Raw genomic sequence first — 57,671 nt, forward strand, 5'->3', positions numbered from 1 at the left:
GTCCTCGCCCGCCGTGGCCGACCCGTCCACCGTGCGGTACGGGATCTTGATCGTCTGGGTGGTCGAGGTCGCCTCGCCGTTCGGGCTCAGGTCGACGCCGACGTCCACCGACTGCTCCCACTCACCGATCGACTCGTCCTGGAGGGACGCGGTCGGCGGCAGGTCGGAGGGGTCGTCGGTGATCCGGTAGGTACCGGCCGACTTGGCGAAGCCGACCAGGGTGGTGCCCTTCTCGGTCGCCGTCACCGTGAACGTCTCGGTGGGCTCGTCGATGTCGTCCGGCAGCAGGTAGATCGATGCCAGGTTGGTGCTCAGACGGCCGTCGACGGTGACGGTGCCGGACTTGCCGCGCGGAACCGTGAAGTCGGCGATCGCCGGGGTGGTCTCGTAGTCGACGCCCGGTGTGGCCGGGACCGCCTCGATCGTGCCGGCCGCGTCCGCGGTCGCCGATCCACTGGCCGCGGTCGCGAACGAGATCGTGTACGCGTCCTGGGCGATACCGGTGATCGTGCCACCGATCCGGACCAGGCCGCCCTCCGGCGCGGCGACCTCACTGAAGGCGAAGGTCGGTGCCGCGTCGTCGTTGGCGATGGTCACCAGCGAGGTGTGCGTGGTGCCCGGTGCCGCGCTGGCACTCACCCGGACCGCGTCCGCCGTACCGATGCCGATGGCGACGGTCAGGGTTTCGTTCTTCTCGAAGACCGTGTCGCCGTTGACGACGATCTCGACGTAGCCCACAGTGTCGCCGGCCTTGATCGTGACCGTGCCCGTGGCGGGCGGGTCGTAGTCGTTACGGCCGGCGTTGTCACCTTCGTTGACACCATCCGGGTCGGCCGAGATCGCCTCGATCGTGGCGGCGAGGGTGGTGTCGATGTCCAGCGGTGCGCTGAGGGTGACCGGCACCTTCGCGACGACGGTGCCGCTATTGCCCTCCTGCACCTCGACGTTGCCGGCCGCGAAGGTGACGGGACCGGTGTCGTCGTCGGAGATGAAGAACTGGGTCTGGCCGGAGGTGCCCAGGTTGGCGGCGTTGACCGACCCGTTCGGGCTGGTCAGCACGATCCCGAAGGTTTCGCCGATCCATTGGTCGTTGTCGCCCGGCTCGAAGATCGTGTCACCGAGGAACGTCACCGGGATGGTGGCGGTCGTCTGTCCCGGTGCGATGGTCAGCGAGCCACCGGCACCCTTGTAGTCCTTGCCGTTGGTCGCCGGGTAGGTGCCGGCGTTGACGAACTCGTAGTTGAGCCGCACCGGAATCGTCGACGTGCCATCCAGCTTCACGTTGATGGTCTTCACCGACTCGCCGGTGTTGCCCTCCGGAGCGAAGGTCGTCACCGCCGTGGTCTCGTAGGTCGGCAGCGCGTCCAGCGAAAGCTTCACACTCGGGGCGGTCTCGTCGTCGACGATGTTGCCGGTGCCGGTGACGGGCGTGCCGAGCGTCGCGTTCGTCGGGGTGGCGATCGTGGCGGTGAGCTTCTCCGGGCTCGCCTCGACCACTTCGTCGGGCTTGACGTCCACCACGGCGACAGCCGAGACCGCGTACCTGGGAATGGTGATGACCGACTTGTTCAGGGTGAGGTAGTCGACGCCCGTGGTCGCGGTGAGACCGCCGGTGGCGCCGTAGGTGTCACCGGCGGTCGCCCCGTTCGCGGTGCTCAGTTCGACCGTGACGGCCTTCTCCGACCGGCCGCTGAGGGTCAGCGGGAAGACCAGGTCGTTACCGTCGTCGTCCGCTTCCTCATCACCCTCGGTCGCGTCGCCGGCGTCACCGATCGACACGGTCGGCGTGGCATCGTCGTCGGCGATGTAGACCCTGGTCGACCTGGCCGCCGTGGTCAGCGGCACGAGTTCCGGCAATACCGTGTCCACCTTGACCACGAAGTTCTGGGTGGCGTCCTCGTCGAGCTTGTCGTCGTACAGCTCGATCTCCAGGGAACCGCTCTGCTCGCCCGCGGGGATGACGACGTCAGCCCCGTCCGCCGGCGGCCAGGTGAAGTCCCGGTTGGTGTTGGTGTTCGCGGCGCCGAGTGCGGTGCCGCCCGCTCCTTCGGTGGCGTCGATGGCCAGCGTGACGGTCGTCTCCTCCTCGGCGGGCGCCGAGAGATTGACGTAGACCGTCGCCGTCTTCTGGGTCACCACGGTGTTGTTGCTGACGATCGTGGTGGTGGCCGTCTCGACGATCGGTGCCGACGAGGTGGTGATCGAGTACTTCGGCGGGTCGACGAGGGCGTGCGCGGGCGACGCGACAAAGACGACGGGCGCGAGGCCGATGGCGCCGGCGACGGCGGCCGACAAGACCGTTCGCACCGAACTCTGGCCGCGCAGGGCGAAGGGCACGGAACCGCCCGACCCCGTACGGCGGGTGTGATAGTGCATGTCTTTCTGTCTCCTTCGGCGGCTGGGCAACCTCCAGCGGGGAGGCCCCTGGCTTTGCGTCCCCGCCTCGCGACGGGTTTGCCTGTTCGGGTACCGCACCGGAACGGGGCGGTGGGGGCGGTGGTGAAACCGGCCCTCAGCAGCGCAGACACCGGATTGCAAGATCCAGCGTGAGGCCGAGCCATCCGTAATCTAACCGGCGTATCGCACCGTTATCGGCGGAACGCGTTTTTCGGTATAAAAACCTTCACATGCCCTCCAAACGGCCGGAGAGATGCCGTACCAACAGTGGAGGGCGGTCCGGCCGGACCGCCCTCCACTGTCGACTTCAGTCGATCACCTGACCCTGACCTGTTTCGCCGGCGAGGTGCCGGCCAGGATGCCGAGCGACGGCGTGGCCGCGATCACCGCACGGAACGACTGGTTACCGGAACGCACGCCCCGTTCGGTGGTGGTGAACTTGCCGCTCCGGTTCAGTTCACCGGTCGCCACCGTCTGCCACTTGCGGGCCACCAGCTGCTGCACGCGCACGTCCTGCCCACCACGGGCCGGGTCGCCGGTCACCGTCACGGTCACCGCGCCACGGGCGTTCGAGGCGAGAGCGATCGTGGGTTCCTGGCGGACCTGCACGGTACGGACCGGCGAGGTCATGTTGTCGGCCTTGACCATCAGGCGGTAGCCACCGGTGAAGTTCGGACTGAACGAGAACTTGCCGTCCTTGTCGGCCGTCGCCGTGAGGACCACCTTGAACTCGCCGCCGGACGTGCCCGGCGCGCTGAGCAGCTGCACGGCGGAGCCGGGACTGGCCGTACCCGCGACCGTCACCCGCCCACTGCCGGTGACCGTTCCCGGCGCCGAGAGCGTCGGCGCCTTCGCCTTGTCATCGTCGTCGATGGTGACGATGCCCTTCGGCCTGGCGATCGTCACGTCCGACGGCGTCGCCCCGCTCAGGTAGACGCTGAAGGTCTGGTCGGTCTCCTTCTGACCGTCGGAGAGCATCGGGACCGAGACGGTGGCGGCGCCGGCGGGCGGGTTCAGGGTCACCGTGCCGGACGACATGGTGAAGTCCTCACCGGCCTTCGCGGAGCCGGCGATCGTCCGCCACGGCACGGTGACCGTCCGCTCGGTGCCGGTGGTGTCCCCACTGAACTCCAGCGACACCTCCAGGGCGACCGAGGCGGCGCTCTCCGGGGTGTCCGCGTCGGTGATCGACACGGTCGGCGCGACGTCGTCCGGGTCGTCATCGACCCGGACGACCACGGTGTTCAGGCCGCGGGTCGCCGTGCCGCCCTGGGCGAGGTTCACCGACAGTGTCTCGGTGTGCTCGTCCATGGTGTCGTCGGAGAACTGGATCGTGCCGAGTTCTACGGTGGAACCGCTCGGGCTCCCGCCGGCCACCACGGCATCGTCGCCGGCGAAGTCGAACTCGTTCTCCTCGATCGGGTCGCCCCCGCCACCGCCCGGCGTGACGGTCGGCGCCGCGATGGTGAACTCCCGCTGGGCCACGCCGGTGACCACCGCGGAGATGGTGATGTTCTCCCCCTCGGTGACGGTGTCCGCCGCGACGGTGACCGTCGGCCTGGCGTCGTCGTCGGTGATCGTGAGGATCGCCTGCCGGCTGCCGGTGGCGTCCGTCTCGCCGGCCGCCGGGGCGACCGTGAGCTGCGCCTTCTCCTCACCTTCGTAGACCTGGTCCGGGCGCAGCGGCACGGTGACCGTGCCGGTCCGGGCGCCCTTCGCGATGACCAGTGACGTCGCCGGGGCGTCGTAGTCGTCACCGCCGGGCCCGGCGGTCGCGTCGGCGGCCGTGCCGTCGGTCATCCCCACGGCGAGATCGACGTCGCCGGGGGCGGCCGCACTCAGCGCCACCGTGAAGGTCGCGCTGGTGGCCGACTCGGCGACCGTCACGTCAGCGACCGAGATCGACGGCGTGGCTCCGGGCGTCCCGGTCCCCGGCGTCCCCGTGCCCGGGTTCGGCGGCGTCACCGCGTCGTCGTTGTCGGTGATGACGACCGATCCGGTGTCGGTCGTGATCGCGGCCTCGGCCGGGTTGACCGCGGTCGCCTTGACCCGGAACGTCTCGTCGACCTCGTCCTCCGCGTCGTCGGTGATCGGGACCCGGATCACGCCGCTCGTGGCGCCGGCCGCGATGACCAGCGGGTTGGCGCTGGTCGGGCTGCCGCGGTCGGATCCGGAGGTGGTGCCGGCCAGAACCTGGTAGGTGACCGAAACCGGCCGCTCGGAGGAGGTGGCCTCGTTGTCGCCGCCGAACGAGAGAGCCACCGGCACCTCGGCCGCGCCCGCCGACTCGTTCACCGACAGCGAGCCGAGCGCCACCGACGGCGGCATGTCGAGCGGGTCGTCGGTGATCCGGTAGAAGGCGGAGACGTCCGGTGTGGTCACCGTCGTGTTGTGCGCGGTCACCTTGATCGTCTCGAGGGCCTCGTCGGCCGTGTCGGCGAGCAGCGGAATCGACCCGAAGTCGAGCGGCGCGTTCGCCGCCGTGCCCGCCGGGACGGTGCCCGTGGTCAGGGTGTTCGTCCAGTCGGCGGGTTCCGCGGCGTTGTTTCCGGCGGTGGCGTCACCGGCACCGGTGACCGTGTACTCCAGGTCCCGCTCGGCGACGCCGGACGGCCGGGCCACCACCGCCACCGGGGCACCCTCGGCACCCTCGACCGCGGTCAGCGCGATCGCCGGCACCGCGTCGCCGTCGGTGATCGTCAGCGTTCCCTCGGCGGGGCCGCCGATCGCCTCCGTCTCGTTCGCGCCGAGCGTCACCCGTACCGTCGCGGATTCCTGGCCCTCGTAAGCCGGGTCGTCGGCGACCGGGACGTCGACCGTCGCGGTGGACTGACCCTTGAGGATCGTCACCGGGTTCGCCGGGGCGGTGTAGTCGTCCTTGCCCGGGCCGGTGCCGCCGTCGGTGGTGGTGCCGTCGACGACCGCCACGTCGAGGGTGACGTCGTCGGCGGCCGGCGAACCCAGGGTCACGGTGTACGAGCCGGTCTGGCCCTCGACGACCGTGCGGCTCGGCGTGATGGTGAACGTCGGCTTGGCGTCGGTGTCGGTGACCTCGACGACCGTGTCCGCGGTGGTGACGGTGCTGTCCCCGGTCGGGTTGTCGAGACGGACCGTGAACTGCTCGGTCAGCTCGTAGGCGTCGTCGCCGATGAGCGGGACGGTGATGACCCTGGGTGTGTCCCACGGGCTGAACGTCAGGGTGTCGTCCAGCGCCGAGTAGTCGGTGACCGCCTTCGCCGTACCCTCCACGGTGGCGAAGTCGACCGAGATGGTCTTCTCCGTCGAGGTCGCGACGTTGCCGGGGATGCCGGTGAAGTCCAGCGCGACGGGCACGAGCGCGGTGCCCGCGTTCTCGTTCACCGCCGCCGGGGTGGTGGCGACGATGTTCGGCGACTTGTTGTCCGCGGCGTCGGCGATCGCGTAGGTCGACGACACCGTGTTCGTCGGGTCGGCCGTGGGGGCCGCCGTGACCTCGATCGTCTCGGTGTTCTCGTCGATCAGGTCGGAGGCGACCGGAATCGACCGGAACGTGATCGGGTCGCCCGCCGGAGTACCGGCGGGGATCGTCGCCGCCGCGGCACTGTCGGTGAAGTCGCCCGCTTCCGCCGGGTCGGTGCCCGCGCCCGCGAGGGTCAGCGAGTAGGTCACGTCCCGCTCGGTGACGCCGTCCGGGGTGGCGATCACATCGATCGTGCCGCCCTCGGCCCCGTCGGTGACGGTGTTCAGGGTGATCGCCGGGATCTGGTTCGCGTCGGCGATGGTCAGCGTGGCGTGTTCGCCGCCGTCGGTCTCCGTGCCGGGCTTGACGTGGGTGAGGTCGGCCGGGATGGCGATCAGGGTGGCGGTCTCGGCGCCCTCGTAGACGGCATCGGTGTTCAGCGGGATGTCGACGGTGGCGGTCGTGGCGTTCTTCAGCACCGTGACCGTCGGGGCCGCCAGGTCGTAGTCGTCGTCACCGGTGCTCGCGGTGTCCGGTTCGGTCGCCGTGTCGTCGTCGTGAGTGACGTCGAAGGTGATGTCCGCGACCGCCGGGGTGTCGAGTTCGACGGTGAGCTGAGCCGTCTCGCCCTCGGTCAGCGACGTCGCGGTCGCCGTGTAGCCCGGCCTGTTCGCCTCGTCGTCGTCATCGATCGTGACGACCGTCTGCGGGGTCGCGATGGTGCTGTCGCCGGTCGGCTCGGACAGGTTCACCTTGAACGTCTCGTCCGCCTCGTAGACGGTGTCGGTGTCGGCGATGGTCACCGTGGCGTTCTGGCTGAGCGGCTGGCCGGGCTCGAACGTCATCGTGTCCCAGTCGGACACGTAGTCGGCCGGGTCGACCGCGGTGCCGTCCTCGGTCGCCCACTTCACCGTGATCGTCTTCTGGGTCGAGGTCGCCGTGTTTCCGCTGAGGCCGGCCCAGCTCAGCGTCACCGGGACGTCGACCGCCGGGGTACTCTCCCCCACCGTCTGCGGGCCACCGGCGACCAGCCGCGGCGTCATGTCGAACTCGTCGTCGGCGATGTCGTAGGTCTGCTCGGCGAGACCCACCGCCGGATGCGTGTCATTGGTCGCGGTGACCAGGACCGTCTCGGTGTGTTCGTCGGCGTCGTCGCCCACCAGCTGGACCTGGAGGAGGTCGACTGCCGTACCGGCCGCCGTCCCGCCCGGAATGGTGACCGGCGCGGGGGTGGCGGTGAAGTCGTCGGTCGCCGTTGCCGGAACGGTCCCGGCGCCGTCGATCGTGACCGTGTACACCATGTCCCGCTCGGCCACGCCGTCCGGCTTCGCGACCACCGTGAGGGTGTCGCCCTCGACCGCGTCGAGCACGGGTTCGAAGGTGATGGCCGGAATCTGGTCGGCGTCGGCGAGCGTCAGGGCGGCGTGTTCGCCGCCGTCGAGTTCGGTGCCGGCCTTCACGTCCGTCTCGCCGACGGCCGGCGTCACGACGACGGTCGCGGTCTCCTCACCCTCGTAGAGGGCGTCGTCCTCGATGTTGATCGTGAACGTCTCCGAGACACCGCCCTGCGGCACCGTCACCGTGGTGCTCGGCAGGTCGTAGTCATCGGCGACGGCGCTCGGCGACACACCACCGGCCGCGACGCTCACATCGAAGGTGACCGGCGAAACCGCCTCGGCCTCCATCGTCACCGTGAACTCGGCCGATCCGCCCTCGCCGACCGGATTCACCGGGCCCGAGACCGTGTACCCGGGCATGTTGCCGGTGTCGTCGTCGGTGATCTCCACCAACGTCTCCGGATCGGCGATCAGGCTGTCGCCGTCCGCGTCACCCACCACATTGCTCAGATTCACCTTGAACTGCTCGGTGGCCTCGAAGAACGCGTCGTCCGCCAACGCCACGACGATGTCCTGCGGCGTCGGATCCGCCGTGAAGGTCAACGTGCCGGCCGTGGTGGCATAGTCGCCGGGCTGCTTCGCCGTGTCGTCCGCGGTCGTGTAGTCGACGGTGAACGTCTTCTCGGTGGCGGTGGCGTCGTTCTCGGCCGGCAGACCACCCCAGCTCAGACCCACCGAGACGGTGCCGTCACCGGCGCCCTCCGCGAAGGTCCCGGCGCCGGTGGTGACGATCTGCGGCGTCATGTCCTCCGGATCGTCGATGATCCGGTAGTACGCGGTGAGGTCCGGTTCGGTCGGCACCGTGTCGTTCGCGAACGTCAGCACGACCCGCTCGGCGTACTCGTCGACGGTGTCGGCGACCGGCACGATCATCCCGACCGGCAGCAGGCCGGGCTCCGTTCCGGCGGGAATCTGGAACGCCGAGATCGCCGTGCTGACATCGTCGGCACCGTTGACGCCGTCGGCCGCGTCCGAGTTCAGCGAGCTGCCGTCGATGCCGACCGTGAAGTCCATGTCGTCCTCGACGGCACGGTCGGTCGTGACGGTGACGGCGATGCCGGGCTCGGTCTCGTCCGCCACCATCGACTCGTTGAACGTCAGTACCGGCACCGGGTCGTTCTCGTCGATCGTCACCCAGGCACTGTCCGCACCCGGCAGCACGTTGGTGTCGGCACCGGGATCGACCGTCACCGAGAAGCGTTCGTCGCCCTCGTAGACCTCGTCCGCGGTGACCGGGATCTCGATCGTCCCGACGGCGGAGTCCTTCGGAATGGTCACCGTCGCGAGCGTGGGTAGGTCATAGTCGTCGCTGCCCACCCCGGCGACCGCCTCGGCCGCCGTGTCCGGGGTCAGCGTGACGTCCAGCGTCACGTCCGCGACCGCCGGCTTCGAGAGGTTCACGGTGATCTGGGCCGTGCCGCTCTCGGCGACCGTGACGTCGTCCACGGTGGCCGCCGGCCGTTCCGTCTGGTCGTCATCGGTGATCGCGACGGCCTTCTCCGGGGTCAGGACGCTGCTGTCCCCGGTCACGCCGGAGAGCGCCACCTTGAACTGCTCGTCCAGCTCGTAGCCGCTGTCCGCCGTGAGCGTGACGTCGAGCGACTCGGCGAGGTCCAGCGGCGCGAAGGTCAGGGTGCCGTTCGCTGCGGTGAAGTCGTCCGTCTCGACCGCGGTGTCGGCGACGGTGGCGTAGTCGACGGTGATCGTGCGATCCGTCGAGGTGGCGTCGTTGTTCGTCAGGCCGTCCCAGACCAGCTCGACGGGGACCGTCACCGTACCGTCGCTCTCCGCGGCCGTGAGCGGGGCGGAGGGGATCCGGACGCGTGGCGTGTAGTCGAGCGGGTCGTCGGTGATCCTGTAGAACGCCGTTACCGGAGCCGGCCCCGTCGGCGCGAGGTTCGTGACGGTGGCCTGGACCGCCTCGGTGAACTCGTCGATCTGGTCGTCCTCGATGTCGACCGTCTGGAGGGTGACCGGCGCCCCGCCGAGGGTCCCGGCCGGGATGGTCTCGGTCAGCACGCCTTCGGTGAAGTCCTCGGACTCCGCCGCGTTGTCGCCGCCGGACGCGTCACCGGCCAGGGCGACGCTGTAGGTCAGGTCGACTGCGGTGGCGATACTCGGCGTGGCCTGGATCGACGCCTGGCCGCCCTCGATGGTGGTCGACGTGTTGAGGGTGATCGTCGGTACCGCGTCGCCGTCGGTGATCGTCAGCGTGCGGTCGATCGGGATGCCGTCGACGTTCGTCGCGCCCGCGTCACGAGCCACGTTGACCGTGACGGTCTCGTCGCCTTCGTAGACGTCGTCGGCGTTGACCGGGAAGGTGATCGACGCCGTCGTCTGGTCCTTGAGAACGGTCACCGTGGTACCGGCGGGCAGGTCGTAGTCGTCGCCGCCCACGCCGCCGGCCGCCTCGGTGGCGGAGCCGTCGGCCACGGTCACGTCGAATTCCGTGTCGGCTGACGCCGGCTCGGACAGTGTCACGACGAAGGTCGCCGTACCGGTCTCGGCCATCGCGTGGTCCGCGGTCACGTCGAAGGTCGGCTTGGGGTCGGGCTCGTCCTCGATGGTCACCGTCGTGGTGCCGCTGACCACGGTGGAGGTACTGGTCAGCGCGACGGTGAAGGCCTCGTCGACCTCGAAGGCGGTGTCGTTGACGACCGGGACGGTGATGTCCTGCGCGACGGTGGCGGTGGTCGGGGTGGCGAAGGTCAGCGTTCCGGTCGTCGCCGTGTAGTCGGTGCCGGCGATCGCGGTGCCGTTGCCGGTCGCGTAGTCGACGGTGATCGTCTTGTCGGTGGAGGTGGCGGTCTGTCCGGCGACCCCGGGGAAGTCGATGTTCACCGGGACGTCGATGTCGACCTCCTCCTCGCCGATCGTGAGAGGGCCGGAGCCGACCACCCGCGGCGGCAGGTCGGTGCTCTCGTCGGCGATGGTGACGGTCGCGGTCTTCGCCGCCACCACGCTGGTCGGGGTCACCGTGATGTCGAAGGAGTCGCTGTCGTCGTCGACGTCGTCCGCCTTGACGTCGACGGTGCCGAGGTTCAGCGTCGTCTCGCCCGGGTCGATGCTTCCGGACGCGAGGTTGGCGGGATCGAAGTCGTCGATACCGTCCGTGCCCTCCGCGGTGCCGGCGGCCGTCGTCACGGTGTAGGGGATGGTCGCCTCGGCCGTTCCGGTGACGGTCGCGCTGATCGGGGCGGTCGGCTGGCCCTCGTCGTGGGTGACCGGGTTCAGGGTGATGACCGGGACCGCGTCGTCGTTCTGCAGCGTCAACGTGCCGTCACGCGTGCCGGACGCCGCGTCGGTCTCCCCGCCCGGCACGGTGGCGGTGATCGTGGCGGTCTCGTCGGTCTCGTGGACGCCGTCGCCGTGGACCGTGACGGGGATGTCCACGGTCGTGTCGCCGGCCGTGATGGTCACCGTCGACGGGAAGTCGTAGTCGTCCTTGCCGAAGCCGGCCCCGCCCTGGCTGATGTCGGTGGTGTCGGCCGCCGTGATGTCGAGGGTGATGTCCTGGTTGCTCGCGTTGCTGATGCCGGCCACGAACGTCGCCGTGTTGTCGCCGTCGTCCTCCGGCCGCGCGATGCTCGTGGTCAGCGCCGACAGTGTCGGCAGGCTGTCGTCGTCGAGGATCGTGAAGGTGCTCGCCCCGAGGCCGCCGGTCACGCCGCCGCCCGGGTTGGTGAGCGTGACGGTGAAGGTCTCGCCGCCGTTCTCGTGGACGGTGTCGGCGTGGATCGGCACGGCGATCCGCTTGGTCGTCTCCCCCGCCGCGAACGTGAGCGTGTCCGAGACCGCGGTGAAGTCGGCCGGCGAGGCGGCGCTGTCCGCGGCCACCGCGTAGCCGATGTCGATCGGTGAGGCCGCGGCGTTGGCGAGCGTGATGTCGAAGTGCTGCGTGTGCTCGGTCTCGTCGAGGGTCTCCACGGGGGTGATCGAGACGACCGAGTCGACGATGTCACCGTCACCGGAGGCGGTGCCGAGGGTCGCGTTCCCCGGGTCACTGAGGGTGACCGTCACGGCGTCCGTCTCGGCGTCGGAGTCACTGACCGTCGGCACCTCGATGGTTCCGGTGGTCGCACCCGGCGCGACGGTGACCACCTCGTCGACCAGTTCGGTGTAGTCGGCCGGGGCCGTGGCGGAGCCGCTGGTGGTGTTGGCCTTGGCGGTGATCTCCAGGTTGGAGGGCTTGTCGAGGGTGATCGGGTAGCGGAGGGTGTCGCCTTCCCGGACCGCCGGGGCGTCGCCGATGGAGAGGACGGCCGGGGCGTCGTCGTCGGTGACCGTCACGTCGGCGGTCAGTTCCGCGGTGGTGGTGCTGGGTGTCGCGTTGGTCGCGGTGGTCCCGGTGCCGGTGGTGTCGAGCTTGAAGATCTCGCTGGTGCCTTCGTCCCGGTCGTCCGGGGCGAGGGTCACGTCGACGGTGGCGGTGGCCTGCCCGATCGTGAAGTCGAGCATCCCGTTCCGGGCCGTGTAGTCCTCGCCGGCCTTCGCGGTGCCGTCGACCGTCCGGTACGGGATCGAGACCGGCTTGTCGGAGAAGGCGGACAGGGTCGCGGTGACCGTGGCGGTCGTCGCCGACTCGGCGACCGTGACCGGGTCGACCTTGTACGTGGGCGGGTCGTCGTTGTCCATCATCGTGCCCCACGCCTCGGTGATCGTGTCACCGTTGGCGGCGAACAGGCGCATCGCGAACCGCTCGTCGTACTCGTCGTTGGGGTCGACGATGCCGGTGAAGGTGACCCGCTTGATGACGTCCCGGGTGCTCTCGGCGAACGTCAGGGTCTTGACGGCGGGTTCTTTGTAGTCGACGCCGAGCGTGGCGGCGCGGAAGTCGGCGTTCGCCGCCCCGACCGAGTCGAACGTGACGGTCGCCGAGCCCATGCCGGTGGTCGGGCCGAGCCGCTTGACCTCGAAGGTGAAGATGCCGTCCTCGGCGTCCTCGATGTCCGCCTCGACGATGATCTCGCCGGCGACCGCGTGTGCGGGGGCCGCCGGGACGAGCACCGTCAGCGGGGTGATCGCGGCGGCGACGACGAACGACACGGCGGCCCGGAAGCGCGCGGGGGCCCATAGCCGGAACGGCACCGGAGCCGTCTTCATCCGATGTGATCGTCGTACACGCATGTCGTCTCCTCCGGCTGGGCGCGCACGGGCTGAGCTGCGTACACAGGGACGCGCCGTCCGTAATCTAGCCGCCCGATTCAGGCCTTATGAGACGAATTCTGATAACGATGCGTCAGATGATCCCGTGGCGCATGGCGGTGGTTACAGCGGCGGTACGGTCCGCGACGTCCAACTTGTTGAAAACGCGCAGCAGGTGCGTCTTGACCGTCGCCTCGCTGATGAACAACTGCCTGCCGATGTCGGCGTTGGTCAGGCCCCGGGCGACCAGCCGCAGCACCTCGGTCTCCCGCGCGGACAGGGCCGGCGGGGCGGGACTGCGCATCTGGCGCACGATGGTGCTCGCCACGCTCGGCGCCAGCACCGTCTCACCACGGGCGGCGGCGCGGACGGCGTCGGCCAGTTCCCGCGGGGAGGCGTCCTTCAGCAGATATCCGGAGGCGCCGGCCTCGATCGCCCGCAGGATGTCCCGGTCCGACTCGTAGGTGGTCAGCACCATCACCCGGACACCCGGGGCGGCCGACAGGATCCGGCCGGTGGCCTCGACCCCGTCACCGCCGGGCATCCGCAGGTCCATCAGCACGATGTCGGGGGTGAGCGCGAGGGCCCGGTCGAAGCCCTCGGCGCCGGAGGAGGCCTCGCCGACCACGGTCAGATCGGGTTCGGCGTCGAGCATGCCGCGCAGCCCCATCCGTACCACGGGGTGATCGTCGACCAGCAGGATGCGGATCACGCGGGGATCTCCAGTTCGATGATCGTGCCGGTGTCCGCGTCACTGCGGACGGTCAGGGTGCCGTCGACCTGGGCGGCCCGCGTGCGCATGCCGGAGAGGCCGAACCCGCCCGCGATGGCGGTGTCGAAGCCCTTTCCGTCGTCGCGGATCACCAGCCGGACCGAGGACGGCGCATAGGCGAGCAGAACGCCGACCTCGTTGGCGAAGGCGTGCCGGCGGACATTGGTCAGCGACTCCTGGGCCGCCCGCAACAACACCACCTCCAGCCGGGTCGGCAGGGGACGAGGGTCGCCGGTGATGCGGACGGCCGCGGGCACACCCGCCTCTTCCGTGAATCGGGCGGCACTACGGCGTACCGCCTCGGGCAGTGAGGCATCGGCCAGCGCGGTCGGTGAGAGGGCCGCGATCAGGGCCCGGGATTCCGCGAGATTCTCCCGTGCGGTACGCACGGCGAGCGCCAGCCGCTCGTCACGCAGTCCCGGATCGGCCGCCTGGACCAGGGTGACGATGCTGGTGAAGCCCTGCGCCAGGGTGTCGTGGATCTCGCCGGCCAGACGGGCGCGTTCGGCGGCGACCCCGGCTTCGTGGGAGAGCCGGACCACCTCGGCGCGGCTCGCCTCCAGTTCGGTGATGAGCGTGGCCCGCTGCTCGCTCTCGCGCAGCGTCGTGAGGATCCAGAGGCCGATGCAGATACCGGCGACGGTGGAGATGGCGGCGATCACCACGTCCATGCCGACGCCGCCGGGGTCGTACCACAACTTCACCCCGACCGGGATCAGGTTGGTCACCACCACGAGGGCGATCGCGAGCCGGACCGCCACCATCTGGAAGATCACCGGGATGACCGCGAACAGCAGCCAGGTGGCGAGCGGGACGGCCCAGACCGCGACGCCGAAGAACAGCATCTGGGCGAGGAGGGTCAGCAGCGCCGTGGTGTTCTCCGCGTCCCGCGCGATCAGCCGCCGGCCCAGGAGCAGGTGCAGCGCCAGCATCGCGCCGACGGCGGCGAGCGCGACCGCTCGCCGCCCGGGCTCGAAACCGTCCACGATGGCCACCGCGGAGCCGACCGCGACCACGGTCACCGCGAAGAACAGCTCCCACAGCCAGTAGGAGGACTCCGACTCGCTCACTTGTCGCGACCGCTCCACCGGAACGTCACCAGGCACAGGACCAATCCGATCACACACCACACACCGAGCACCACGGCCACCGTGCCGAGGTTCCACGCGCCACCGATCTCGGTCACCTTCGCCTCGTCGGGCAGGAAGACGTAGCGGAAACCCTGCGCCATCCAGCGGACCGGGAAGATCGACGCGACCTTCTCCAGCCAGTCCGGGAGCTGGCTCATCGGGTGGATGAACACGCCGGAGACGAACTGGAGCGCCACCACCGGCACGTTCAGGATGGCGCCGGCGTTGCGGGCGTTCTTGACCAGGCCGCTGACCGCGATACCGAGCAGCGAGCAGGCGACCACCGACAGCACGAAGATCCAGGCGAACGTCACCCAGTGCCCGGCCGGCGGCAGCGGCATGTCGAAGACCAGCACCCCCATCAGGATGAGGAACGCCACCTCGGCCAGGCTCAGAGCGAAGACCAGAAGACCCTTGCCGATGAGGTACGCCGTAGCCGGCATCGGTGTGCCGCGGAGCCGCTTGAGCGTCCCGTCCTCACGATCCATCGCGAGCCCGGACCCCATCGTCACGAACGCCGTGTTGAGGATGCCGTAGGCGATCATGCTGGCCGTGAAGATCCGGCTGACCGCCACCCCGGAGTCGGTGGACTCGCTGCCGAAGATGGTGCCGAACAGCAGCAGGAGCAGCGCCGGGAAGAAGAAGGTGAAGACCACAGCGGTCCGGTCCCGTACGAACTGGAGCAGTTCCACGTGACCGCGGCTCAGGCTCATGGCGATCATCGGGCGGCTCCGATCAGGCTGAGGTAGGTGTCCTCGAGGGTCGGGCGGGTGATCGTCAGGGTGCTCAGGTCGGCTCCGGACGCCACCAGATGACGGATCAGGTCGCTCGGGTCGGTGACCTGCTCGACCCGGGTGACGCCGTTCTCGGTCCAGCTCACCCTGGCCTCGGCGGCGCCCCGCCCGCCCAGCGTGGCCGGCGTGCCCTCGGCGACGATCCGGCCGGCCGACACGACGGCGAGCCGGTCCGCGAGCGCCTCCGCCTCGTCCAGGTAGTGGGTGGTCAGCAGGATCGTGGTGCCGTCACCGGCGAGCGTGCGGATCAGGTCCCAGAACCGGCGGCGTGCCTCCGGGTCGAACCCGGTGGTCGGCTCGTCCAGGAAGAGCAGCTCGGGACGGCCGACGATGCCGAGGGCCACGTCGACGCGGCGCCGCTGGCCGCCGGAGAGGGTACGAATCTTGCTGTTCCGTTTGGCGGTCAGGCCGACCAGTTCGATCGCCTCGTCGGCGGGGCGAGGGTCCGGATAGAACCCGCCGATGTGCCGGACCATCTCGTGCACGGTCAGGTCGGCCGCGTCGTCGGCGTCCTGGAGCACGATGCCGATCCGGGCCCGCCACGCGGAGCCGGCCGTCCCCGGGTCCTCACCGAGCACCCGGACGTCACCGGCGGTCCGGCGGCGATGCCCTTCGAGGATCTCCACGGTGGTGGTCTTGCCGGCGCCGTTCGGGCCGAGGAGGGAGAAGATCTCGCCACGGGCGACGACGAGATCGATTCCCGCGACCGCGTCCTGCCCGCCGTATGTCTTACGAAGTCCGGTTACCTCGATGGCTTCCATGGATCTGATCGTGCTCTGTTGCGCGGCCCGGCGGAACGACCACGCGGCGGTCACCGGCTGTCCACCGATCGATGGACACGCCGGTCACTCCCACTTGAAGTTGCGGGCGGCCAGGGCCGGCCAGACCACCGCCCAGGTGCCCAGGGCCAGCCAGATGCCGAGCGGCACCGCGCCGCCGTGCATCAGCGTCTCCCGCAGCGCCTCGGCGTGTGCCGCGAGCGGCAGCAGGAACCAGCCGGCCGGGCCCAGGCCGGGCGCGCTGAACATGATCCCGCCGACCGACAGCATCACCACGTAGATCAGTGTGGCCGCGCCGGTGGTGGTCTCCGGTTTGAGGATGCTCGCCAGCAGCAGCGCCAGCCCGCTGTAGCCGGCCGTGGCGAGCACGGTCACGCCGATCGCCGGGAGCAGGGCGCCGGCCTCCGGCCGCCAGCCCACCGCGAGACCGACCAGCGCCAGGACCAGCACCTGCACGGCGATCTGCACGAGCACGGCGGCGGTCTTGGCCAGCAGCAGGCCGGGCCGGGTCAACGGGGAGGCGCCGAGCCTCTTGAGTACGCCGTAACTGCGCTCATACCCGGTGGTGATGGCCTGGCCGGTGAACGCGGTCGACATGACGGTGAGCGCGAGCACGCCGGGGACCACCCAGCCCAGCCGGTCGTCGGTCGGCAGGTTGGTGACCTCGAAGAGACCGGCACCGAGCAGCACCAGCAGCGGCACGCCCATCGCCAGGACGACGGCCTCGCCGCGGCGGGCGGTCAGCAGCAGCTCCATCCGGATCTGCCGGTCGAGGATGGTGCGCATCGGGGCCCGGCCGGGGGCGGGGGCGAAGGTGCTCACTTGGTTGCTCCCACCGGGGTCGGTGTGGCGGTCAGGGAGAGGTAGACGTCCTCGAGGGTGCGCCGGCGGGTGTTGATCGCGGTCACGTCGGCGCCGGCGGTGGCGAACCAGGCCAGCACCTCGGCGAGCCCGGCCGTGTCGAGGGAGCCGGAGATCGTGTACTGCCCGGGGGTGGGCTCCGCGACCGTACGCCCCGCGCGCAGCCCGGTGAGGTCGAGGCCGGGATCGGCCCGCACCTCCAGGACGTCGATGGCCGCGGCCGAGGTCAACTCGGCCGGGGTGCCGGTCGCCGCCACCGTGCCGGACCGCATGATCACCACGTCGTCGGCGAGGCGCTCCGCCTCGTCCAGCAGGTGGGTGGTGAGCAGCACCGACACGCCGTCGGCCCGCAGCTCCTCGATCAGCTGCCAGGTGGTGTGCCGGGCCTCGGTGTCCATCCCGGCGGTCGGCTCGTCCAGGAAGACCAGCTCGGGGCGGCCGACCAGGGCCACCGCGAGGCTGAGCCGCTGCTGCTCGCCGCCGGACAGGCGGCGGAACCGGGTCCGCTCGAATCTCCGCAGCCCGAGCCGGTCCAGCAGCATGTCGGTGTCGAGCGGGTGGGCCGCGAACGACGCGAACAGGCGCAGGATCTCGCCGGCCGTCGCCCACGGGTAGACACCACCGGACTGGAGCATGATCCCGAGCCGGGGCATCAGCTCGTCGTGGTCGCCGACCGGGTCCAGCCCGAGCACCCGGGCCCGGCCGTCGTCCGGCCGGCGGAAGCCCTCACAGATCTGCAGGAGGCTGGTCTTGCCGGCGCCGTTGTGCCCGAGCAGAGCGAGCACCCGTCCGCGGGGCAGGGAGAGCGACACCCCGTCGACGGCTGTCGTCTCGCCGTAACGCACCACGACGTCCCGCACCTCGACCGCGGCCGCGTCGCCACCCATCATGAGTCCCGCCCATCTGCGCTTCGTCCGCCACCGCCACCATACGGTGGCCCGCTGAAGCCCCCGGCTCGGCGGTGCGCACCGGATGGCCTGTCCCACACTCCCCCGCCGCACCGCTGGAGACCTCCTACCGAGGTCGGGCCTTATCGTCTCCAGGTATGAGCGTCGTGCAGATCTACACCGACGGGGCGTGTGCGCCCAATCCCGGTCCGGGCGGCTGGGGCGCGGTGCTGCGCTGGGGACGGGCGGAGAAGGATCTCTGCGGCGGCGAGGCGACCACGACCACGAACAACCGGATGGAACTGACCGCCCCGATCCGGGCGCTGGAGGCGCTGAACCGGGCGCCGCTGACGGTGGAGATCTACACCGACAGCGTCTACGTGCGCAACGGCATCACCCAGTACATGCACAACTGGAAGCGGAACGGGTGGATGACCTCGGCCCGGCAGCCGGTGAAGAACGTCGACCTGTGGAAACGGCTCGACGAGGCGGTCCGGCGGCACGAGGTCACCTGGCACTGGGTGAAGGGGCACGCCGGCCACCCGGAGAACGAGCGGGCCGACCGGCTCGCCGCGCGCGGGCTGCGCGAGGCGGTCGAGGCGGCGAAGCTGAAGAGCTGAGAACCGGCGATCCCGGGTACGGCACGGGCGGCCGCCCGGGATCGGCGGACGGCACGCCCCCGGCCGTGCTCACGGGGAGGTGTTGACCTCGGAGGGAGCCGGATCGTCGGCGCTCTCCACCTGGCGCGGGACCTTGGCGCGTGCCACCCGGTCGACGGGCAGCCGGTAGGTCTTCGCGCGCACCAGTTCCTCGGGCACGGCGTGGCGGCCCTCCCGCTGGCCGGGGACGTCAGGCGCGTCCGGAGCGTCGGGGTCGGTGTCCGTGTCGGCGTCCGGCGAGTCCGGCTTCCGGCCGGCGGCCCGGGCCGCCATGCTGAACACGCTGCGGGTGGCCGCGTCGTACCCGGTCTTGTACGCGTCCCGGAGGTCGGGGCCGCTCTGCCGGCGCTGATGGAAGCGCCCGGCGGCATACCCGGCGCAGGCCATGAGGGCGGCGGCCAGAACGATCAGCAGTGCGATGTCGCCCGGTGTGGTCATGCTCTGATTGTGACGAATCGGATAGACCGCCAGCTATGGCCCGTTTGACGTACCCCGGAGGAATTAGGTCGAAGGCTCAACTCACTTTCAGTGACGGTTCGGTGGCCGCTGTTCTCCGCGTCGCGCACCTGAACTGGGCCATATGACGTGAAGCCCTTAACCGTGAGTTACATTCAGCACAGCTGTGACATGGTCCGGCACCATCCGCCCAGCTCAAGATCCTCTCGGCTCTGGCGCATGGTGAAGCGTCGATAGATCACGAGTTGACACCTTTGAACGTGAAGCGGCACGGTACTTCCGATTGTCGTCGTGGCAACGACGGGTCTGGATGATGGAGGAACACCATGCGCTCCACCCGACGCGCCCTGGCGGCCGTCGTCGGCGCCGCCGCACTGCTCGTGGCGTCCGCCTGCGGGACCGGGGAGGACGACGACTCCACGGCCTCGAAGGTCGAGGTCTTCACCTGGTGGGCCGAGGGCGGGGAGAAGGCCGGCCTGGACGCTCTGGTCAGCCGATTCACCACCACCTGCCCCGGCCAGGAGTTCGTCGGCGGCGCGGTGGCCGGCGGGGCCGGCGTCAACGCCAAGCAGGTCCTCAACGCCCGGCTCCAGCAGAACGACCCGCCGGACACCTTCCAGGTGCACGCCGGCGCCGAGTTGCTCGACCACATCGACTCGGGCCAGATCAAGGATCTGACCAGCGAGTTCTCGTCGTGGGGCCTGACCGGGACGCTGCCGGAGGGCCTGATCGAGACGATCACGGTCAACGGCGCGCTGTGGTCGGTGCCGGTGGGTGTGCACCGGGCCAACGTCGTGTGGACCAACGACCAGGTGCTCGCCAGGTCCGGCATCCTGACCGCGCCGAAGACGCTGGACGCCTTCATCGCCGATCTCGGCAGGCTGCGCCGGGACGGCATCGAGTCCCCGCTCGCGCTGGGCCGGGACTGGACCCAGCTGATGCTGCTCGAATCGGTGCTGATCAGCGACCTGGGACCGAAGCGGTTCACCGGGCTGTTCACCGGTGCCACCAAGTGGGAGAGCAGGGCGGTCCGCGCGGCGATCGACGACTACGCCCGGATCCTCGACTTCAGCAACCCCGACCGGGACTCGCTGGACTGGCCCGACGCGGAGCGGCTGCTCATCGACGGCAAGGCCGGCTACCAGCTGATGGGTGACTGGCTCGCGGCGGACCTGGAGGCAAACAACTTCAGCGGGTACGACTCGTTCACCTTCCCCGGCAACGGCCGGGCCTTCCAGTGGCTGGCCGACTCGTTCGCGCTGCCCACCCGGGCGGTCAACCCGGCCGGCGGCTCCTGCTGGCTGCAGACGGTCGCCTCGCCGGAGGGCCAGCAGGCGTTCAACGTGCAGAAGGGCTCGATCCCGGCCCGGACCGACGCGCCCACCACCGGCTTCTCCGACTACCAGCTGGCGGCGGCCGGCGACTGGAAGTCCGGAGTGGCGGTCCCGTCCTGCGCGCACGGCTCGGCCTGCTCCCAGCCGTGGCAGAACGCGGCGAACGCGGCCCTCGGCGCCTTCTCCACCTCCGGTGACGCGACGGCGCTCCAGAGTGCGCTGGCCGCGGCGGCCAAGCAGTTCGTCCGCCAGGGCTGAGGGCGGGCACATCCGGCCCGGATCGGGCACGATGAGCGGATGGGTGAGGAGCGCGACGGCGTACCGCTGACCAATCTGGATCAGGAGCTGTTCCCGGGGGCCGGTGTGACCAAGCGGGACCTGCTCGACTACCTGGACGCGGTGGCCGACCGGTTCCTCCCGGTGCTGCGGGACCGTCCGCTCTCGGTGGTCCGGGTGCTCCGCGGGCAGGAGCGGTTCATGCAGAAGAACCTGCCGAAGTACACGCCGGACTGGGTGCCGCGCGCCACGGTCTGGGCCGAGGCGTCGCACCGCGAGGTGACGTACGCGCTGGCCAACGACCGGCGGACGCTGTTCTGGCTGGGCAATCAGCGGGCCGTGGAGTACCACCCGGCCCTGATGACCGCCGGCTCGGCGCACCCCACCCACCTGATCATGGACCTGGACCCGCCGGACGACGGCGGATTCGGCGTCGCCGTGGCGGCGGCCCGGCTCGTCCGGGAGGCGCTCGCCGGCGCCGGGATGTCCGGTGCGGTCAAGACCAGCGGCTCGAAGGGCGTGCACGTCTTCGTGCCGCTGGCCGGCGAGCCCGCGGTGGAGGACGTGGCGGCCGCCCAGCGCGCGGTGGCCGCCCGCGCCGAACGCATCGATCCCGAACTGGCCACCACCGCGTTCATCCGCGAGGACCGGCACGGCAAGGTCTTCCTGGACGCGACCCGGGCCGGCGGGGCGACCGTGGCGGCGGCGTACAGCCCGCGGATCAGGCCCGGCGCGCCGGTGTCGTTCCCGGTCGCGTGGTCCGATCTCGATCGGGTCGCGCCGGCCGACTTCACCGTGCGGACCGCGCCCGGGCTGCTCGCCGGCGGCGACCCGTGGGCGGAGTCGATGCCGACGCCGCAGGTGCTGGACGCCGGGCTAATCGCCGAGGGACACACCATCCCGGTCGCCCGGGTCCAGGCCATGCACGAGGGCAAACGGCGCGCCCGCGCCCGCCGCGAGGCGGGCGGGGAGGCCTGAGACTACTTCGATCGGTGTACGCGGTACTCGGGAGGCGTCGATGCGGGTGACAGCGCCGGGACGACGCGCCACCCGGCCCGGCGGCCCTAACGTCCCGGCCATGACGAACCTCACCCGGGTCGCGGCCGTCCTGACGCTCGTCGGGGTGCCGGCCGGGCTCGCGCTCACCGGCGGCAACGCCGACACCGTGCTGACCCTCACGCTCGCCGCCTGGCTGGCCGGGTTCGCCCTGCTCGCCCACCGATGGCCGCTCGCCGTCCTGGTCGTCACGGTGCTGACGGTCAACGCCTGGCGGATCTCCGGCCTGATCGAGGCCGGCTGGCTGTGGCCGGCCACCGCCGCGCTGGTCGCCCTGGTCCTGGCGGGCCGTCTGCGGACCGCGGTGTCGGCCGCCGTCGGCACGCTGCTCTGGGGCCTCCAGTGGGACACGTTCGTCCACCCGCACGACGCGGACTGGGTTCTCGGCCGGCTGGGTGGGGAGGCACTGTGGGCCGGTGCCGTCCTGGCCGGCGCCACGGCGTACCGGAACACGCTGCGCTGGCGGGCCGAGGCCGCCCAGCGGTTCGACGTCGAGTCCCGCCGCCGACGGGCCGAGGAGCGGGTGGAGATCGCCCGCGACCTGCACGACGTGGTCTCGCACACGCTCGCCGTCGTGGGGGTGCACCTGAACGTGGCGCTGGACGCCTTCGACACCGAGCCGGAGGAGGCCAAGGCGTCGCTGCGGCTCGCCCAGGAGGTCCGCGGCCGGGCGATGACCGACCTGAAAGCGCTGGTCGGCGTGCTGCGCGAGGGGGAACTGCCCGCCCTGGAGGGTCTCGGCCGGCTGTTCGACCAGGTCCGCGAGGCGGGACTGGAGGTGTCGTTCAACGAGTTCGGCGACCCGGTCGAGGTGCCCGCCCCGGTCGCCGCCGCGATCCACCGGGTGGTGCAGGAGTCATTGACCAACACGGTGCGGCACGCCGGCGCCCGCCGGGTCGTGGTGACGATCCGCTACGCGCCGGACAGCGTGCTCGTCGACGTCCGGGACGACGGGACGGGTGGCGGCCGAACCGTCGACGGCCACGGCATCGCCGGGATGCGCGAGCGGGTGGCCGCGCTCGGCGGCGCACTCACCGCCGGCCCGGGCCGGACCGGTTTCACGGTCCGGGCAAGCATCCCGATCACGGAGCGGACATGACCATCACGGTTCTCCTCGCCGACGACCAGCACCTGGTCCGGGCCGGTTTCCGGAGCCTGCTGCGGCGCGGCCGGGACCTGTCGGTGGTGGGCGAGGCGTCCACCGGCGACGAGGCGGTGCGCGCGGCCCGGGAACTCCAGCCGGACGTGATCCTGATGGACATCCGGATGCCCGGCATGGACGGCATCACGGCGACCCGGCGGATCCTGGCCGCCCAGCGGGCCCGGATCATCATCCTGACCACCTTCGAGACCGACGAGTACGTCTTCGCCGCCCTCGCCGCCGGAGCCAGTGGCTTCCTGACCAAGGAGATCGACCCGGACGGGCTGCGTGCCGCGGTCCGGGTGGTGGCCGGCGGTGACGCGCTGCTCTCGCCCAGCGTGACGCGCCGTGTCGTCGGCCAGTTCGCGCACCGTCCGGTCCCGGCGGCCGGCCGGGCGGGCGGAGAACGGCTGTCGGTGCTCACCGGGCGTGAGCGCGAGGTGGTCCGCCTGGTCGCGACCGGCCTGTCCAACGACGAGATCGCCGCCACTCTGGTGATCAGCCCCCTGACCGCGAAGACCCACGTCACCCGGGCCATCGCCAAGCTCGGAGTCCGTGACCGGGTGCAGTTGGTGATCGTCGCCTACGAGGACGGCCTGGTCGGTAACTGATCGTCAGGATCTTCTCAGGACGGCCCGCACCGGCCCGATGACCCGGTTATCCACACCTCGGCCGAGGTGACGCAACCGGAAAGGGGCGAGCGGATGGCAGTCGACACGACAGTGCCCGACCCGCGGCCGACCCGCCGCTGGGCCAGTCTCAGTGTCGCGGCCGGCGCCGTTCTCGCCGTCCTGACCGCACTGGTCGTCACCGGGGTGGGCGGACCGGAAACGGCCCGCGCGGTGACCGCCTGGGGCCTGCTGGTTACGGCCTCGGCCGCGGCGGCCGGCTGCGTGTGGCGGTCCCGCGGCTTCACCGGGCGGGCCCGCTGGGGGTGGGGGCTGCTCGCCTCCGGAGTGTTCCTCTGGGGTCTGGGCCAGTTCGGCTGGTTCACCCAGTGGACCGTCCCGGGAGTGTCCGGGAACCTTTTCCCGTATCTCGGCGCCCCCGGCCTGATCGGCCTCGTGGTGCTGATCCCGGCCGGTGTGCTGACCCTGCCGAGCGCCTCACAGCCGCTGGTCAACCGCCTCCGCAGCGTGCTCGACGGCCTGCTGATCGCCTCGTCGCTGGTCGTGGTGGCGTGGGTCTTCGTGATCGGCCCGCACCTCGGCGACGGCGGGCCGGGGCCGGCCTTCTACCTCACCCTGATCTTCCCGCTGGCCGACATCGTGATCGCCACGATCCTCGCCTACATGCTGCCGTCGCAGCGCCGCCGCCACGGCTGCGGCTCCGACCTGGCGTTCTTCGGCACCGGAATGGTCGCCTTCGCGATCACCGACCTCGGGCACGTCTATCTAGAACTCGTCGGCGACTTCAGCGGGGCCCCGTTGGTGCACCTGCCGTCGCTGGCCGGGTACACCCTGATCCTGATCGGCGCGATCCGCCCCCGCGACGGCGACGCGAAGCCACTGGACCTGCCGCCCGGCGTCTGGAGCACCGCGATCCTGGTGCCGTACCTCGCCGTGCTCGCCGCTCTCGGATCGAGCGTGATGTTCCACCTCCAGACCGGGCACAACCACCCGCTCGTCGTCTGGGGCCGCTCGGTCCTCATCCTGCTGATCGTGGGCCGGCAGCTGCTCACCCAGCTGGAGAACCGTGCCCTGACCCGTACGCTGGAGAGTCGCGTCACCGAGCGCACCGCCGAACTGCACGCCCGGGAGCAGTGGTTCGAGGCCCTGATCCGGCACAGCTCGGACGTGGTCACGGTGATCGACGCGGACGGCCTGATCCGCTACCAGAGCGAGTCGATGCGCCGGGTCTTCGGCTACCCGCCGGAGGCGTTCGTCGGCCGCCGCTACACCGACCTGGTCGACGACGAGGTGGCGCTGCGGCTGGCCCAGGCGATGCGCCAGGTCGCCGCCCGCCCGTTCGCCGACGTGACGCTGGAGGTCGTGCACACCCACCGCGACGGCGGCAGGCGCCCGTCCGAGGTGATCATCACGAACCTGGTGGACGACCCGCACGTGGCCGGCTTCGTGCTGAACACGCGGGACATCAGCGAGCGCATGGAACTGCAGGAACAGCTGATGCACGAGGCGTACCACGACTCGCTGACCCAGCTGGCCAACCGCGCACTGTTCCGGGAGCGGGCCGCGACCGCGATGCGCGGCACCGGCGCGGTCACCGTGCTGCACCTCGACCTGGACGGTTTCAAGCGCGTCAACGACAGTCTCGGTCACCTGGCCGGCGACCAGCTGCTGGTGCAGGTCGCCGACCGGCTGCGCGGCTGCGTCCGCGACGGTGACCTGGTGGCCCGGTTCGGCGCCGACGAGTTCGGCGTGCTCCTGCTCGGCGAGGACGAGAACGGCGCCGAGCCGGTCGCCCGGCGCATCCTCGACGACCTGGACGCGCCGGTGATGTTCGGCGAACGCCAGATCCACGTCCGGGCCAGCATCGGCCTGGCCGGCACCGGCTCACCGGAGCAGGCCGGCGCCGCGGAACCGGCCAGCGCCGGGGCCGGCACCGCGCAACCCGCCATCGTCGAGGCCGGCACTGCGCAACCCGCCATCGTCGAGGCCGGCACCGTGCAACCCGCCATCGTCGGGGCCGGCACCGCGCAACCCGCCATCGCCGGGGCCGGCACCGCGCAACCCGCCATCGTCGGGGCCGGCGCCGGTGACCGCGCCGAGCAGCTGATCCGCAACGCCGACCTGGCCATGCACCACGCCAAGGCGTCCGGCGGCGGCGTCTTCTCCGGATACCACCCGCGGATGCGCGAGGGCCTGGTCGACCGTCTGGAGCTGGAGTCCGACCTGCGCGCCGCCCTGGAGAACGGCGACCTGCGCCTGCACTACCAGCCCACCGTGGACCTGGCCACCAGCGAGGTGATCGGCTTCGAGGCACTGGCCCGCTGGCCGCACCCGACCCGCGGCATGATCAACCCGCTGGACTTCATCCCGATCGCCGAGGCCACCGGCCTGATCGTGCCGCTGGGCCGCTGGGTACTGCACGAGGCGTGCCGGCAGGCCGTCGAGTGGGGTATGGCAGGCGACGGCCGCCCGCCGAAGATGTCGGTCAACGTCTCGGTCCGCCAGTTCGACCGGGCCGATCTGTCCGAGATGGTCTCCACGGTGCTGGCCGAGACCGGCATGCCCGCCGACCGGCTGTGCCTGGAGATGACCGAGAGCGTCCTGATGACCGACACCGAGGCCAATCTGGAGCAGTTGCTGCGCCTCAAGGCGCTGGGCCTCACCCTGGCCATCGACGACTTCGGCACCGGGTACTCGTCGCTCGCCTACCTGCGCCGCTTCCCAGTGGACACTCTCAAGATCGACAGGTCGTTCGTCGAACGCCTCGGCGTCATCGCCGACGACACCGCCCTCACCGACACCATCGTCCGCCTCGGCAAGAGCCTCGGCATGGCGACGGTCGCCGAGGGCATCGAGGAGTTCGGTCAACTCGCCGCCCTGCGTGAGATGGGCTGCGGCTTCGCGCAGGGTTACTACTTCTCCCGGCCGGTCCCGGCCGCCGAAGCCGGCCGGCTTTTCCTCGAAGGCGCAAATGCCTGACTTTGTACGGTCTACGTGGAGTTCCGCCAAGCCACGCGACACATACGGACCGTAACGACCGACCAGCGACCGCCGGGCCGAGGCGATCCGCTACGCAGCGTAACCAGCCCCTGACGACTCCAGCGCGACTCCCGGCCCCCGTCCCCTCCACCCGGCTGGTCCTCACCGCTGCCTCAAACGCCGCGAGACAACGGTGAGAACCAGCCAGGCTCTCCCGCCTGGACCCCACCGCTGCCTCAAGCTTCGCGAGACAACGGCAAGAGCCAGCCAGACCTTCCCGGCTGGTCCTCACGTGTCTCAAGCGCTGTGAGACAGCGGTGAGAACCAGCCAAACCTTCCCGGCTGGACACCACCGCTGCCTCAAGCGCCGCGAGACAACGGTGAGAACCAGCCAGGCCCTCCCGGCTGGACGCCACCGCTGCCTCAGCCGCTGTGAGACAGCGGTGAGAACCAGCCGGGGGTTCTCGGCTGGACGCCACCGCTGTCTCAAGCGCTGTGAGACAGCGGTGAGAACCAGCCGCGGGCCGGGGTGGGTAGGGTCGGTGGTAGGGGGTGGTGGGATGGGTGCGCTTGAGGACGCGTGGGGACTCAGCCGGGACGAGACCGGGCTGGCGATCGTGTCGACGGTTCGGGCCGATCAGTCCGTGCAGTCGACGCTCGTCAACACGGGGCTGATCGGGCACCCCGTGGACGGGGTGCCGGTGCTGGCGTTCGTCACCTACGGGGCGGTCAAGCTGCGCAATCTGCGGGAGCGACCACAGATCGCGGTGGCGTTCCGCAGTGGCTGGCGCTATGCGACGGTCGAGGGCATGGCCCTGCTGGCCGGCCCGGACGACCCGCAGCCGTGGCTGGATCCGGAGCGCCTGCGGCTGCTGCTGCGCGACATCTTCACGGCCGCCGGCGGCACCCACGACGACTGGTCGGCGTATGACCGGACCATGGTGGAGCAGCGACGGGCGGCAGTGCTGGTCACCCCGACGCGGATCTATCCGGGCGGCTGACCGACAGCGCGCGCCGTGTTATTCGGGCGGCTGGCCGACAGCCTGTGTCGTGTTGATCCGGACGGCTGACTTACAGCCGCGTCGTGTCGATCCGCGCGGCTGACCGACAGCCGCGTCGTGTTGATCCGGGCGGCTGGCCGACAGGCTGTGTCGTGCCGATCCGGGCGGCTGACCGACAGGCTGTGTCGTGCCGATCCGGGCGGCTGACCGACAGCTCGTCGTGGGCGGTGAGCGTTGGGGATGCCCGGAAACGGGCGACGTGGGGTGGGCGGTCGGCGGACGGCGGCCGGGTGCGGCGGTTAGGTTGCTTTTCATGCTGATCAGTTTCGGATGTCCGGTGTCCGGCGCCTGGGCGCAGCCGGAGACGTTGACCACGATCGCGCGGCAGGCCGAAGAGCTGGGATATCACGGTCTCTGGGCGTTCCAGCGGCTGCTCGTGGGCCGCGACCAGGATCTTGCGCCGGTCTATCACAGCGTGCTGGACCCGATCGTCGCGCTGACCTGGGCGGCCGCCGCGACGTCCCGGATCCGGCTGGGTGTCTCGGTGATCAACCTGCCGTATGTCTCGCCTGCCTACCTGGCCAAGCAGGTGAGCTCTCTGGACCGGCTGTCCGGTGGGCGGTTCGACCTGGGGCTGGGCACGGGTTGGTCGGCGCCCGAGTTCGAGGCGACCGGCTCGGACCCCAAGCCGCGGGGCCCTCGCACCGAGGAGTACCTGGCGGTTCTCAAGGCCCTGTTCAGCGCCGAGGAGACGGAGTTCGGCGGCCGTTTCTACCAGGTGCCGCCGAGCCGGATGCTGCCGGCTCCGACGCAGGCGGGTGGCCCTCCGGTGCTGCTCGGCGGCACGGCGGACGTGGCGTTGCGGCGGGCCGGCCGGATCGCGGCGGGCTGGGTGAGCAGCAGCCGCACCACGCTGCCGGAGATCGCCCGCGGTGTCCGGATCGTCCGCGAGTCGGCGGAAGCGGCCGGCCGTGACCCGGATTCTCTGCGTATCGTGGTTCGGGGCGTCGTCCAGGCCGGGCGGCGGGACGAGGCGATCCCGCTCTCCGGCGACTGGACGCAGATCCGTGCGGGTGCGGAGAGGTACGCTGAGGCGGGCGCGACCGAACTGTTCTACGAACCCAACTGGGATCCCCGTATCGGTGGGCTCGACCCCGACCCGCGGGTCGCCGCGGAGCTCGGCGCGGAAGTTCTCGCGGGCCTTGCGCCGAACCACTGATCGACTCCCCAATACACCGGCCGTAATCGAACGCCGATAAATGCGCGATCTTGTTGCTCACCGCGACTACGGAACGTTCATCGGCGCGAGCCGATGGCGGTTCGAAATCGGAAACCGCTGGGAAACAGTGCGGCAGCATCGGGCGCTCACCAGGGCCGGTAACTCTCCGCAACTGCAAGAACGCATAAGCACGGTAAACCCGACATTCTCAGCCCTCCGGTCGTTTCGCCGCATGGGAGATGGCGCCTTTACCCCCAAAATGGGTTCTTATGACCACGGCACTCGGAGCACGATATGACCTAGGCCTTATGGCAACGAACCCGTTCCGTTACCGGATCGATGCGTCAACACATTTCTCGGCCTGCGGATCTCGGATAAATTTCTGAACCGCGGCAGACGAATACCGCTCACATAGCGCCGTGGGGGCGCGTCACCGGGGGAGGGATTGGTGCGTGGTACAACCAAGTATCGACTCCGGCCGCATGCTGGCGATCCTGAAGCGCATCGAGCGCCCGCCGTCGCGACGACGGGCCGAGTCGACCCGCCCGGGACCGGGCAGGAGGACCAGGCTCGCCACCGCGAGTGACAGGTTCGTTTCGCGATCAAGTCCGCTACGAGGAGACACCGCATCATGAGCAACACCCCGGCCACCGCCGACTCACGCTCACCAGGCACCGAGGACACGGCGGTAGCGGTTCTCCAGCCCGATACGGCTGCGAAGGCATTCGTCGGCCGTTCACCGGGCCAGCTCGCGTGGATCCGCCTCAAGCGGGACCGGACCGCGTTCGGCAGCTTCATCACCGTCGTGTTCTTCATCCTCATCGCGCTGTTCGCGCCGGTGATCTCCCGGCTGTACGGGATGACGGCGACCGAGGGCTTCAGTGAGAAGCTGACCTACCAGGGCCTGCCCACCGGCTACCTGGGCGGCATCAGCGGCGACCACTGGCTGGGCCTCGAGGCCGGCATCGGCCGTGACCTGTTCATGCAGCTGATCTTCGGCCTGCGTACCTCGCTGATCATCGCCTTCCTGTCCGCGATCATCTCGATCGTGCTCGGCGTGGTGATGGGCATCGTGTCCGGCTACTTCGGCGGCTGGGTCGACCAGGCGATGACCTGGTTCACCGACTTCATGCTGGCGTTCCCCTTCCTGGTCTTCGCGCTGGCGATCATCCCGATCATCAACACCGCCGCCTACGACGTGGGCGAAGAGGTGCCCGGCTCGTTCCGGATCGCCGTGATCATCGGGGTGTTCGCCCTCTTCGGCTGGATGACGACGGCCCGCCTGGTGCGCGGCCAGATCCTGTCGCTGCGCGAGCGGGAGTACGTGGAGGCCGCCCGGGCTGCCGGCGCCGGCAGCGCGCACATCCTTTTCAAGCAGCTGCTGCCGAACATCTGGGCACCGATCCTGGTCTCCTTCTCTCTGGCGCTGCCCGGCTTCATCGCCGCCGAGGCCGCCCTGTCGTTCCTCAACATCGGTGTGGTGGAGCCCACCCCCGACCTCGGCCGCCTGGTCTACTACGGCCGGCAGTGGCTGGGCACCCCGGACTGGGCCTACTTCCTCATTCCCGCGACGACCGTGTTCATCGCCGTCCTCGCGTTCAACCTGCTGGGCGACTCTCTTCGCGACGCACTCGACCCCAAGTCGTCGAAGTGACCGGCCGGAACTGAAACACAACTGAAAACCGGGTACTTCCGCTCGTGCCGCGGCGGGTCGCGTGGCCCAGGCACGTATCGGTTGAGAGAAGGAGAACCTAAGTGCGACGCAAGTTCGGAGCGCTGCCCGTCGGCGTTCTGGCGGTTGCCCTTGTTGCCAGCGGTTGTTCGGAGACCACGAACGACCCGGCCGGCGGCGGCAACACTCAGAACGTAGTGCAGACCGGCACTATCGCAACCGACCCCGCGGAATCGCAGGGTCCGGCCAAGGCTGTCGAGGGCGCCACGAAGGGTGGCGTCGTCAAGCTCCTCCACGCGGCGGAGTTCGAGCACCTCGACCCCCAGAAGATCTACGTCTCGGACGCGCTGTCCATGGCGACCCAGTTCGCCCGTACCCTCACCGGGTACAAGGAGGACGGCAAGGGCAACCTGAAGCTGGTCGGCGACCTCGCCACCAACGCGGGTGAGGACGTCAACGGCGACTGCAAGGTGTGGAAGTACACCCTGAAGGACGGCCTGAAGTTCGAGGACGGCACGCCGATCACCGGTGCCGACGTCGTCTACGGCATCTCGCGCTCGTTCGACCCGGACTGGGGTGTGGGCCCGACCTACATCCAGCAGTGGCTGACCGGTGCGGTGGAGTACAACACCACCTACAAGGGCCCGTTCCTGAGCCCCGGTGCGGACGTTCCCGGCCTCAAGGCCGAGGGCAACGTGATCACCTTCACGTTCCCCGCCGCCCAGTGTGAGACCCCGTTCGCGGTGGCCATGCCCACCTCGGCGCCGGTCCCGAAGGCGAAGGACACCAAGGGCGACTACGACCGCAAGCCGGTCTCGTCCGGTCCGTACATGATCAAGGAACACGCGTACGACCAGTACATCGACTTCGTTCGCAACCCCAACTGGGACCCGGCGACCGACCCGATCCGTAACGCGTACCCGGACGGTATCCGTGTCGAGTTCGGTATCGACGCCGAGACCGGTGCCAACCGGATCGTCGCCGACGCCGCCGAGGACAAGACCGCCTTCATCTGGGCGAACGTCCCGGCCGCGGTGCTGTCGAAGACCAACACTCCTGAGGTCAAGGAGCGGGTCAAGGCCGGCGCGTCGCAGTACGTCGAGTACACCTGGATCAACACCGACCGGGTCAAGGACCTGAAGGTGCGCCAGGCGCTCAACTACGCCGTCGACCGTGACGCGATCATCAAGGTGCGCGGCGGTGTCGACCAGTTCGGCTCGACCATCATCTCGCCGACCATCGCGGGCTACCAGAACTTCAACGCCTACGACGGTGGCCAGACCGGCAACCCGGAGAAGGCGAAGGAACTGCTCGGCGGCCAGCCGCTGAAGCTGACCTACGCGTTCCCGAACGTCCCGGTGCGTCAGCAGATGGCGGCGAAGACCAAGGAGGTCTACGCCAAGGCCGGTATCGAGCTGGTCCTGACCCCGCTCGACCCCGCGACCTACTACGACAGCGTCGGCACCAAGGGCAACCAGTACGACCTGATCCGTGGTGGCTGGGGCGCCGACTGGCCGTCCGCCTCGACCGTGATCCCGGCTCTGCTCGACGGCCGTACGATCCGTGACAAGGGCAACCAGAACCTCGCCTACTTCAACTCTGACGAGGTCAACAAGGAGATCGACCGGATCAAGACGCTGAAGGTCGCCGAGGCCGCCCCCGCGTGGGCCGCTCTGGACAAGCTCATCATGGAGAAGCACGCGCCGCTGATCCCGCAGTACTACATCGGGAACTACGAGATCACCGGTTCCAAGATCGGCGGGACGTTCCTGAGCGACTCGTACGGTCACATGACCCTCAACACCATGTTCGTCAAGCCGTAACAGTCTCTCCAGTCACGCCGGTGGGATGATCGCGCAACCCGCGGTCATCCCACCGGCCGTGGCCAGTCAAGAGGAATGTAGAGAACCGTGCTCCGCTTCCTGATCAAGCGCCTGCTACTGGCGTCGACCACGCTGGTGGCCATCTCGATCGTCACCTTCCTGCTGTTCTTCGCGGTCCCGTCCAGTCCCGCGTGGGTGATGTGCGGGCGGAACTGCTCCCCCGAGCGGATCGCCCAGGTCGAGCAGAGCCTCGGTCTCGATCAGCCGATCACCAAGCAGTACACCGACTTCGTCAAGGGCATCTTCGTCGGCCGTACCATCAACGACGCCGGCACCATCCGCGAGTGCGACGCCCCCTGCCTCGGATACTCCTTCCGCAGCAAGGAGCCCGTCACCGACACCATCGAGCGGTCGCTCCCCGTCACGGTGAGCATCGTGGCCGGCGCGATGGTGGTCTTCCTGACCGTCGGCATCGGCCTCGGCATGCTGGCCGCGCTCAAGAAGGGCACGGTCTTCGACCGGGTCGCGATCGGCGCCTCCGTCGGCTTCGCCTCCACCCAGACCTACACCCTCGGTGGTGTCCTGCTCCTGCTGCTCGTCTACTCGACCGGCCTGCTGCCCAACCCGCATTACACGCCCATCACCCAGGATCCCCTGGACTGGGCGGGTGGCATGCTGCTGCCCTGGATCACCCTCGGCCTGATCAACTCGGCGCTCTACGCCCGGTTGTCGCGGGCCCAGATGATCGAGACGCTTCAGGAGGACTTCGTCCGGACGGCGCGGGCCAAGGGCCTGTCCGCCCGGGTGGTCAACCGGCGCCACGCGCTGCGTGCCGCGATCACCCCGATCATCACGATCGCCGGTGTCGACCTGGGCGCCTACCTCGGCGGCGTGGTCATCACCGAAAGCGTGTTCAGCCTCAACGGCATCGGTCGTGAGGCCGCGCAGGCGGTGCAGGACCTGAACCTGCCCCTGGTGATGGCGACCGTCCTGCTGGCGGCATTCTTCATCGTCGCCATGAACATCATCGTCGACATGCTCTACGCGGTGATCGACCCCCGCGTGCGACTCGGCTGAGCCGTGCGGAGCTGACGTGGAAAAGAGCGAAATGACGACCTCGACCAGCCCTGCCGCGGCCGCCGTGGACCCGGAGGCCTACCTGCAGGTACGCGATCTCAAGGTGCAGTTCCCCACCGAGGACGGCCTGGTTCGCGCGGTGGACGGCGTGACCTTCTCGGTGCGCCGCGGCCAGACCCTCGGCATCGTCGGCGAGTCCGGCTCCGGCAAGAGCGTGACCAGCATGTCGATCCTCGGGCTGCACAATCCCGCCCGTACGAAGATCACCGGTGAGATCTCGATCGGTGGCAAGAACATCGTCGGGATGAAGGAGCAGCAGCTTCAGCGGCTCCGCGGCAAGGACGTCGCGATGATCTTCCAGGATCCGCTGTCCGCGCTGCACCCGTACTACAAGGTCGGTGCGCAGATCGCCGAGGCGTACAAGGTGCACCACCCGTCGGCGAGCAAGAAGGAGGCCACCACGCGGGCGGTCGACATGCTCGACCGGGTCGGCATCCCGCAGCCTCAGCGTCGCGCCAACCAGTACCCGCACGAGTTCTCCGGCGGTATGCGCCAGCGCGCCATGATCGCGATGGCCCTGGTCAACGACCCGGCACTGGTGATCGCCGACGAGCCGACCACCGCCCTGGACGTGACCGTGCAGGCGCAGATCCTGGAGCTCCTCGAGGACCTGCAGCGCGAGTTCCAGTCCGCGATCATCATGATCACGCACGACCTCGGCGTGGTGTCGCAGGTCGCCGACGACGTTCTGGTGATGTACGCGGGACGGCCCGTCGAGACCGGCTCGGTGGAGCAGATCATGAAGCGGCCGCAGCACCCGTACACCTGGGGTCTGCTCGCCAGCGTTCCGTCGCTGCACGGCGACGCCACCGTCGACCTGGTGCCGATCAAGGGCAACCCGCCCAGCCTGATCAACCTCCCCACGGGTTGTTCCTTCAACCCGCGCTGTCGTTACGCCGGCCAGAACGGCAACCGCTCCTTCTCCGAGGTTCCGGAGCTCCGCCCGGCCGGCGAGCCGGGGCACAACGTCGCCTGCCACATGTCCTTCGAGACCCGGCAGCGGCTGTACGCAGAAGACATCGCGCACGCAGGAGTGGCCCAATGACTGATCTCGCAGGCACCGCGGCGGGCACGGCCACGACGACCACTCCGGCCCGTGAGCCGCTGCTCAAGGTCGAGGGCCTGACCAAGCACTTCCCGGTCCGTTCCGGTCTGTGGGGCAAGGGCTCCGTGGTCCGCGCGGTGGAGAACGTGAACTTCGAGGTCCACCCGGGTGAGACGCTCGGTCTGGTCGGCGAGTCGGGCTGTGGCAAGACCACGACCGGCCGCATGCTGGTCCGGCTGCTCGAGCCGACCGCCGGCAAGATCACCTTCGATGGTGAGGACATCACCCACACCAAGGGCGCCCGGCTGCGCAAGCTGCGCCAGGACATCCAGATCATCTTCCAGGACCCGTACGCGTCGCTGAACCCGCGGCACACGGTCGGCCGGATCGTCGCGATGCCGCTTCAGGTCAACGGCATCACGCCGCCCGGCGGTGTGAAGCGGCGGGTGCAGGAGCTGCTGGAGACGGTCGGTCTCAACCCGGAGCACTACAACCGGTACCCGCACGAGTTCTCCGGCGGCCAGCGGCAGCGCATCGGCATCGCCCGGGCCCTGGCGCTGAAGCCCAAGCTGATCGTCGCCGACGAGCCGGTGTCCGCGCTCGACGTGTCGATCCAGGCGCAGGTGGTCAACCTGCTCCGCCAGCTGCAGCGCGACCTGGGGCTGTCCTTCGTCTTCATCGCCCACGACCTGGCGGTGGTCCGGCACTTCTGTGAGCGGATCGCCGTCATGTACCTGGGGCGGATGGTCGAGGTCGGTACGCGTCAGCAGATCTACGAGAACCCGGCCCACCCGTACACCCGCGCCCTTCTCTCCGCCGTGCCGGACGTGACGAAGCTCGGTGGCCACGGCCGGATCAAGCTGGAGGGTGACGTCCCGTCGCCGATCGACCCGCCGTCCGGCTGTGTCTTCCACACCCGCTGCTGGAAGGCGCAGGAGAAGTGCTCGGCCGAGGCGCCGGTGCTCCTGCCCAACCCGAACGGCTCGATCTCGGCCTGCCACTTCCCCGAGACGGGCGAAGTGGTCTGATCCACGCCCGCTGATCGTCAACCGCCTCCCGCGCTCTCGGCGCGGGAGGCGGTTCGTTTTACCCTGTCCGGGTGGATCAGCGATCTCCGACCGTCTATCGCACCAAGTCGTGGCAGAACCGCCGCCGGGTGGTGACCGTCCTCGGCGGCGCCGGCCTGGTGCTGGGCGGCTACCTGCTCGGCCGCTGGCAGGACACACCTGCCGAGCCGGTCGTCACGCCGCAGGTGGTGGTCACCACCGCGGCCGCGGCGCCGGCCGCCACCTCGGCGCAGCCGGAGGCGTCCCCCTCGCCCAGCGCTATCCCCTATCCGGTGCTCCAGGCCGAGTCGGCCACCGAACGGGCCGGAGTGGAGACCGAGGGCACCGAGGACGAGGGCGGCGGTGACTACGTCGGGTGGATCAACCGGGACGATCATCTGCGGTTCGACAACTTCGACTTCGGCGAGGTGCCGGCCGGTCAGGTGCGGCTACGGGTGGCGTCCGGCACCGGCATCACCGGCCGGCTGCAGATCCGGCTGGACAGCCGGGACGCCGCGCCGGTCGGTGAGCTCTCGGTGAGCGACACCGGGGGCTGGCAGGAGTGGCGTACGAACACCGCCGCCCTCCAACCGGTCACGGGAGTGCACACGGTGTTCGTCACGTTCACGTCGGCCGACGGCGGCGACTTCCTCAACCTGAACTGGCTGCAGTTCGCGCACTGAGCCCGGTCGTCAGACGGCCGCCCCGGTCCGGCGGGGCGTGCCCTCCAGGGCCGGGATGCTCAGGGTCAGCACGCCGTCGTCATATCGCGCGTCGAGCCGGTCGGTGTCGAACCTCCCGGCGAGCGGGACCTCCCTGACGAGGGTGCCCGCGGGGTGCTCGGTGACCACGGCCGGCGGGGTCTCCGGCCCGGGACGCCGGCGCGCGGCGCGGACGGTCAGCGCGCCACCGTCGGCCGTGATGTCGATCGAGGCCGTGTCGGCGCCGGGCAGGGCGATGTCGATGTGGAACGTGCCGTCCACCCGGTAGGCGTCGAGCCGGGCCCCGGAGCCCCGGTCCGAGCCCTCCAGGACGCGGGCGGTGAGGGTGGTGAGCATGGGTGGCTCCCTGTTCGCTTGAGCTTGGGTGACTCGAGTCTGAGAACCGGGAATCCATGGGCGCGATTCCCCCACTACTTTGTGACGGCCGCCGCTCTGCCGGCCTGCGCTTCTTCGAACGTATGTACTAAAGTGGCGGCATGATCCTGCACGCCGATCTGGACTCGTTCTACGCGTCGGTCGAGCAGCGCGACGATCCCGCGCTGCGCGGCCGGCCGGTCCTGGTCGGTGGCGGGGTGGTGCTGGCCGCCTCCTACGAGGCGAAGGCGTTCGGGGTGCGTACCCCGATGGCTCTCGGCCGGGCGAGGGCGCTCTGCCCGCACGCCGTGGTCGTGCCGCCGCGGATGGCCGCCTACGCGGCGGCCAGCAGGGCCGTGTTCGAGGTGTTCCGCGACACCACGCCCCTCGTCGAGCCGCTCTCCATCGACGAGGCCTTCCTCGACGTGGAGGGCCTGCGCCGGATCCGCGGGACACCGGAGGAGATCGCCCGCGTGCTGCGGGCGGAGGTCCGCGCGCGGACCGGGCTGCCGATCACGGTCGGTGTGGCACCCACCAAGTTCCTGGCGAAAGTGGCCAGCGGGGCCGGCAAGCCGGACGGGCTGCTGATCGTGCCACCCGGCCGGGAGCTGGAGTTCCTGCACCCACTCCCGGTGGAGAAACTGTGGGGCGTCGGCCCGGTCACCGCCGCCAAACTGCGCGAGCGCCAGATCCACACGGTCGGGCACGTCGCCCGGATCGGGGAGGCGGCACTGATCGCGATGCTCGGCGGCAACGCCGGACGGCACCTGCACGCGCTCGCACACAACCACGACCCCCGCCGGGTGGAGACCGGGCGGCGGCGCGGCTCGATCGGGGCGCAATGCGCGCTGGGCCGCTCCGGCTCACGCGGCTTCCCCGAGGTCGAGGCGGTTCTCGGCGCCCTCGTCGACCGGGTCACCCAGCGGATGCGGCGGGCCCACCGGGCCGGGCGGACGATCACGTTGCGGCTGCGGTTCGGTGACTTCAGCCGGGCCACCCGGTCGCGCAGCCTGCTCAAGGCCACCATGCAGACCGGCGCGGTATTGCGGACCGCGGTCGACCTGCTGCGCGAGGCGTGGCCGCTGATCGGCGAGCGGGGGCTCACCCTGGTCGGTGTCGCGGTCAGCAACCTCGACGGTGACGGCGCGGTCCAGATGGAGCTGCCGTTCGAGCCACCCCGGGCCGACGGGCTGGACGCGGCGGTCGACCGGGTTCGCGACCGGTTCGGGTCCGGTGCCCTGCGACGGGCCGCGATGATCGGCCGCGAGATCTCCCCGTCGGTCCCGATCCTCCCGGACTGAGCCGCCGTCGCGCCCTGCCCAAGATCGGCCCGGCGGGCGCCGCGCTTCACGGGGCGGGCCTGCCCGGTGCGGACTGATCGGCGCGGGCGTCGCGGTTCACGCGCCTCCCCGCGCGAGGCGGCCGGATCAGTGCGGGCGTCGCGCTTCACGCGCCTCCCCGCGCGAGGCGGCCGGATCAGTGCGGGCGTCGCAGTTCATGCGCGTCCCCGCGCGACGCGGCCGGATCGCGCGGGCGTTGCAGTTCATGCGCGTACCCGCGCGACGCGATCGGATCGGTGCGTGGCGTCGCGCTTCACGCGCGTTCCGCGGTGCGGCCGGAACGGGGCGGGCGCTGTTCAGGGGGTGCTCTTGCGGGATGCGGCCGGGTCGGGGCGGCGGCGGGTGAGCAGCCAGGCGACGCCGCCGCAGATCGCGCCCACCGCGAGGCCGGTGACCAGGCTGGACAGGGTCATCCCGGCGCGGGCCAGTGGCTCGGCGACGGACGCCTCGCCGTTCCACAGGGCGTTGTGGATGACGGCCAGGCAGATGCCGTAGACGGCGCCCGCCCCGAGCAGGAGCCGCACCGGGGACGGCGAGCGGGTCACCGCGGTCACCACCCAGATCAGCAGCGGCACGAAGACCAGCAGTGCGTTGAGGCCGGTGCCCTCGTGGACCAGGCCGAGGTCGTGCAGGACCGCCCGGGGCGCCGCGAGCAGGCCCAGAACGATCATGAGGGGGATGTCTTTCCGCATGGGATCCGACGGTAGGGATCGGGGCGGCACGGCGAATCCCGCCGGTGGCGTCGGCAGGTGTCGCTTTTCGGCGTACCCGGACCCGGAGAACTCTGCCTAGCATCACAGAGGTGCGGAAGATGCTGGTGGACGGCGCGGTCGCGGCCGGTGTCGCCGGGGTGCTGGCGCTGATCGCCTCGGCGGACCTCGGTGGGCGGGGCGGCATCGGCGCCTATCTCGGGGCGGCGGCCCTCGGCGCGCTGATGCTCGGGCGGCGGCGCCACTCGCGTACCGTGCTGATCCTGACCGTTCTTGGTCTTTTCGCCTATTATGCCGCCGGGTTTCCGGCGATCGGTGTCGCGGTCCCGGTGGCCGCCGCGCTGTACTCGGCCGCCGAGGCCGGGCATCGCCGGATCGCCGTCGTTGCGGCGCTGGTCGCCCTGGTGGTCTCCGTGGTGTTCCGGCTGCGGGAAGGGCAGGACTTCGGGCTCGTGGTGCTGTACGACGGGATCGGCCACCTCGCCCTGATGGCGGCCGCGATCGCCCTCGGTGAGCTGGTCCGGGCACGCCGCCGGATCGCCGCGCTCACCGGGCGCCAGATCGCACTGGAGGCCGGGCGCCGGGTTCACGAGCACAATCAGGAACTCTCCCGGGAGCTGCACGACTCGATCGGGCATGCGCTGACCGTCGCCGCGATTCAGGCCAATGTGGCGCGGCAGGAGGCGCCGCATCGGCCGGACGCCGCGGTCGCCGCCCTCGACCACGTGGCGCGGGCGCTCTCCGACGCACTCGCCGAGCTGCGGAGCACCGTCCGGACCCTGCGGGCCGGGCCGGAGCCGTCACTCGGCGACCTGGGCGCGCTGATCGACACCGCCCGGGACGCCGGTTTCCGGGTACGCACCGCGATCGAGCCGGTCGAGGATCCGGCGACCGCGGCCACCGCGTACCGGCTGGTCCGGGAGGCGGTGACGAACGTGCTGCGGCACTCGGCGGGCCGCAGCATCGCGGTGGAGATCCGCGAGGACGACGGACTCGTGCTGGTCAGCGTGGAGGACGACGGTCCGCCCAGCGGTCCGGAGGCGGCCGGGGCGGGCCTGACCGGGCTCCGCGAGCGGGTCACCGCGGCCGGCGGGCGGCTCGACGCCGGACCGGTCGCCCACGGATGGCGGGTCAGCGCCGCCCTGCCGCTGGCGGCGGCCCGGTGAGCCCGGTACATGACGGCGGTCGACGACCAGCCGCTAGAGGTGGCCCGGTGAGCCCGGTACATACCGCCGGTCGACGACCAGCCGTTGGAGGTGGCCCGGTGAGCGCGGTACATGGAGCCGGTCGACGACCAGCCGCTGGAGGTGGCCGGTGAGCGCGGTGCGGGTGGTGCTCGTCGATGACCAGTCGCTGGTCCGGGCCGGGATAACGGCCCTGCTCACCGGCGACGCGGACGGCCCGGGCGAGACGATCGAGGTGGTCGGGGCGGCGCAGGACGGGATCGCCGGGGTGGCGCTGGTACGGCGGCTGCGGCCGGACGTCGTCCTGATGGACATCCGGATGCCGGGTGGGGACGGCATCGCCGCCGTGCGGGAGCTCCGGGCCGGGCCCACCGGGCGGGACGTCGCGATTCTCATGCTGACCACATTCGACACCGATGAGGAGGTGCTCGGAGCGATGCGGGCCGGCGCCGACGGCTATCTGCTCAAGGACACCGCGCCCGGACCGCTGCGGGACGCCGTCCGGGCCGCCGCCCGCGGGGAGCCGGTCCTCTCCCCCGGGGTGACCCGGCAGGTCATGGCGCACGCGGCCGCCGCACCGCAGCCGGTTCCCGACGCGCGGCTGGAGCGGCTCACCGCCCGGGAGCGGGAGGTGCTGGCCGCTCTCGCGGACGGCGACGACAACGCGGCGATCGCCCGGGCGTTGTCGTTGAGCCCGGAGACCGTCCGGACGTACGTCCACCGGATCCTGGCCAAACTGGAGGCCGGAAGCCGCGCGCAGCTCGTCGCCATCGCTCATCGCAGCGGCCTGGCGGCGGCCCGCCGCCGTGCGTGAGGCAGACTCAGGGCGTGCGGAAGATCTGTGTAGTCGGAATCGGCGCGGGCGACCCGGACCATCTGACCCTGCAAGCGGCGAAGACGATCGGCCGGACCGATGTGTTCTTCCTGCTCGACAAGGGTGAGACCAAGGCGAGCCTGATCGAGCTGCGGGAGCGTCTGATCCGGGGTTACTCGCAGCCCCGGAAGCGGATCGTCGAGGGCCGCGACCCGGACCGTGATCGCAACCCGGCCGACTACACCGGCACCGTCGCCGACTGGCGGCACCGGCGTTCCCTGGTCCTGGAGGAGCTGATCGTCGAGCACCTGAAGGACGGTGAGACCGGCTCGATCCTGGTGTGGGGCGACCCGTCGCTCTACGACTCGACGATCGCCATCCTCGAGGAGATCCTGGAGCGCGGGGCGGTCACGTTCGAGTTCGAGGTGATCCCCGGCATCAGCAGTGTGTCCGCGCTGGCCGCCAAGCACCGGATCGGCCTCAACCGGGTCGGGCAGGCGTTCCAGGTGACCACCGGGCGGCGCCTGGCGGAGGGCTGGCCGGAGGGCGCCGACGACGTGGTCGTGATGCTCGACGCCCAGCACGCGTTCACCAGATACCCGGACGCCGACATCTACTGGGGCGCCTACGTCAGCACCCCGGACGAGCTGCTCGCGGCCGGGCCGGTGGCCGAGGTCGGCGACGAGATCGTCAAGACCCGCACCGAGGCCCGCGAGCAGCACGGCTGGATCATGGACACCTACCTGCTGCGCCGCCGCCCCGACGCGGGCTGACACGGTTACGCCGGGCCGTCCTCCAGGTCGCCCTCGGTCTCCAGATAGAGCTGCTGGAGCGCGGCCAGCGTCTCCGGCTCCGGCGAATCCCACAGCTTGCGGTCGGCAGCCTCCAGCAGGCGCTCGGTGATGCCGTGCAACGCCCACGGGTTGGACTGCCGCATGAACGCCTGGTTCTCGGCGTCCAGCACGTAGCTGGCGGCCAGCTGCTCATACATCCAGTCGGTGACCACACCGGCCGTCGCGTCGTAGCCGAACAGGTAGTCGACGGTCGCGGCCAGCTCGAAGGCTCCCTTGTAGCCGTGCCGCCGCATCGCGGCGATCCAGCGCGGGTTCACCACCCGGGCGCGGAAGATCCGCGCGGTCTCCTCGGTCAGGCTGCGGGTGCGTGCCTGGTCCGGGTTGGTGGAGTCGCCGATGTACGCCGCCGGAGCCTTACCGGTCAGCGCCCGCACCGTGGCGATCATGCCGCCGTGATACTGGAAGTAGTCGTCCGAGTCGGCGATGTCGTGCTCGCGGGTGTCGATGTTCTTCGCGGCCACGTCGATCCGGCGGTACGCGTTCTCCATGTCCCCACGAGCCGGGACCCCGTCCAGGTCACGGCCGTAGGCGAAACCGCCCCAGACCGCGTAGACCTCGGCCAGGTCGGCGTCGTCGCGCCAGTTCCGGCTGTCGATGAGCGGCAGGATGCCCGCACCGTACGCCCCCGGTCGCGACCCGAAGATCCGTGTCGTCGCCCGTCGCCAGTCGCCGTGCTCGCCCTGGTCGCGCAGCGCGTGCTCGCGCACGAAGTTGTCCGGCTCGTCGAGACCGGCGATCATCTGGAAGGCGTCGTCGAGCAGGGCGACCACGTGCGGGAACGCGTCCCGGAAGAAACCGGAGATGCGGACCGTCACGTCGACGCGCGGCCGGCCGAGCTCCCCGGCCGGGATCGGCTCCAGCCCGGTGACCCGGCGCGACGCCGGATCCCAGATCGGGCGGACACCGATCAGCGCCAGGATCTCGGCGATGTCGTCGCCGGCGGTGCGCATGGCGCTGGTGCCCCAGGCGGAGAGGCCGACCGAGCGTGGCCAGTCGCCGTAGTCGGCGCGGTAGCGGTCGAGCAGCGACTCGGCCATCGCCTGGCCGGTCTCCCAGGCGAGCTGGCTGGGGATCGCCTTCGGGTCGACGGAGTAGAAGTTGCGCCCGGTGGGCAGCACGTTGATCAGGCCGCGCAGCGGGGAGCCACTGGGGCCGGCCGGGACGTAGCCGCCGTTGAGAGCGTGCAGCACGTGGGTGAGCTCGTCGGTGGTCCGGGCCAGCCGGGGCACGACCTCGGTCGCGGCGAACTCCAGCACCCGCCGCACATCGGCGTCATCGGAGAGGCCGGAAACGGCGGAGACGTCCCAGTCGTGTTCCTCCATCGCCGCGATCAGCTCGCGGGCCTGCGCCTCGACCGCGTCGGTCTCCGCCGTGGAGGCGTCCTCGGCCAGGCCCAGCGCCTCGCGCAGACCGGGCAGGGCCGCCACCTTGCCGGCCCACATCTGCCGGGCCCGCAGCATCGCCAGCACCAGGTTGACCCGGGCCTCGCCGGCCGGCGCCGCACCGAGCACGTGCAGTCCGTCGCGGATCTGCACGTCCTTGACCTCACACAGCCATCCGTCGATGTGCATGATGAAGTCGTCGAACTCTTCGTCGTCGGGCCGGTGCTGGAGACCCAGGTCGTGGTCCATCTTGGCGGCCTGGATCAGGGTCCAGATCTGGGCGCGGATCGCCGGGAGTTTCGCCGGGTCGAGAGCCGCGATGTTGGCGTGCTCGTCGAGGAGCTGCTCGAGCCGGGCGATGTCGCCGTACGACTCGGCGCGGGCCATCGGCGGGATCAGGTGGTCGACCAGGGTGGCGTGCGCGCGCCGCTTGGCCTGGGTGCCCTCGCCCGGGTCGTTGACCAGGAACGGGTAGATCAGCGGCAGATCGCCGAGGGCCGCGTCGGTGCCGTCCGATGCGGACATGCCGACGTTCTTCCCCGGCAGCCACTCCAGGTTGCCGTGCTTACCGACGTGCACGACGGCGTGCGCGCCGAAGTCGTCGGCCAGCCAGCGGTAGGCGGCCAGGTAGTGGTGGCTGGGCGGCAGGTCGGGATCGTGGTAGATGGCGACCGGGTTGGCCCCGAACCCCCGCGGTGGCTGCACCATGACCACGACGTTCTCGTCGCGGAGTGCGGCCAGCACGATGTCGCCGCCGTCGGTGTACAGCTCGCCGGGCGGCTGCCCCCAGTGCTGCACGACGCTCGCCCGGAAATCCTCCGGCAGGGTCGCGAACCAGGCCGCGTAGCGCTCGCCGGAGATCCGCACCGGGTTGGCCGCCAGTTGCTCCTCGGTCAGCCAGTCCGGGTCCTGCCCGCCGGCCGCGATCAGCGTGTGGATGAGCCCGTCACCGTCGTAGGACCCGAAGTCGCCGATCCGGTAGCCCTCCTCCGCGAGAGCCGCGAGCAGGGCGACCGTCGAGGCCGGCGTGTCCAGGCCGACCGCGTTGCCGATCCGGGAGTGCTTGGTCGGGTAGGCCGACAGCATCAGCGCGATCTTCTTCTCCGCGGCCGGGACGTGCCGCAGCCGGGCGTGCGACACCGCGATCCCGGCGACGCGGGAGGCCCGCTCGGGGTCGGCAACGTAGACCGACAGCCCGTCCTCGTCGATCTCCTTGAACGAGAACGGCACCGTGATGATCCGCCCGTCGAACTCGGGGATCGCCACCTGCGTCGCCGCGTCCAGCGGGGTGAGCCCGTCGTCGCTGGCCTCCCAGGCGGCCCGCGAGCTGGTCAGGCAGAGCCCCTGGAGGATCGGCACGTCGAGGTCGGCGAGCACACCGACGTCCCACGCCTCGTCGTCGCCGCCCGCCGACGCCGTGGCCGGGCGGGTGCCGCCGGCCGCCAGCACCGTCACCACCAGCGCATCCGCCTTGCGCAGCTCGGCCAGCAGCTCCGGCGGCGCGGTCCGCAGCGAGGCGGTGAAGATCGGCAGCGGCCGTGCGCCCTTCGCCTCGATCGCCTGGCACAGCGCCTCGACGAAGGCGGTGTTGCCGGCCATGTGGTGGGCGCGGTAATAGAGCACCGCGACCGTCTCCCGGCCGGTGGACTCCGGGCGTGGCAGGAGACCCCACTGCGGGGTCTCGGTCGCCGGCGCGAATCCGTTGCCGGTCAGCAGCACCGTGTCGGAGAGGAAGTCGTGCAGCGACGCCAGATTCTCCGCGCCGCCCTGCGCCAGATAGGTGTGCGCGTCCGCGGCGACACCGGCCGGCACCGTCGAGAGCTTCATCAGCTCCGCGTCGGGCGCCTGCTCGCCGCCGAGCACCACGACCGGCAGGTCGCCCGCGAGCAGCGCGTCGAGGCCCTCCTCCCAGGCGCGGCGGCCGCCGAGGATGCGCACCACGACCAGGTCGACGCCGTCGAGCAGGGCGGGCAGGTCACCGACAGCGGTGCGGGCCGGGTTGGCCGGGCGCCACGCCGAGCCACTGGCCCGGGCACTGAGCAGGTCGGTGTCGGATGTCGACAGCAGCAGGAACACGCGCACTCCCCCTCGGGGTCCGCGCCCCGGGTAGACGGACATCACAGCGACCGGAGTTCCTGGCTCCCGGGGAAAATCCCCTGGTGACAGTGGCGGGACCGCGCCGGACTCACACCGGCTTCCTCCGCGGCGTCGCCGCTCGTTGGCCCCTAACCTTTCCGAACCCCGGTGTCCCGCGTCAAGGTGGAACGCCCGCTGTGACGCTCCCGACCCACCGCACGACGGAGATGAATTCCTGTCGGGGGTCGGCCGTAGTATCCGGGCCATGACTCCCCGTTCCAGCGACACCGACGCCTGTCCCGGCGCGCTGCGGCTGCACGCCGCGGCCGACGGCATGCTGGCCCGGGTCCGGCTGCCCGGGGGGATGCTGTCCGGCGCTCAGCTGCGCTCGCTGCGCGAGCTGGCCGAGGAGTTCGGTGACGGCTGTCTGGAGCTCACCTCCCGGGCGAATCTCCAGCTCAGAGCATTGAAGCCAGACGATGCGCCGGCCTTGGCGGCCCGGTTGCGGTCGGCGGGCCTGCTGCCTTCACCGACCCACGACAATGTACGGAACATTGCGGCCCCGCCTCTTCCCGGATCGCCTCTGCGCGCTCTCGTAGGACGGCTCGACCTCGCGATCCAGGCTGACGCCGCCCTGGCCGCCCTGCCCGGCAAGTTCCTCTTCGCCATCGGCCGGGTCCCGCTCGCCGCCGACGTCGCCGCCGTCCAGGGCGCGGGCGGTGGCCTGTTCACGATCCGGCTCGCCGGGGAAGACACCGGTCTACGTGCCGGTTTCGACGAGGTGGTGCCGGCCCTCATCGCCACCGCCCACGCGTTCCTCGCCGAGCGGGAGGCGCAGCGGTCCGGCGGTGCGGCGGCGTGGCGACTGCGGGAGCTCGCCGGCGGCCCGGCCCGCGTCTCGGCCCGGGTGGCGGCGGCACTCGGTCTGACATCCGCGCCGGTCGAGGTGGCGACACCGGTCGGCGCCCCGGCCCCGGCTGACCTGGTCGGGGTCGACGCCCCGGATCCGCATGACCTGATCGAGGTCGGCGCCCCGGACCCCGGTGACCTGATCGGGGTGGTGCCACAGCCGGACGGGCTCGTCGCGGTCGCGGCGCTGGTGCCGTTGGGGCGGTTGGACGGCGTACCGATGAGGGTTCTGGAAGACGCCGGCCTGCTGGTCGTGACGCCGTGGCGCGGTGTGGTGGTGGCCGATCTGGCGCCGGAGGCGGCGGAGGCCTGGGCGGATCGCCTGGCCGGTGCCGGTCTCGCGGTGACGCCCGGCTCGTCCTGGTCCGGGGTGACCGCCTGCGCGGGCCGCCCGGGTTGCGCGAAGTCGCTGGCCGACGTGCGTGCCGACGCCGCCGCCGCGTCCCGTTTCGTCGACGGTCTCCCGGTCCACTGGGCCGGTTGCGCCCGCGCGTGCGGCAGCCCCTCGGGCCCGCACGTCCGCGCCGAGGCGACCGCCGGCGGTTACCTGATCACCCGCCGTCCGGGGAGTGGATCCGGGCTGGTCGGGCCATCGACGGCAGCGCCGGAAACGCCGAGGATCGGCGACCGCGGGCCGATTGCGGTGAGTGGGCTGGAAGACGCGATAGCGGTGGCGAGGAGGCCCTGAAGCATGGAGTACGTGCGTGACGGCGCGGAGATCTATCGGCGATCGTTCGCCACGATCCGCGCCGAGGCGGACCTGTCGGGGCTGCCGGAGGACGTGTCGCGGGTGGTGGTTCGGATGATCCACGCCTGCGGGATGGTGGATCTGGTGGACGACGTCCGGTTCAGTGCGGGTGTGGTGACCGCGGCGCGGAAGGCGCTGCTCGACGGCGCGGCGGTCCTCTGCGACGCGGAGATGGTCGCGTCCGGGGTGACACGGACCCGGTTGCCGGCCGCGAACGAGGTGATCTGCACGCTGCGTGACCCCGCCGTGCCGCGGCTGGCGGCGGAGATCGGCAACACCCGCAGCGCCGCCGCCCTGGATCTGTGGGGTGACCGGCTGGGTGGTGCCGTGGTCGCGATCGGTAACGCGCCGACCGCGCTGTTCCGGCTGCTGGAGATGGTCGCGGCGGGTGCGCCTCGGCCGGCCGCGGTGGTCGGGATCCCGGTCGGGTTCATCGGCGCGGCCGAGTCGAAGGAGGCGCTGGCCGAGTCCGGCCTGGAGTATCTGATCGTGCGCGGCCGCCGGGGTGGCAGTGCCATGACCGCGGCCGCGGTGAACGCCCTCGCCTCGGAAGCCGAATAGGCCGGAACGGAACAGAATGACGAACGACGCATTCCGCAGCGACACCGCGGCGGCGAGGACCGGGCGGCTCTTCGGGGTCGGGCTGGGCCCGGGTGACCCGGAGCTGGTCACGGTCAAGGCGGCACGGCTGATCGGCGCGGCCGACGTGGTGGCCTATCACGCGGCGCGGCACGGGCGCAGCAACGCCCGCGCGATCGCCGCCGGCTATCTGCGGGAGGGCCAGATCGAGGAGGCCCTGATCTACCCGGTGACCACCGAGACGACCGATCATCCGGGCGGCTATCAGGGCGCGATCGACGAGTTCTACACCGCGTCGGCGGCCCGGCTGGCCGCGCATCTGGACGCCGGACGCGACGTGGTGGTGCTCGCCGAGGGTGATCCGTTCTTCTACGGCTCCTACATGCACATGCACAAGCGGCTGTCCGGGCGGTATGAGACGGCGGTCGTTCCCGGGGTGACCTCGGTGAGTGCCGCCTCGGCGGTGCTGGGCCGGCCCCTGATGGAGCGGGACGAGGTGCTCACCGTCCTGCCCGGCACCCTGGAGCCGAAGGAACTGGCCGCCCGCCTGGCCACCACGGACTCGGCCGCCGTGATGAAACTGGGCCGCACCTTCGAGGGGGTGCGGGAGGCCCTGGAGCAGGCCGGCCGTCTCGACGACGCGTGGTATGTGGAGCGTGCCACCACCGACCGGGAGCGGTCGGCCCCGCTGCGTGACGTCGACCCGGCCACGGTGCCGTATTTCTCGCTGGCCCTGCTGCCGAGCCCGGCGGCCACCGCGTTCACCGCCGACGCCGGGCCCGGCCGGGCCGCCGGGCTGGACGTGCTGCTCGCCCCGCCCGCCGCGGGCACGGCCGTGCCGGACACCGGCATGGTCAGCCTGGAGGAGGCCAACGCGGCGGCGATGAGCCGGATCGAGACCGCCGGCCGGGCCGGTGGAGTGACCGTGGTCGGTCTGGGCCCGGGCGACCGGCACTGGCTGACCCCGGAGGCACAGGAGGCGCTGGCCGACGCCGACGACCTGATCGGCTACGGGCCCTATGTGGACCGGGTTCCGCCGAACCCGCGCCAGCGCCGGCACCCGTCGGACAACCGGGTCGAGGCGGAGCGGGCCGCGTTCGCGCTGGACCTGGCGAAACGCGGTCGCCGGGTGGCGGTCGTCTCGTCCGGTGACCCGGGTGTCTTCGCGATGGCCGCCGCCGTCCTGGAGGTGGCCGAGGACCCACAGTGGCTGGACGTCCCGGTGCGGATCATTCCGGGCCTGACCGCGGCGCAGGCGGTCGCGAGCCGTGCGGGCGCCCCGCTGGGGCACGACTTCTGCATCCTGTCGCTCTCCGACCGGCTCAAGCCGTGGTCGGTGATCGAGTCCCGGCTGGCGGCCGCCGCGGCCGCCGATCTGGTGATCGCCGTCTACAACCCGGCCTCGAAGACCCGCCGTGAGCAGCTGGTCCGTGCCCTGGAGCTGCTGCGGGACCATCGTCACCCGGGCACGCCCGTGGTGGTCGGGCGGGACGTCGGCGGCCCGGAGGAGTCGGTGCGCATCACCACGCTCGCCGCGCTCGACCCGGCCGGCGTCGACATGCGCTGCCTGCTGATCATCGGCTCGTCGCAGACCCGGGCGGTCACCCGCGGCGACGGGACCACCGCCGTCTACACGCCACGCCACTACCCGGACTGACGCCCGGAACCGGCGTCTCCCGGCGGCCGACGCGCGGACCATCGGCCGCCGTCCGGGGAATGAAGCCGCGTTCCCGGGGCGCTCCCGGATCGCAACCGCACTGCATCAGCCCGGGGCCTGACGACCCGGACACCGGCGACCGAAAGGAGGGGCCCCACCTGAACGATGCGAAGGGCTCAGAACAACCGTGACGACAGCTCGTACCCGTACCGCGGCGATCCTGGCCTCTACTCTTCTGCTCGCTGTCACACTTCCGGCCTCGGGTTCCTCGGCGGCCGAGCGCGGGCCCAGGGCATCGGCGCTTCCGGTCGGCGACCCGACGCCGGTGACCGCCCTCAACGAGACAGCGGTGACGTTGCAGTCCCGGCTCGCGGCGGTCACCACCGCCCGGACGATCAACTACTACCCGTCGAACGCCGGCTGGTCGGCGATGTGGACCGGGTTCGACGCCGGCCGCATCGAGGCGGACATGGCCAAGGCCGCCGCCCTCGGCGCGGACAACGTGCGGATCATCCTCTTCCCGCAGTCCTTCGGCTTCCCCAAGCCCCGCCTGGAGTACACCGAGCGGCTGCGCAAGTTCATCAGCATCGCCGACTCGCAGGGCCTGACCGTCAAGCTGACCCTGTTCGACTGGTGGTCCGGCTACTCCGACGCGGCCGGCAGCGCCGCCTGGGCGAAGGCCGTGCTCACGCCGTACGCCGACGACCGCCGGGTGCTGTCGGTGGAGCTGAAGAACGAGTTCGTGTCGACCGATCCGGCCGCCGTGACGTGGGTGCGCAACCTGATCCCGGCGGTCCGCGAGGCCGTCCCGCAGATGCCGCTGACCCTGTCGGTGGACGGCCAGAGCGGCGCGGCCGGCCTGGCCCGGATCCGGGCGGCCCTCACCGGCACCCCGCTGGACTACTACGACTACCACTTCTACGGGAACTCGGAGCGGGCCCTGGCCGAGATCCGGCGCGCGCAGGCGGCGGTCAGCCCCGACCCGATCGTGATCGGCGAGACCGGCCTGAGCACCGCCACCAGCAGCGAGGGCGAGCAGATGGCGTTCCTGGCGCGGACGTTCGCGGCCGCCGCCGAGGCCGGGGTGCGGTCGGTGGCGCCGTGGACGCTGTACGACTTCGCCGACGGCGCGATCCCGTCGAACTCGCAGGTCTCCAAGGTGCCGGCGCAGTACCGGTTCGGTCTGTACCGGGCCGACGGGACGGCCAAGCCGGCCGCCACCGTGGTCCGCAACGCGTGGGCCGGCCACCCGTTGACGAACAACCTGCTGGACCTCGATTTCGAGGCGAGCCCGGGCAGCTCGCCGTGGCGGCCCTACCTGGCCGATGAGGGTGTCGCCGTCCGGGCGCGTGACGTGGCCCGGACCGGCGGTTTCTCGGCGCGGTTCACCGGGACCGTCCGTAACGGCTCCAGCCTGCCGTCGGTTCGCACCTCACCGGTCGACCCGGTACAGGCCGGGCAGACCTGGCACGCCGAGGCGTGGGCCCGCGGCGCCGGGGTGACCGGCTCCAACGAGATCGCGCTGAGCTGGTTCGACATCAACGACCGCTGGCTGGGCCAGCACTCGTCGAAGCAGGTCGCGAAGGGCGACAGCGAATGGACGAGGCTGACCGTGGACGCGGTCGCCCCGGCCGGGGCGACCAGCGTCCAGCTTCACCTCAAGTCGGGCGACAACAAGGGCAGCGTCTGGTTCGACGACGTGGCGCTGTCGACCGGCGGGTCCTGAGCGACCCCGATCCGCGTCAGCAGGCGGGCGTACGCGTCGACCGTACGCCCCCAGGAAGAAGGGTCGGCGTGCCGGCGGCCGGCCAGGCCGGCGGCACGCACGATCGCCTCCCGCAGCTCGCCCGGCGCCGCCGCCGCGACGAAGACCGTGCCGCTGTAGTGCTCGGCGGCCTCGACGAGGCCGCCGACCGCGGTCACCACCACCGGCAGGCCGTGGCTCATCGCGATGTGCAGCGGACCGCTCGCCGAACTGCGCCGGTAGGGCAGTACCACCACGTCGGCGTGCGCGAAGAACTCGTTGACCTCGGCGTCGGCGACGTACCGGTTGACGAACTCGATCCGGTCCCGGACCGGCGACTCCTCGATCATCCGGCCCGGCCCGGTCCAGCCCTCCCAGGTCTCCCCCACCACCGTCAGGTGATAGTTCGGACCCAGGTCGGCGAAGGCCTCGACCAGATCTTCAAGCCCTTTGTACGGCCGGATCGTCCCGAAGAACAGCAGCCGGCACACGTCGTCGCCCGGTTCGCGTACCGGCCGGTCCGGCAGGTGGTGGTCGAACGGGCCGTGCAGCGCCACCTCGGCCGGCACCGCCCCCAGGTCGTACGCCTCGGCCAGCGCCACCTGATCGAACCGGGAGTGGACCACCACCCCGTCGGTGCGGCGCAGCAGCGGCCGGATGCAACGGCGCACGTAACGGGCCGCCCACCGGTGCCGTGCCTCCCCGGTGTCCTGCACCTCGTGGAACTCGACGATCACCCGGATCCCCCGCTTGCGGGCGGCCAGCGCCAGCACCAGGTACGAGTGCAGCACCGCCCCGGTCCACCACTGGAGCACCAGCACGTCCGGGGAGAACCGGCGCAGGAACCGCACCGCCCGGAGCAGGCTCGGCACCGCCCACCAGTCGACGCCGTCGAACACCCGTACATCCGGGTCGTAACGCAGGTCGGTGAGGGACCGGCCGACCCGGTCCCGGCCGGGGTAGAGCCGGGCCGGGAGCAGTCGGCGCATCAGGATCGCACCCACCTCGTAGCGGTCGTGCAGCGCGTTGCTGAGCCGGCAGGTGTAGTAGCTGATCCCGGACAGGAACCGCCATCCCGATCCGACCACCAGGATCCGGGGGGTACGGCCGGTCCCGCTCAGCATGCGGGCCTCGGCATGGCCGAACGACTCACTGGGCGGCGGCGATGCAGGCACGGTAGACCTCCTCGATCTGGGGGACGACGCGGGCCGCGGTGAAGTCGAGGCCACGCTGAAGACCGTTGGCACGCAAGCGGGCGGCCAGGTCGGGGTCGGTGAGCAGGCGCAGCAGCGCCGCATGCAGGGCCTCCGCGTCGCCGGGTGGCACCAGCAGGCCGTTCACGCCGTCGTCGCCGACCACGTCGAGCAGGCCCCCCGACGCGGACGCGATCAGCGGGGTGCCGGCCAGCATCGCCTCCACCGCGACCTGGCCCATCCCCTCCAGCAGCGACGGCACCACCCCGGCGGCCGCGTGCCGCCAGGACGCCATCACCTGCGGATGCGGGACATCGGTGCGGACCAGCACCCCCTCCGGCGCGGGCGGGGTGTCGTCGCGGGGCGTCCCGAGGCAGACCAGCCGGGGCGGGTCGTCCATCCCCGCGCGCAGCTTCTCGTAGGCGTCGAACAGCACGTCGATGCCCTTGTGCGGGCCGAGCTGACCGACGAACAGCAGGTACGGCCGGTCCGGCAGCCAGTCCGGGCGTGGCGTGTCCCGGGCCAGCTCGTCGAGTCCGTCCGGGACCAGGCTGGAGATCACCTGCACCGGCAGCTCACCCGGCAGCCGGGCCAGATTCAGCGCCGACGCCACCGAGTTCGAGATCGCCGTCAGGGAGTCGATGCCCCGGTGCCGGTGCGCCCGCAGACCGATGGTGAGCAGGGTCGACTTCGGTCTGCCGTACTGGCCGGACGCGCACGGGACACAGCGGCCCAGGCTCGGGCCGTCACAGCGGCGGCCGTTACGGGCGAACGTCTTGCGCACACACGTCAGCCCGAAATCGTGCGCGGTGTGGACGTGCGGCAGGCCCAGCGCGGTGCCGTGCAGCGGCAGATAGCTGTACATCAGCCAGTCGTGGCTGTGCACCAGATCGAAGTCGTGCGTGCGGAGCACCCGGGCGATCCCGGCCGTCGCCAGCGGGTCGGCCATCGTCGGATGGAACGGCTTGCGCGGATCCCGGTTCAGGCCGGGCGCCAGGGTGTTGATGATGCTGCGGATGCGGATCACCCGTACCCCGTTGATCGTCTCGTCGTGCGGCGCCTCCGGCGTCGCCAGCGTCAGCACGGTGATCTCGTGCCCGCGCCGCACCATCTCCTCACCGCTGGTGGCGATGCTGCGTTCCAGCCCGCCGATCACCGGCGCGTAGAGATTCGACAGATGCAGAACCCTCATCGTTTTCTCCCCGGTGGGTGTCTCACTGCCGGCTTGCCGCCGCTTTCCAACCTCCTGCGGTACGCCCACCGCGCCCCGCCCCTCACCGCCCGGACCTCGCGAGCCGTCGCCCACGCCGCTTCCCGGGCCACCAGGACTGTCCTCACCACCGCCGCCGCCCACGCCGCTTCCCCGGCCACCAGGACTGTCCTCGCCGCCGCCGCCCACGCCGCTTCCCCGGCCACCAGGACAGGTCTCACCGCCGCCGCCCACACCGCGCGAGCCGTCGCCCACACCGCTGTCCGGGCCCTTGTCGGGACCGGTTCCGGCCGCGGGTGCGCGGCGGGTCAGGGCGATCGCGCCGACCAGCAGGGCGGCGGCGGTCTGGCCGGTCAGCCAGGCGACACCGGCTCCCGTCACGCCGGAGCCGGGCAGCAGGAGCCAGGCCAGGACCAGGCAGGTGATCGCGCGGACCAGGTTCAGGCGGCGGCAGAGGCGGAACCTGCCGTGGGAACGCCAGTGCGCCACCGCCAGGTTCGCCACCGCGTCGGGCAGCGCGGCCAGCACCAGGATCTGGAGCAGGAGGCCGCCCTCGGCCGCGTATCCGGCGCTGAACAGGGCGAGGATCCGCTCCCCGGCGATCAGGAGCACGGCGGCGGGTGCGCCGACCATGGCGAGGACCACCACGGCCGCCCGGGACACCGGGACGGCCGCGGCGTTGGTGCGTTCCGCGTAGAGCGCCGAGGCGACCGCCGGGGAGACCATGAACAGCATCGAGGCGGTCATCCAGGCCAGGTAGAAGTGGGCGTTCGCGTCGGGGCCCAGCCGGGCGGTCACCAGCACCGGCAGCAGCGCGGCCGGGCCCGCCTGGGTCAGATTGATCAGGTGGTGCCCGGTGACGGCGGTCCGCAGGTGCGGCAGTTCGGCCCGCAGGCCCGCCGTCGCCGCCCGCCACCGCGTCCGGCCGCCGGGCCGCGGGCCGGACCCCCCGAAACGGTCGGCACCCGGACGAATACCGAAGGAGTCGGCACCATCAACAACCGCGTGAGTGGCTGAGGAGCCGGCACCATCAACGGCCGTGTGACTGGCTCCGGGGTCGGTGCGATCGACGGCCGTGGCGGGGGCGTCGGCTCGGTGGGGGGACGGGCGCAGGCGGCGAGGGCCGACGGCGATGGTGGCCAGGCTGATCAGCAGCGTCGGGAGGATGTAGGAGACGAGGACGGCGGTCGCTCCGTGGGCGCCGGCCGACAGGACCGCGAGCAGGGTGACGATCTTGCCGGCGGCCACCGCCAGGTTGCGGATCAGCATGCCGTGGCCGGATCGGTGGGCCACGTAGAGGTTGTCCAGCAGGGTCGTCAGCGTCACCGCCACCGCGGCGGCGATCAGGGCGGCCGTTCCGCCGGGACCGGAGAGGAAACCGAAGTTGCCGGAGAACAGCGGGACGATCAGGGCGGCCGCGGTGGCCGTGGCGGCGGTCGCGGCCGAGCCCACGAACAGGCCGGTGCCGACGATCCGGGACCAGGTGACGGCGTCGCTGCCGGGCAGACGCTGGATGAACATGTGCCCGGCGCCCAGATTGGCGATCATGCTGACCGCGGTGGCGGCGGAGATCAGCGCGGTGGCGGTACCGATCCGGTTCGGCGGGACCGAACGTGCCGCCAGCATCCAGTAGAAGTAGCCGAGCCCGCCGTTACTCACCGTCGTCGCCATGATGAGCAGGCTGTTGCGGGCCAGGGAGTCCTCGGACAGGCGGCGGACAGCGGTTCTCAGCACGCGGTCCGCTCCCCCGCGAGCACGGCCCGCCGCTTGCCCGAGCATGTCACCCGGCCCGGCTCCGCAATCTCATGACCAGGAGCGAAAGGCCGCAGCGGTACGCCGTCGGCACCGGAGACGACCACGGGGGACTGCCGCGGGGCGCCCACTGCCCGGCCGCCCTTGGTACCGGCCGGCCGCCTGCGGTCTTCGGCGTGAGTCACCGGACCGGCCCCGGGAGTGGTCGTTCCACCGTTCGCGCCGGACGTCATCGGCCGGCCCGGGACGGCTGAGGCACCGTCTGCCCCTCCCGTCGACGGCGTCGCCCGCACACCCGTGGCACGATCCCCGGCGGCCCCGGCCGAAGAGACCCGCACCCCCGCACCGCGATCCCCCGCGGACCCGGCTGTAGGAGGCCTCACCCAAGCACCGCGATCCCCGGCGGGCCCGGCTGAAGAGGCCCGCACCCCAGCGCGGCGATCGCGGGCGGGCCCGGTTGAAGGACGCCTGACCCCAGCGGCGCGATCCCCGGCGGACCCGGCCGAAGAAGCTCCAGCACCGCGATCCCCGGCCGTCCCGGCCGAGGAAGCCCGCACCCCAGCACCCCGATCGCGGGCGGGCGCGGCCGATGGACCGTGCATTCCCTGGCCCTCGCCGGAAGTCGTCCGGCCGGGTGCAGCGTCATCACCGGCGGATGTGACCGACGGGCCCCGCATCCCCCTGACCTGGCCGGGAACCGTACGGCCAGGCGCGGCAGGGTCACCGACTGCACCGGCCGGGCCGGTGTGGGCCCCGGGACCGTTCGCCCGGCCGGCCGGGCGGTCGCCTCCGGTGGCGGTGTGCGGGCGGACCCCGGGCCCGGTGACCGCGGCACCCGCGGAGGTCAGCGGGGATCCGCTGCCGTCGGCATGGCCGAGGGCGTGGAAGCCGATGCTGGTGCCGCCGACGCTGATGGCGACGGTGCGGAGGCGGCCGTCCGCCGGGAGGGCGGGGACGTAGACGGTCAGCGATCGGACCGAGTCGGCGGCCACCGTCATCGGGCGACTGGCCAGCACCTGACCGCCGACCCGCAGTTGCAGCAGGCTCGTGGTGTCGGCCAGGCCGGCGCTGGTCACCCGGATCGGGACCACCAGTCCCCGCGCCGGAACCGTGACGGGGCTGTCGATGGCGGCGGCCCAGCCGTTCAGGGCGACGCTCAGGTAACCGGGTTCCGCCGGGTGCGGCGCGGTCAGGTAGCGGTGCACCGCCGGGCCGCCGACGCCGGCCGCCAGAACCAGCGGGATCGTCACGGCCACCGTCGTCCGTGCCGGCCCGCGGCCCGCACCGGGAAGGTCCGCATCGGCCAACGGCGCACCCGAACCGGCACGGCCCGAACCAGCACGGCCCGAACCAGCACGGCCCGAACCGGCACGGCCCGACCGGGCATCCGGGAGGGCGGCATCCGAAGCACCGTCCGCACCTGAGAACAGCGGACCGGAACCACCGTCGCCGCCCGAAACCCGTGGACCAGAACCACGGTCAGCGTCCGAAAACCGTGGACCAGAACCACCGTCAGCGTCCGAAAACCGTGGACCAGAACCACCGTCGCCGCCCGGGAACAGCGGACCGGAAGCATCCTCGCCGCCCGAAGACAGTGGATCATCAGCGCCCGGGAGCAGTGCGACGGAACCGGGCGAGGTGTCGTGCCGCCGCTGGACCGGGAGGCCGGGAGGGGCGCCCGCCCGGCGGACCGCACGGTGGTCGCGGAGGAGGGCGACCGCACCGAGGACGGTGACCAGGGCGGTACAGGCGATGACGAGGGGCGCCGGGCGTACCGGCTGGCCTGTCATATGCAGAAGGAGCGCCACCAGCGGCACCGTGATGAGGCCGGCCGCGGCGGCGAGGCCGGGGCGGACGGCGGGGACGCCGGTTTCGGCGGGGAGTCCGGGGAGGGCGCGGATCCAGAGGGCGCCGGTGGCCGCCAGGGCGGTCAGGCAGAGGGGGACGGTGAGCCAGGGGCGGCCGGCGGCCGGGAGGATCGCGGCCAGGGCGGGGTACGCGACCAGCAGCAGCCTCGCCGCCGGGGCACGCAGCAGTGGGGGGACGGTCATCGGGCTCCCATGTGGATGTTCCGGCCGAGACTGTCGAAGTCGAAGCGGTAGATCGCGATGTGCGGCCCGTCGTAGACCTTGATCAGCCAGGGCATGGTGTCGAACTTGGTCAGCTGGGACCGGGTGAAGCCGGGTCTCCCGTCGTGCGGGATCGGCTCGTTCGTCTCGAAGTAGATCTTGATGTCGGGGACCTGTTCGGCCATCCGGCGGTCCACGACCAGGTATTCGAAGCGCCAGCCGCGCAGCTGCTCCATCAGCGCGGGTGGCATCGGACGGCCGGGTTTCGCCAGATACAGCTGATAGGTGGGGAAGCTCTCCGAACCGGTGGTGGGTTCCTGCTCGCCGTAGGAGCCGAAGATCAGGCCGGAGTAGCGGTCGGCGACCAGACGGGCGCCGCGGCCGCGGGTCTCCCGTAGCCAGGCGGACGCGGCGAGCAGCTCGGGGGTGGCCGCGCGGGTGTCCGAGCCGAAGACCGGCGGGCCGGGGAACCGGTAGGACGGGTTCATGCCGGCCGCCGTGTTGCCGACCATGACCAGCGCACACATCGCCAGAAGAAATACGCCGGAACCGCTGATCCGGCGGCGCGCGCGGTCCAGCAGTGCGATGATCAAGGGAGCGGTGACCACGGCGATGCCGAGGTAGCTGAACGCCCAGGAGCGGCGTGCGCCCTCCGCACCCGACGGGGTGAGGATCAGCAGCGTCGCCGGGAAGTACAGGGCGCCGAGCAGCAGCATCGCGGCCGACGCGGCCCTCGTGAGCGGGTCGGTGACACGCCGGCGGCGCCACCAGAGCACGGCGGCGCCGAGGGTGGCGAGCAGGGCTACGCCGGGGGCGAGGAAGGCGGCCTGTTGCTCCCACCAGGGGGCGACCGACTGGTTGAACAGGGTGCGGCCACCGGAGCCGCCGCCGGCCATCCCGCCGAACTGGTCGAGGGCCCGGCCCAGGTAGGGCTGCAGGTAGGTCCCGGTCCGCGGTGACACCGCGGCCATCCACCCGGCCACCGAGACGCCGGCGATCGCGGTCAGAGCCCAGGCGGTACGCGCCGGCGCGCGAAGAACCGTGCAGGCGGACGCGATCAGGGCGAGCATGCCGGTGAGCCAGATCGCGGTCAGGTGGTGGGTGGCGGTGATCGCCACGGTGAACGGCAGGAACAGGGCGGCCCAGCCGAGCCGGGCCCGTGCGCTGACGGCCCGGATCGCGCGCATCGCGCAGGCCAGCGCCCACACCAGGACACCGATCGCCAGCGACTCGTACCCGAGTTGGGTGTCGAAGTAGAGAAACGAGCTGTTGAGGCTGTAGACGATCGCGGCCGCGGCGG

Annotated in this window: 38 protein-coding genes and 2 riboswitches (2 of these 40 cut by a window edge); of the genes, 23 read left to right on the forward strand and 15 right to left on the reverse strand. The window is 71.2% G+C overall.

Annotation, left to right across the window (positions count from 1 at the left end; translation table 11 throughout):
- The 8 genes from BC793_RS06035 to BC793_RS06070 form a co-directional block, all read right to left on the reverse strand.
- On the reverse strand, positions 1-2,376 hold the 5' portion of the coding sequence (locus tag BC793_RS06035) for a Calx-beta domain-containing protein (RefSeq protein WP_109590001.1). Its footprint begins 741 nt before the window's first position; only the first 2,376 of its 3,117 coding nucleotides appear in the window; it begins with the start codon at positions 2,374-2,376; the stop codon falls past the left edge of the window.
- A 14-nt stretch (positions 2,377-2,390) separates the two neighbouring features.
- Positions 2,391-2,469: riboswitch (cyclic di-GMP riboswitch) on the reverse strand.
- 243 nt (positions 2,470-2,712) lie between these two features.
- A complete protein-coding gene (locus BC793_RS06040) occupies positions 2,713-12,336 on the reverse strand; it encodes a Calx-beta domain-containing protein (RefSeq protein WP_158319202.1) in 9,624 nt (3,207 codons plus the stop codon).
- 136 nt (positions 12,337-12,472) lie between these two features.
- Positions 12,473-13,090: a response regulator gene (locus BC793_RS06045; RefSeq protein WP_109590005.1), complete on the reverse strand. Its 618-nt coding sequence runs from the start codon at positions 13,088-13,090 to the stop codon at positions 12,473-12,475.
- Positions 13,087-14,220, reverse strand: coding sequence for a sensor histidine kinase (locus BC793_RS06050; protein ID WP_239169659.1), 1,134 nt, complete (start codon positions 14,218-14,220; stop codon positions 13,087-13,089). Before BC793_RS06050 ends, BC793_RS06045 begins: the two co-directional genes overlap by 4 nt.
- The gene (locus tag BC793_RS06055) at positions 14,217-15,002 is read right to left on the reverse strand and encodes an ABC transporter permease (RefSeq protein WP_109590007.1); all 786 of its coding nucleotides are present in this window, start codon (positions 15,000-15,002) and stop codon (positions 14,217-14,219) included. Before BC793_RS06055 ends, BC793_RS06050 begins: the two co-directional genes overlap by 4 nt.
- On the reverse strand, positions 14,999-15,835 hold the full coding sequence (locus BC793_RS06060; protein WP_109590398.1) for an ABC transporter ATP-binding protein: 837 nt from the start codon (positions 15,833-15,835) through the stop codon (positions 14,999-15,001). The genes BC793_RS06055 and BC793_RS06060 overlap by 4 nt, the downstream gene beginning before the upstream one ends.
- An 84-nt stretch (positions 15,836-15,919) precedes the next feature.
- Positions 15,920-16,675 carry an ABC transporter permease gene (locus tag BC793_RS06065; RefSeq protein WP_239169660.1) on the reverse strand — a complete coding sequence of 252 codons (756 nt, stop codon included), beginning with the start codon at positions 16,673-16,675 and terminating at the stop codon, positions 15,920-15,922.
- On the reverse strand, positions 16,672-17,601 hold the full coding sequence (locus BC793_RS06070) for an ABC transporter ATP-binding protein (RefSeq protein ID WP_109590009.1): 930 nt from the start codon (positions 17,599-17,601) through the stop codon (positions 16,672-16,674). Before BC793_RS06070 ends, BC793_RS06065 begins: the two co-directional genes overlap by 4 nt.
- Before the next feature lie 158 nt (positions 17,602-17,759).
- Between BC793_RS06070 and rnhA the strand changes: the two genes are divergently transcribed.
- Complete coding sequence (gene rnhA, locus BC793_RS06075) at positions 17,760-18,221, forward strand: ribonuclease HI (RefSeq protein WP_109590011.1); 462 nt, start codon at positions 17,760-17,762, stop codon at positions 18,219-18,221.
- A 69-nt stretch (positions 18,222-18,290) separates the two neighbouring features.
- Here rnhA and BC793_RS06080 read toward each other — a convergent pair whose 3' ends face one another.
- Positions 18,291-18,698, reverse strand: coding sequence for a hypothetical protein (locus BC793_RS06080; RefSeq protein WP_109590013.1), 408 nt, complete (start codon positions 18,696-18,698; stop codon positions 18,291-18,293).
- Between the two features lie 344 nt (positions 18,699-19,042).
- Between BC793_RS06080 and BC793_RS06085 the strand changes: the two genes are divergently transcribed.
- From BC793_RS06085 to BC793_RS06145, 13 genes are all read left to right on the forward strand, one after another.
- Entirely contained in the window at positions 19,043-20,308 is a 1,266-nt protein-coding gene (locus BC793_RS06085; RefSeq protein ID WP_109590015.1) for an ABC transporter substrate-binding protein, read from the forward strand.
- A 39-nt stretch (positions 20,309-20,347) separates the two neighbouring features.
- Complete coding sequence (locus BC793_RS06090; protein WP_109590017.1) at positions 20,348-21,304, forward strand: DNA polymerase domain-containing protein; 957 nt, start codon at positions 20,348-20,350, stop codon at positions 21,302-21,304.
- Between the two features lie 100 nt (positions 21,305-21,404).
- Positions 21,405-22,481 (forward strand): sensor histidine kinase, encoded by a 1,077-nt coding sequence (locus BC793_RS06095; protein ID WP_239169661.1) that lies wholly within the window; start codon positions 21,405-21,407, stop codon positions 22,479-22,481.
- Positions 22,478-23,134 (forward strand): response regulator transcription factor, encoded by a 657-nt coding sequence (locus BC793_RS06100; protein WP_109590021.1) that lies wholly within the window; start codon positions 22,478-22,480, stop codon positions 23,132-23,134. The genes BC793_RS06095 and BC793_RS06100 overlap by 4 nt, the downstream gene beginning before the upstream one ends.
- A 93-nt stretch (positions 23,135-23,227) precedes the next feature.
- The gene (locus BC793_RS06105) at positions 23,228-26,131 is read left to right on the forward strand and encodes a putative bifunctional diguanylate cyclase/phosphodiesterase (protein WP_109590023.1); all 2,904 of its coding nucleotides are present in this window, start codon (positions 23,228-23,230) and stop codon (positions 26,129-26,131) included.
- Between the two features lie 560 nt (positions 26,132-26,691).
- Entirely contained in the window at positions 26,692-27,132 is a 441-nt protein-coding gene (locus BC793_RS06110) for a TIGR03618 family F420-dependent PPOX class oxidoreductase (protein ID WP_109590025.1), read from the forward strand.
- Between the two features lie 313 nt (positions 27,133-27,445).
- Positions 27,446-28,351 carry a TIGR03619 family F420-dependent LLM class oxidoreductase gene (locus tag BC793_RS06115; protein WP_109590027.1) on the forward strand — a complete coding sequence of 302 codons (906 nt, stop codon included), beginning with the start codon at positions 27,446-27,448 and terminating at the stop codon, positions 28,349-28,351.
- A 631-nt stretch (positions 28,352-28,982) separates the two neighbouring features.
- Positions 28,983-30,005: an ABC transporter permease gene (locus BC793_RS06120; protein WP_109590029.1), complete on the forward strand. Its 1,023-nt coding sequence runs from the start codon at positions 28,983-28,985 to the stop codon at positions 30,003-30,005.
- Between the two features lie 101 nt (positions 30,006-30,106).
- Positions 30,107-31,846: an ABC transporter substrate-binding protein gene (locus BC793_RS06125; RefSeq protein WP_109590031.1), complete on the forward strand. Its 1,740-nt coding sequence runs from the start codon at positions 30,107-30,109 to the stop codon at positions 31,844-31,846.
- Positions 31,847-31,933: 87 nt separating this feature from the next.
- Positions 31,934-32,923, forward strand: a complete 990-nt coding sequence (locus BC793_RS06130; protein ID WP_109590034.1) for an ABC transporter permease — start codon at positions 31,934-31,936, stop codon at positions 32,921-32,923.
- Positions 32,924-32,954: 31 nt separating this feature from the next.
- Entirely contained in the window at positions 32,955-34,028 is a 1,074-nt protein-coding gene (locus BC793_RS06135) for an ABC transporter ATP-binding protein (protein WP_109590036.1), read from the forward strand.
- Positions 34,025-35,056 carry an ABC transporter ATP-binding protein gene (locus BC793_RS06140; protein WP_109590038.1) on the forward strand — a complete coding sequence of 344 codons (1,032 nt, stop codon included), beginning with the start codon at positions 34,025-34,027 and terminating at the stop codon, positions 35,054-35,056. The genes BC793_RS06135 and BC793_RS06140 overlap by 4 nt, the downstream gene beginning before the upstream one ends.
- Positions 35,057-35,127: 71 nt before the next feature.
- Positions 35,128-35,757, forward strand: a complete 630-nt coding sequence (locus BC793_RS06145) for a carbohydrate-binding protein (protein WP_109590040.1) — start codon at positions 35,128-35,130, stop codon at positions 35,755-35,757.
- A gap of 9 nt (positions 35,758-35,766) precedes the next feature.
- Here BC793_RS06145 and BC793_RS06150 read toward each other — a convergent pair whose 3' ends face one another.
- Entirely contained in the window at positions 35,767-36,132 is a 366-nt protein-coding gene (locus tag BC793_RS06150; protein ID WP_109590042.1) for an Hsp20/alpha crystallin family protein, read from the reverse strand.
- A 140-nt stretch (positions 36,133-36,272) separates the two neighbouring features.
- Between BC793_RS06150 and dinB the strand changes: the two genes are divergently transcribed.
- On the forward strand, positions 36,273-37,451 hold the full coding sequence (dinB, locus tag BC793_RS06155) for a DNA polymerase IV (RefSeq protein WP_109590044.1): 1,179 nt from the start codon (positions 36,273-36,275) through the stop codon (positions 37,449-37,451).
- A 335-nt stretch (positions 37,452-37,786) separates the two neighbouring features.
- Here dinB and BC793_RS06160 read toward each other — a convergent pair whose 3' ends face one another.
- Positions 37,787-38,182, reverse strand: coding sequence for a hypothetical protein (locus BC793_RS06160; protein ID WP_109590046.1), 396 nt, complete (start codon positions 38,180-38,182; stop codon positions 37,787-37,789).
- Between the two features lie 119 nt (positions 38,183-38,301).
- Between BC793_RS06160 and BC793_RS06165 the strand changes: the two genes are divergently transcribed.
- The 3 genes from BC793_RS06165 to cobF all read left to right on the forward strand — a co-directional run bounded on the left by BC793_RS06165 (position 38,302) and on the right by cobF (position 40,971).
- Positions 38,302-39,366, forward strand: a complete 1,065-nt coding sequence (locus BC793_RS06165) for a sensor histidine kinase (RefSeq protein ID WP_109590402.1) — start codon at positions 38,302-38,304, stop codon at positions 39,364-39,366.
- Positions 39,367-39,514: 148 nt separating this feature from the next.
- Entirely contained in the window at positions 39,515-40,198 is a 684-nt protein-coding gene (locus BC793_RS06170; RefSeq protein WP_109590048.1) for a response regulator, read from the forward strand.
- A 14-nt stretch (positions 40,199-40,212) separates the two neighbouring features.
- Complete coding sequence (gene cobF, locus BC793_RS06175; protein ID WP_203896013.1) at positions 40,213-40,971, forward strand: precorrin-6A synthase (deacetylating); 759 nt, start codon at positions 40,213-40,215, stop codon at positions 40,969-40,971.
- A gap of 5 nt (positions 40,972-40,976) precedes the next feature.
- Here the strand turns inward: cobF and cobN are convergent, their stop codons facing one another.
- Positions 40,977-44,552: a cobaltochelatase subunit CobN gene (gene cobN, locus BC793_RS06180; protein WP_373871183.1), complete on the reverse strand. Its 3,576-nt coding sequence runs from the start codon at positions 44,550-44,552 to the stop codon at positions 40,977-40,979.
- Positions 44,545-44,670: riboswitch (cobalamin riboswitch) on the reverse strand. Its footprint overlaps the gene before it by 8 nt.
- Positions 44,671-44,775: 105 nt before the next feature.
- On the opposite strand from cobN, the gene BC793_RS06185 reads away from it, so the two are divergent.
- From BC793_RS06185 to BC793_RS06200, 4 genes are all read left to right on the forward strand, one after another.
- Positions 44,776-46,107, forward strand: coding sequence for a precorrin-3B synthase (locus tag BC793_RS06185; RefSeq protein ID WP_109590051.1), 1,332 nt, complete (start codon positions 44,776-44,778; stop codon positions 46,105-46,107).
- A 3-nt stretch (positions 46,108-46,110) separates the two neighbouring features.
- Complete coding sequence (locus tag BC793_RS06190) at positions 46,111-46,728, forward strand: precorrin-8X methylmutase (protein WP_109590053.1); 618 nt, start codon at positions 46,111-46,113, stop codon at positions 46,726-46,728.
- A gap of 16 nt (positions 46,729-46,744) precedes the next feature.
- Positions 46,745-48,403 carry a precorrin-2 C(20)-methyltransferase gene (locus BC793_RS06195; RefSeq protein ID WP_109590055.1) on the forward strand — a complete coding sequence of 553 codons (1,659 nt, stop codon included), beginning with the start codon at positions 46,745-46,747 and terminating at the stop codon, positions 48,401-48,403.
- A gap of 187 nt (positions 48,404-48,590) precedes the next feature.
- Positions 48,591-50,129, forward strand: coding sequence for a cellulase family glycosylhydrolase (locus tag BC793_RS06200; protein ID WP_109590057.1), 1,539 nt, complete (start codon positions 48,591-48,593; stop codon positions 50,127-50,129).
- On the opposite strand, the gene BC793_RS06205 is transcribed toward BC793_RS06200, so the two are convergent.
- Together BC793_RS06205 and BC793_RS51105 are read right to left on the reverse strand one after the other, a co-directional pair.
- Entirely contained in the window at positions 50,057-51,322 is a 1,266-nt protein-coding gene (locus tag BC793_RS06205) for a glycosyltransferase (protein WP_239169662.1), read from the reverse strand. The two genes, BC793_RS06200 and BC793_RS06205, sit on opposite strands and share 73 nt — an antisense overlap.
- A complete protein-coding gene (locus BC793_RS51105; protein ID WP_239169663.1) occupies positions 51,297-54,284 on the reverse strand; it encodes a glycosyltransferase in 2,988 nt (995 codons plus the stop codon). Before BC793_RS51105 ends, BC793_RS06205 begins: the two co-directional genes overlap by 26 nt.
- 1,661 nt (positions 54,285-55,945) lie before the next feature.
- Between BC793_RS51105 and BC793_RS06235 the strand changes: the two genes are divergently transcribed.
- Positions 55,946-56,404 carry a hypothetical protein gene (locus BC793_RS06235; protein WP_109590065.1) on the forward strand — a complete coding sequence of 153 codons (459 nt, stop codon included), beginning with the start codon at positions 55,946-55,948 and terminating at the stop codon, positions 56,402-56,404.
- Here the strand turns inward: BC793_RS06235 and BC793_RS06240 are convergent.
- Positions 56,350-57,671 carry the 3' portion of a hypothetical protein gene (locus tag BC793_RS06240; protein WP_239169664.1) on the reverse strand. The gene runs 589 nt beyond the window's last position, so the window shows 1,322 of its 1,911 coding nt (coding positions 590-1,911); the start codon falls outside the window, past its right edge — the gene reads right to left on this strand; the stop codon is at positions 56,350-56,352. The genes BC793_RS06235 and BC793_RS06240 overlap by 55 nt on opposite strands.

It is taken from the genome of Actinoplanes xinjiangensis (assembly GCF_003148685.1).
In the GTDB taxonomy this organism is placed as follows: domain Bacteria; phylum Actinomycetota; class Actinomycetes; order Mycobacteriales; family Micromonosporaceae; genus Actinoplanes; species Actinoplanes xinjiangensis.

Excerpts from the sequence above, each read along its gene's own strand:
- BC793_RS06160 (WP_109590046.1), bottom strand. The coding sequence starts at position 38,182 with ATGCGGAAAGACATCCCCCTCATGATCGTTCTGGGCCTGCTCGCGGCG.
- BC793_RS06100 (WP_109590021.1), top strand. The coding sequence starts at position 22,478 with ATGACCATCACGGTTCTCCTCGCCGACGACCAGCACCTGGTCCGGGCC.
- BC793_RS06190 (WP_109590053.1), top strand. The coding sequence starts at position 46,111 with ATGGAGTACGTGCGTGACGGCGCGGAGATCTATCGGCGATCGTTCGCC.
- BC793_RS06185 (WP_109590051.1), top strand. The coding sequence starts at position 44,776 with ATGACTCCCCGTTCCAGCGACACCGACGCCTGTCCCGGCGCGCTGCGG.
- dinB (WP_109590044.1), top strand. The coding sequence starts at position 36,273 with ATGATCCTGCACGCCGATCTGGACTCGTTCTACGCGTCGGTCGAGCAG.
- BC793_RS06165 (WP_109590402.1), top strand. The coding sequence starts at position 38,302 with ATGCTGGTGGACGGCGCGGTCGCGGCCGGTGTCGCCGGGGTGCTGGCG.
- BC793_RS06140 (WP_109590038.1), top strand. The coding sequence starts at position 34,025 with ATGACTGATCTCGCAGGCACCGCGGCGGGCACGGCCACGACGACCACT.
- BC793_RS06115 (WP_109590027.1), top strand. The coding sequence starts at position 27,446 with ATGCTGATCAGTTTCGGATGTCCGGTGTCCGGCGCCTGGGCGCAGCCG.
- BC793_RS06150 (WP_109590042.1), bottom strand. The coding sequence starts at position 36,132 with ATGCTCACCACCCTCACCGCCCGCGTCCTGGAGGGCTCGGACCGGGGC.
- BC793_RS06055 (WP_109590007.1), bottom strand. The coding sequence starts at position 15,002 with ATGATCGCCATGAGCCTGAGCCGCGGTCACGTGGAACTGCTCCAGTTC.
- BC793_RS06195 (WP_109590055.1), top strand. The coding sequence starts at position 46,745 with ATGACGAACGACGCATTCCGCAGCGACACCGCGGCGGCGAGGACCGGG.
- BC793_RS06040 (WP_158319202.1), bottom strand. The coding sequence starts at position 12,336 with ATGAAGACGGCTCCGGTGCCGTTCCGGCTATGGGCCCCCGCGCGCTTC.
- BC793_RS06080 (WP_109590013.1), bottom strand. The coding sequence starts at position 18,698 with ATGACCACACCGGGCGACATCGCACTGCTGATCGTTCTGGCCGCCGCC.
- BC793_RS06095 (WP_239169661.1), top strand. The coding sequence starts at position 21,405 with ATGACGAACCTCACCCGGGTCGCGGCCGTCCTGACGCTCGTCGGGGTG.
- cobN (WP_373871183.1), bottom strand. The coding sequence starts at position 44,552 with ATGTCCGTCTACCCGGGGCGCGGACCCCGAGGGGGAGTGCGCGTGTTC.
- BC793_RS06110 (WP_109590025.1), top strand. The coding sequence starts at position 26,692 with ATGGGTGCGCTTGAGGACGCGTGGGGACTCAGCCGGGACGAGACCGGG.
- BC793_RS06060 (WP_109590398.1), bottom strand. The coding sequence starts at position 15,835 with ATGGAAGCCATCGAGGTAACCGGACTTCGTAAGACATACGGCGGGCAG.
- BC793_RS06105 (WP_109590023.1), top strand. The coding sequence starts at position 23,228 with ATGGCAGTCGACACGACAGTGCCCGACCCGCGGCCGACCCGCCGCTGG.
- rnhA (WP_109590011.1), top strand. The coding sequence starts at position 17,760 with ATGAGCGTCGTGCAGATCTACACCGACGGGGCGTGTGCGCCCAATCCC.
- BC793_RS06085 (WP_109590015.1), top strand. The coding sequence starts at position 19,043 with ATGCGCTCCACCCGACGCGCCCTGGCGGCCGTCGTCGGCGCCGCCGCA.
- BC793_RS06090 (WP_109590017.1), top strand. The coding sequence starts at position 20,348 with ATGGGTGAGGAGCGCGACGGCGTACCGCTGACCAATCTGGATCAGGAG.
- BC793_RS06120 (WP_109590029.1), top strand. The coding sequence starts at position 28,983 with ATGAGCAACACCCCGGCCACCGCCGACTCACGCTCACCAGGCACCGAG.
- BC793_RS06135 (WP_109590036.1), top strand. The coding sequence starts at position 32,955 with ATGACGACCTCGACCAGCCCTGCCGCGGCCGCCGTGGACCCGGAGGCC.
- BC793_RS06070 (WP_109590009.1), bottom strand. The coding sequence starts at position 17,601 with ATGGGTGGCGACGCGGCCGCGGTCGAGGTGCGGGACGTCGTGGTGCGT.